Annotated in this window: 60 protein-coding genes (1 of these 60 running past the window's edge); 51 read left to right on the top strand and 9 right to left on the bottom strand. The window is 38.9% G+C overall.

Features of this window, described 5'->3' with window-relative positions; translation table 11 throughout:
• Window positions 1–422: the 5' portion of an MBL fold metallo-hydrolase gene (locus tag LQU94_RS05790; RefSeq protein WP_230696753.1), read on the bottom strand. The gene continues 253 nt to the left of window position 1, outside the view; only the first 422 of its 675 coding nucleotides appear in the window; the start codon lies at window positions 420–422; its stop codon lies off the left edge, out of view.
• A 134-nt stretch (window positions 423–556) separates the two neighbouring features.
• Here LQU94_RS05790 and LQU94_RS05785 point away from each other — a divergent pair, with 134 nt between their 5' ends.
• The 5 genes from LQU94_RS05785 (at window position 557) to tsaD (ending at window position 4580) form a co-directional block, all read left to right on the top strand.
• Window positions 557–1909 (top strand): S1C family serine protease, encoded by a 1353-nt coding sequence (locus tag LQU94_RS05785; protein ID WP_230696752.1) that lies wholly within the window; start codon window positions 557–559, stop codon window positions 1907–1909.
• 84 nt (window positions 1910–1993) lie between these two features.
• On the top strand, window positions 1994–2458 hold the full coding sequence (gene tsaE, locus LQU94_RS05780) for a tRNA (adenosine(37)-N6)-threonylcarbamoyltransferase complex ATPase subunit type 1 TsaE (protein ID WP_230696751.1): 465 nt from the start codon (window positions 1994–1996) through the stop codon (window positions 2456–2458).
• Window positions 2439–3140, top strand: coding sequence for a tRNA (adenosine(37)-N6)-threonylcarbamoyltransferase complex dimerization subunit type 1 TsaB (gene tsaB, locus LQU94_RS05775; protein WP_230696750.1), 702 nt, complete (start codon window positions 2439–2441; stop codon window positions 3138–3140). The genes tsaE and tsaB overlap by 20 nt, the downstream gene beginning before the upstream one ends.
• Window positions 3124–3570: a ribosomal protein S18-alanine N-acetyltransferase gene (gene rimI / locus LQU94_RS05770; RefSeq protein WP_230696749.1), complete on the top strand. Its 447-nt coding sequence runs from the start codon at window positions 3124–3126 to the stop codon at window positions 3568–3570. The genes tsaB and rimI overlap by 17 nt, the downstream gene beginning before the upstream one ends.
• Before the next feature lie 5 nt (window positions 3571–3575).
• The gene (gene tsaD, locus LQU94_RS05765) at window positions 3576–4580 is read left to right on the top strand and encodes a tRNA (adenosine(37)-N6)-threonylcarbamoyltransferase complex transferase subunit TsaD (protein ID WP_230696748.1); all 1005 of its coding nucleotides are present in this window, start codon (window positions 3576–3578) and stop codon (window positions 4578–4580) included.
• A 435-nt stretch (window positions 4581–5015) separates the two neighbouring features.
• Here tsaD and LQU94_RS05760 read toward each other — a convergent pair whose 3' ends face one another.
• Window positions 5016–6914 carry an ABC-F family ATP-binding cassette domain-containing protein gene (locus LQU94_RS05760; RefSeq protein WP_230696747.1) on the bottom strand — a complete coding sequence of 633 codons (1899 nt, stop codon included), beginning with the start codon at window positions 6912–6914 and terminating at the stop codon, window positions 5016–5018.
• Between the two features lie 173 nt (window positions 6915–7087).
• On the opposite strand from LQU94_RS05760, the gene LQU94_RS05755 reads away from it, so the two are divergent.
• The 12 genes from LQU94_RS05755 to LQU94_RS05700 all read left to right on the top strand — a co-directional run bounded on the left by LQU94_RS05755 (window position 7088) and on the right by LQU94_RS05700 (window position 17144).
• On the top strand, window positions 7088–7729 hold the full coding sequence (locus LQU94_RS05755) for a redox-sensing transcriptional repressor Rex (protein WP_230696746.1): 642 nt from the start codon (window positions 7088–7090) through the stop codon (window positions 7727–7729).
• A 50-nt stretch (window positions 7730–7779) separates the two neighbouring features.
• A complete protein-coding gene (locus tag LQU94_RS05750; protein ID WP_230696745.1) occupies window positions 7780–8592 on the top strand; it encodes a DNA-3-methyladenine glycosylase in 813 nt (270 codons plus the stop codon).
• Window positions 8593–8596: 4 nt separating this feature from the next.
• Entirely contained in the window at window positions 8597–9298 is a 702-nt protein-coding gene (locus tag LQU94_RS05745; RefSeq protein WP_230696744.1) for a DUF554 domain-containing protein, read from the top strand.
• Between the two features lie 100 nt (window positions 9299–9398).
• Window positions 9399–9680, top strand: coding sequence for a co-chaperone GroES (locus tag LQU94_RS05740; protein WP_230696743.1), 282 nt, complete (start codon window positions 9399–9401; stop codon window positions 9678–9680).
• Between the two features lie 15 nt (window positions 9681–9695).
• Window positions 9696–11327 (top strand): chaperonin GroEL, encoded by a 1632-nt coding sequence (gene groL, locus LQU94_RS05735; RefSeq protein WP_230696742.1) that lies wholly within the window; start codon window positions 9696–9698, stop codon window positions 11325–11327.
• Between the two features lie 125 nt (window positions 11328–11452).
• The gene (locus LQU94_RS05730) at window positions 11453–12484 is read left to right on the top strand and encodes a hypothetical protein (RefSeq protein ID WP_230696741.1); all 1032 of its coding nucleotides are present in this window, start codon (window positions 11453–11455) and stop codon (window positions 12482–12484) included.
• 91 nt (window positions 12485–12575) lie between these two features.
• The gene (locus LQU94_RS05725; protein WP_230696740.1) at window positions 12576–13328 is read left to right on the top strand and encodes a gamma-glutamyl-gamma-aminobutyrate hydrolase family protein; all 753 of its coding nucleotides are present in this window, start codon (window positions 12576–12578) and stop codon (window positions 13326–13328) included.
• On the top strand, window positions 13315–14706 hold the full coding sequence (cysS, locus tag LQU94_RS05720) for a cysteine--tRNA ligase (RefSeq protein ID WP_230696739.1): 1392 nt from the start codon (window positions 13315–13317) through the stop codon (window positions 14704–14706). The genes LQU94_RS05725 and cysS overlap by 14 nt, the downstream gene beginning before the upstream one ends.
• A complete protein-coding gene (locus tag LQU94_RS05715) occupies window positions 14691–15131 on the top strand; it encodes a Mini-ribonuclease 3 (RefSeq protein ID WP_230696738.1) in 441 nt (146 codons plus the stop codon). Before cysS ends, LQU94_RS05715 begins: the two co-directional genes overlap by 16 nt.
• Window positions 15109–15870, top strand: a complete 762-nt coding sequence (gene thyX, locus LQU94_RS05710; RefSeq protein WP_230696737.1) for an FAD-dependent thymidylate synthase — start codon at window positions 15109–15111, stop codon at window positions 15868–15870. The genes LQU94_RS05715 and thyX overlap by 23 nt, the downstream gene beginning before the upstream one ends.
• A 1-nt stretch (window position 15871) precedes the next feature.
• A complete protein-coding gene (rlmB, locus tag LQU94_RS05705; RefSeq protein ID WP_230696736.1) occupies window positions 15872–16618 on the top strand; it encodes a 23S rRNA (guanosine(2251)-2'-O)-methyltransferase RlmB in 747 nt (248 codons plus the stop codon).
• Complete coding sequence (locus tag LQU94_RS05700; protein WP_230696735.1) at window positions 16572–17144, top strand: NYN domain-containing protein; 573 nt, start codon at window positions 16572–16574, stop codon at window positions 17142–17144. Before rlmB ends, LQU94_RS05700 begins: the two co-directional genes overlap by 47 nt.
• 76 nt (window positions 17145–17220) lie before the next feature.
• On the opposite strand, the gene LQU94_RS05695 is transcribed toward LQU94_RS05700, so the two are convergent.
• From LQU94_RS05695 to LQU94_RS05680, 4 genes are all read right to left on the bottom strand, one after another.
• Window positions 17221–17484 carry a hypothetical protein gene (locus LQU94_RS05695; protein ID WP_230696734.1) on the bottom strand — a complete coding sequence of 88 codons (264 nt, stop codon included), beginning with the start codon at window positions 17482–17484 and terminating at the stop codon, window positions 17221–17223.
• A complete protein-coding gene (locus LQU94_RS05690) occupies window positions 17481–17879 on the bottom strand; it encodes a hypothetical protein (protein WP_230696733.1) in 399 nt (132 codons plus the stop codon). The genes LQU94_RS05695 and LQU94_RS05690 overlap by 4 nt, the downstream gene beginning before the upstream one ends.
• On the bottom strand, window positions 17879–18550 hold the full coding sequence (locus tag LQU94_RS05685; protein WP_230696732.1) for a hypothetical protein: 672 nt from the start codon (window positions 18548–18550) through the stop codon (window positions 17879–17881). Before LQU94_RS05685 ends, LQU94_RS05690 begins: the two co-directional genes overlap by 1 nt.
• A 236-nt stretch (window positions 18551–18786) precedes the next feature.
• Entirely contained in the window at window positions 18787–19869 is a 1083-nt protein-coding gene (locus LQU94_RS05680; protein WP_230696731.1) for a histidinol-phosphate transaminase, read from the bottom strand.
• Between the two features lie 75 nt (window positions 19870–19944).
• Here LQU94_RS05680 and LQU94_RS05675 point away from each other — a divergent pair, with 75 nt between their 5' ends.
• A complete protein-coding gene (locus LQU94_RS05675; protein WP_230696730.1) occupies window positions 19945–20967 on the top strand; it encodes a low specificity L-threonine aldolase in 1023 nt (340 codons plus the stop codon).
• A 19-nt stretch (window positions 20968–20986) separates the two neighbouring features.
• Here the strand turns inward: LQU94_RS05675 and LQU94_RS05670 are convergent, their stop codons facing one another.
• Window positions 20987–21343, bottom strand: a complete 357-nt coding sequence (locus LQU94_RS05670; RefSeq protein ID WP_230696729.1) for a hypothetical protein — start codon at window positions 21341–21343, stop codon at window positions 20987–20989.
• Window positions 21344–21783: 440 nt separating this feature from the next.
• Here LQU94_RS05670 and LQU94_RS05665 point away from each other — a divergent pair, with 440 nt between their 5' ends.
• The 4 genes from LQU94_RS05665 to LQU94_RS05650 are packed head-to-tail and all read left to right on the top strand — an operon-like array spanning window position 21784 to window position 24754.
• Window positions 21784–22464 (top strand): amino acid ABC transporter permease, encoded by a 681-nt coding sequence (locus tag LQU94_RS05665; RefSeq protein WP_230696728.1) that lies wholly within the window; start codon window positions 21784–21786, stop codon window positions 22462–22464.
• The gene (locus LQU94_RS05660; protein WP_230696727.1) at window positions 22424–23113 is read left to right on the top strand and encodes an amino acid ABC transporter permease; all 690 of its coding nucleotides are present in this window, start codon (window positions 22424–22426) and stop codon (window positions 23111–23113) included. Before LQU94_RS05665 ends, LQU94_RS05660 begins: the two co-directional genes overlap by 41 nt.
• Before the next feature lie 4 nt (window positions 23114–23117).
• The gene (locus LQU94_RS05655; RefSeq protein WP_230696955.1) at window positions 23118–23852 is read left to right on the top strand and encodes an amino acid ABC transporter ATP-binding protein; all 735 of its coding nucleotides are present in this window, start codon (window positions 23118–23120) and stop codon (window positions 23850–23852) included.
• An 11-nt stretch (window positions 23853–23863) separates the two neighbouring features.
• On the top strand, window positions 23864–24754 hold the full coding sequence (locus LQU94_RS05650; protein WP_230696726.1) for a cysteine ABC transporter substrate-binding protein: 891 nt from the start codon (window positions 23864–23866) through the stop codon (window positions 24752–24754).
• Window positions 24755–24787: 33 nt separating this feature from the next.
• Here LQU94_RS05650 and LQU94_RS05645 read toward each other — a convergent pair whose 3' ends face one another.
• Window positions 24788–26062: a dihydroorotase gene (locus LQU94_RS05645; RefSeq protein WP_230696725.1), complete on the bottom strand. Its 1275-nt coding sequence runs from the start codon at window positions 26060–26062 to the stop codon at window positions 24788–24790.
• A gap of 188 nt (window positions 26063–26250) precedes the next feature.
• On the opposite strand from LQU94_RS05645, the gene LQU94_RS05640 reads away from it, so the two are divergent.
• From LQU94_RS05640 to LQU94_RS08125, 5 genes are all read left to right on the top strand, one after another.
• Complete coding sequence (locus LQU94_RS05640; RefSeq protein WP_230696724.1) at window positions 26251–26745, top strand: DUF4342 domain-containing protein; 495 nt, start codon at window positions 26251–26253, stop codon at window positions 26743–26745.
• A gap of 120 nt (window positions 26746–26865) precedes the next feature.
• Complete coding sequence (locus tag LQU94_RS05635; RefSeq protein ID WP_230696723.1) at window positions 26866–27573, top strand: ABC transporter ATP-binding protein; 708 nt, start codon at window positions 26866–26868, stop codon at window positions 27571–27573.
• Window positions 27566–29173 (top strand): hypothetical protein, encoded by a 1608-nt coding sequence (locus LQU94_RS05630; RefSeq protein ID WP_230696722.1) that lies wholly within the window; start codon window positions 27566–27568, stop codon window positions 29171–29173. The genes LQU94_RS05635 and LQU94_RS05630 overlap by 8 nt, the downstream gene beginning before the upstream one ends.
• Window positions 29174–29469: 296 nt before the next feature.
• On the top strand, window positions 29470–30819 hold the full coding sequence (gdhA, locus tag LQU94_RS05625) for an NADP-specific glutamate dehydrogenase (RefSeq protein ID WP_230696721.1): 1350 nt from the start codon (window positions 29470–29472) through the stop codon (window positions 30817–30819).
• Between the two features lie 158 nt (window positions 30820–30977).
• Entirely contained in the window at window positions 30978–31427 is a 450-nt protein-coding gene (locus tag LQU94_RS08125; protein WP_230696720.1) for a stalk domain-containing protein, read from the top strand.
• A 31-nt stretch (window positions 31428–31458) separates the two neighbouring features.
• On the opposite strand, the gene LQU94_RS05615 is transcribed toward LQU94_RS08125, so the two are convergent.
• On the bottom strand, window positions 31459–33585 hold the full coding sequence (locus LQU94_RS05615; RefSeq protein ID WP_230696719.1) for a stalk domain-containing protein: 2127 nt from the start codon (window positions 33583–33585) through the stop codon (window positions 31459–31461).
• A gap of 147 nt (window positions 33586–33732) precedes the next feature.
• Between LQU94_RS05615 and LQU94_RS05610 the strand changes: the two genes are divergently transcribed.
• From LQU94_RS05610 to LQU94_RS05495, 24 genes are all read left to right on the top strand, one after another.
• Window positions 33733–34110, top strand: a complete 378-nt coding sequence (locus tag LQU94_RS05610; RefSeq protein WP_230696718.1) for a GntR family transcriptional regulator — start codon at window positions 33733–33735, stop codon at window positions 34108–34110.
• Window positions 34100–34981 (top strand): ATP-binding cassette domain-containing protein, encoded by an 882-nt coding sequence (locus LQU94_RS05605; RefSeq protein WP_230696717.1) that lies wholly within the window; start codon window positions 34100–34102, stop codon window positions 34979–34981. The genes LQU94_RS05610 and LQU94_RS05605 overlap by 11 nt, the downstream gene beginning before the upstream one ends.
• Window positions 34968–36170 carry a hypothetical protein gene (locus LQU94_RS05600; RefSeq protein WP_230696716.1) on the top strand — a complete coding sequence of 401 codons (1203 nt, stop codon included), beginning with the start codon at window positions 34968–34970 and terminating at the stop codon, window positions 36168–36170. Before LQU94_RS05605 ends, LQU94_RS05600 begins: the two co-directional genes overlap by 14 nt.
• Before the next feature lie 170 nt (window positions 36171–36340).
• On the top strand, window positions 36341–36544 hold the full coding sequence (locus tag LQU94_RS05595; RefSeq protein ID WP_230696715.1) for an AtpZ/AtpI family protein: 204 nt from the start codon (window positions 36341–36343) through the stop codon (window positions 36542–36544).
• On the top strand, window positions 36541–36960 hold the full coding sequence (locus LQU94_RS05590) for an ATP synthase subunit I (RefSeq protein ID WP_230696714.1): 420 nt from the start codon (window positions 36541–36543) through the stop codon (window positions 36958–36960). Before LQU94_RS05595 ends, LQU94_RS05590 begins: the two co-directional genes overlap by 4 nt.
• Window positions 36926–37654 (top strand): F0F1 ATP synthase subunit A, encoded by a 729-nt coding sequence (gene atpB, locus LQU94_RS05585; RefSeq protein ID WP_230696713.1) that lies wholly within the window; start codon window positions 36926–36928, stop codon window positions 37652–37654. Before LQU94_RS05590 ends, atpB begins: the two co-directional genes overlap by 35 nt.
• 40 nt (window positions 37655–37694) lie before the next feature.
• On the top strand, window positions 37695–37961 hold the full coding sequence (gene atpE / locus LQU94_RS05580; RefSeq protein ID WP_230696954.1) for an ATP synthase F0 subunit C: 267 nt from the start codon (window positions 37695–37697) through the stop codon (window positions 37959–37961).
• A 38-nt stretch (window positions 37962–37999) separates the two neighbouring features.
• Window positions 38000–38506 carry a F0F1 ATP synthase subunit B gene (gene atpF / locus LQU94_RS05575; RefSeq protein WP_230696712.1) on the top strand — a complete coding sequence of 169 codons (507 nt, stop codon included), beginning with the start codon at window positions 38000–38002 and terminating at the stop codon, window positions 38504–38506.
• Entirely contained in the window at window positions 38496–39029 is a 534-nt protein-coding gene (atpH, locus tag LQU94_RS05570; RefSeq protein ID WP_230696711.1) for an ATP synthase F1 subunit delta, read from the top strand. Before atpF ends, atpH begins: the two co-directional genes overlap by 11 nt.
• Window positions 39030–39040: 11 nt before the next feature.
• Entirely contained in the window at window positions 39041–40540 is a 1500-nt protein-coding gene (gene atpA, locus LQU94_RS05565; protein WP_230696710.1) for a F0F1 ATP synthase subunit alpha, read from the top strand.
• Window positions 40541–40549: 9 nt separating this feature from the next.
• On the top strand, window positions 40550–41410 hold the full coding sequence (gene atpG, locus LQU94_RS05560) for an ATP synthase F1 subunit gamma (protein ID WP_230696709.1): 861 nt from the start codon (window positions 40550–40552) through the stop codon (window positions 41408–41410).
• A gap of 12 nt (window positions 41411–41422) precedes the next feature.
• Window positions 41423–42823 (top strand): F0F1 ATP synthase subunit beta, encoded by a 1401-nt coding sequence (gene atpD, locus LQU94_RS05555; RefSeq protein ID WP_230696708.1) that lies wholly within the window; start codon window positions 41423–41425, stop codon window positions 42821–42823.
• On the top strand, window positions 42820–43230 hold the full coding sequence (gene atpC, locus LQU94_RS05550) for an ATP synthase F1 subunit epsilon (protein ID WP_230696707.1): 411 nt from the start codon (window positions 42820–42822) through the stop codon (window positions 43228–43230). Before atpD ends, atpC begins: the two co-directional genes overlap by 4 nt.
• 89 nt (window positions 43231–43319) lie before the next feature.
• Window positions 43320–44873: a cardiolipin synthase gene (gene cls, locus LQU94_RS05545; RefSeq protein WP_230696706.1), complete on the top strand. Its 1554-nt coding sequence runs from the start codon at window positions 43320–43322 to the stop codon at window positions 44871–44873.
• Between the two features lie 13 nt (window positions 44874–44886).
• Window positions 44887–46617: a DUF4153 domain-containing protein gene (locus LQU94_RS05540; RefSeq protein ID WP_230696705.1), complete on the top strand. Its 1731-nt coding sequence runs from the start codon at window positions 44887–44889 to the stop codon at window positions 46615–46617.
• 9 nt (window positions 46618–46626) lie between these two features.
• Complete coding sequence (locus LQU94_RS05535) at window positions 46627–47508, top strand: TMEM165/GDT1 family protein (protein ID WP_230696704.1); 882 nt, start codon at window positions 46627–46629, stop codon at window positions 47506–47508.
• Window positions 47509–47579: 71 nt separating this feature from the next.
• Entirely contained in the window at window positions 47580–48266 is a 687-nt protein-coding gene (locus LQU94_RS05530; RefSeq protein ID WP_230696703.1) for a tRNA1(Val) (adenine(37)-N6)-methyltransferase, read from the top strand.
• The gene (gene rsmI, locus LQU94_RS05525; protein WP_230696702.1) at window positions 48259–49092 is read left to right on the top strand and encodes a 16S rRNA (cytidine(1402)-2'-O)-methyltransferase; all 834 of its coding nucleotides are present in this window, start codon (window positions 48259–48261) and stop codon (window positions 49090–49092) included. The genes LQU94_RS05530 and rsmI overlap by 8 nt, the downstream gene beginning before the upstream one ends.
• On the top strand, window positions 49089–50024 hold the full coding sequence (locus LQU94_RS05520; RefSeq protein WP_230696701.1) for a DNA double-strand break repair nuclease NurA: 936 nt from the start codon (window positions 49089–49091) through the stop codon (window positions 50022–50024). Before rsmI ends, LQU94_RS05520 begins: the two co-directional genes overlap by 4 nt.
• A gap of 7 nt (window positions 50025–50031) precedes the next feature.
• Entirely contained in the window at window positions 50032–51879 is a 1848-nt protein-coding gene (locus tag LQU94_RS05515; RefSeq protein WP_230696700.1) for an ATP-binding protein, read from the top strand.
• A 129-nt stretch (window positions 51880–52008) separates the two neighbouring features.
• The gene (locus LQU94_RS05510; protein ID WP_230696699.1) at window positions 52009–53700 is read left to right on the top strand and encodes an acyl-CoA dehydrogenase family protein; all 1692 of its coding nucleotides are present in this window, start codon (window positions 52009–52011) and stop codon (window positions 53698–53700) included.
• A gap of 297 nt (window positions 53701–53997) precedes the next feature.
• Window positions 53998–55935, top strand: a complete 1938-nt coding sequence (locus LQU94_RS05505; protein WP_230696698.1) for an acyl-CoA dehydrogenase family protein — start codon at window positions 53998–54000, stop codon at window positions 55933–55935.
• A 22-nt stretch (window positions 55936–55957) separates the two neighbouring features.
• Window positions 55958–57169: an FprA family A-type flavoprotein gene (locus LQU94_RS05500; protein WP_230696697.1), complete on the top strand. Its 1212-nt coding sequence runs from the start codon at window positions 55958–55960 to the stop codon at window positions 57167–57169.
• A 143-nt stretch (window positions 57170–57312) separates the two neighbouring features.
• Complete coding sequence (locus LQU94_RS05495; RefSeq protein WP_230696696.1) at window positions 57313–57597, top strand: hypothetical protein; 285 nt, start codon at window positions 57313–57315, stop codon at window positions 57595–57597.
• Window positions 57598–57671: the final 74 nt, after the last annotated feature.

The raw sequence follows: 57671 nt of genomic DNA, 5'->3' as shown, positions 1-57671 counted from the left end.
ATAAATTCATGGGCCATATTTTTAATGTCTTCTGCCATATATCTTGGCCAAAGCCAAAAATTCAAATCTCCACTATGATATAAATTTTTTCCTTCTGCTTCTACTAACACGCTAATGCCTTCATCGGTAGAGCCATAGGCGTGGAATTTTATATCGTCAATGGATTTTTCTTCATCGGGAGAAATCCACGTAATATCTGCCTCTTTGGATCCACTTTCCACATGGGTGGAAATTAAATACTTGGCTCGATTTTTGTATTGGAATATATTTGGATGGAAATGATCTCCATGTCCATGGGTAACAACAAAAATTAAATCTTTATCTTTTGGAAGTAAGAGTTCTCCTTCCGTATAGTCGAATACAATAATTGTTTTTTCCAGTTCAATGGTATAGCAGCTATGATGTATAAATTTTACTTTCATGGGCACCCTCCTTCTAGGAAGTTTATACCCAATCCATAATAAATTCATCATTCATTCACATTTATTCATAAGAAATTCAAGTATTAGGGGTATTCTATAACTACGATAAATTTGTTAGGAAAGGAGAATATTTTATGGACGATAAATTTGTAAATCATAACGAAAACGACGATACATTAAAACAGGATGGAGAAAAAATAAACGAAGCCATCCCCTTGGGGTCAGATGAATATTCTTTGAAAGAGGAAAAACAAGAAGAGGAAAGAAGGGTTCACGAAGAAAAAGATCCTTTTGAAAAAAATAAAGAAGAAATGTTTCATCCACCAGTTTCAAAGAGAAAAAAGAAGAGAGGGAAGAGTTTCGTTCTATGGGCTCTGATTTTTTCTCTATTGGGAGGCGCTATTGGAGGAGGCGTTTCTTGGATGGCTTTTTCCAAAACGATGCCCAATGAAGCCCCACAAAATATTACCATTGACGCAAAAGACACTGTATCCAATGTAGAAGCTGTTGCCCAAAAAGCAACCCCTTCAGTTGTGGGAATTACAGCAAAAGCAACACAAATGACTGCCTTTGGTCCCATGGCTGTAGAAGGTTCTGGCTCTGGATTTATTATTTCAGAAGATGGATACATTGTTTCCAATGCCCATGTGGTAGGAAAAACAGGAGATACCGTTCATGTTTTGTTAAATAATGGAACAGAGGCGGAAGGAAAAGTTGTCTGGGCTGATAGCACCTTGGATATTGGTTTGGTGAAAATAGACCGTACGGGGCTTCCAACAATGGAAATCGGAAGTAGTGAAGATTTGAAAATCGGTGAATTAGCCGTTGCCATTGGAAATCCTTTGGGCTTAGATTTTCAACGTACAGTAACTTCTGGTGTCATTTCAGGATTAAACCGTAACATTGGAGAAGTGGAAGGAAATTATATGGATGGCTTAATCCAAACGGATGCATCCATCAATAGTGGAAACAGCGGCGGTCCTTTGCTAAATAAAGAAGGAAAAGTCATTGGAATCAATACGGTAAAAATCAACACGGCAGAAGGATTGGGATTCTCCCTACCAATTGATAGCGTAATGCCAATTATTGAACAAGTTATGAAAACAGGTTCTTATGAAGCGGTTTCTATGGGAATTAGCGGCGTTAGCGTTTCTGCTGTAGAAAAGCAATATCGCATGGATCTAAAAACAAATGGAAAAGGTGTTGTAGTAGCGGGAGTAGAGGAAAATAGTCCGGCAGCCAATGCGGGTCTTCAAACCAACGATATCATTATGAAACTAGGAGACCGAGATCTTACGAGTATGGGGGAATTGCGAAGAGATTTGTACAATTACAAACCAGGAGATAAAGTGAAACTTACCATTTCTCGAAATGGGGAAGAAAAAGTTTTGGAATTGGAATTTTCAGATTACAAAGTTCCCAAACAAGAACAAGGGATGAATTCTTTGGTTCCTTTCCAAGGAGAAGATTCTCAAAGGGAACAATAAAAACAGACAAAGGTCAGCAAAAGCTGGCCTTTTCTATTTCCCCTTTTGGTTAGATTTCGATATAATAAAGGGATAGGAGGAAGTATGAAACTAAAAAATATTGAAGAAACAAGAAAAGTGGGCGAGTTTTTAGGAACGATAGTAAAACCTTACGATTGCATTGCTTTAATTGGTGATTTGGGAAGTGGAAAAACCACCTTTACCCAAGCCATGGCAAAGGGAATGGGAATTGATGAGGTGGTTTCTAGTGCTACTTTTACTTTGATTAATATATATGAGGGAGAGATTCCCCTTTATCACTTTGACGCCTATCGCTTGGAAACCCCCGAGGCTTTTTACGAAATTGGGGGCGAAGAATACATTGATGCTCCTGGCGTTTCCGTTATTGAATGGGCGGATTTGGTAATGGATGCTCTGCCCGAAGATCTTTTGATTTTGGAATGGAGTCGAGATAGCCAGGAGGAACGTAGCCTTACCATAGAAGGAACTGGCTCTCGTAGCAAAGAATTGGAAAAGGAGTTGAAGGAATTTGAAAACCATCGCCTTTGATACATCCACAATGACCGTTGCAGTTGGAGTTTTGGAAGAGGACGTTTTGTTATCGGAATTTCAATTGCAAGGACACATTCGTCATTCGGAATCCATGTTGGACATGGTAGAAGAAATGATGAAACATTTGAATCTGAAAGTAAACGAAATGGATTTGGTTGCCGTTGGAACGGGGCCAGGGTCTTTCACAGGCCTTCGTATTGCCGTAACCACAGCAAAAATTCTAGGACAAGTTTTGGGAATTCCGGTAAAAGGCGTTTCTTCTTTGGAAGCCTTAGTAGAACAATGGGACGGAGAAGGAATTGTGATTCCCGTTTTAGACGCTCGCCGCCATCGTTTGTATCGTGGAATTTATGAGAAAAAAGCAGGGACAGTAATTTGTCATAAGAAAGATGATGCCGTGGATATTTCTTCTATTATAGAAGAAGCCAAAGAATATGGAGAAGTCGTATTTATTGGAGATGGACTGGATGTGGCGCGGGAAGAGTTAAAGGAAAGTCTTCCAGAGAGTATCTTCGTATCTCCAAACAATGGAAAAATTCGTGGAACTTCGGTAGGGATTTTGGCACAGAGAAAATTCCAAGAAGAGGGAAGCGACAATCTCTACGAATTGGAACCAAACTACGTACGTCCTTCTCAAGCTATGCGAGAATATAGGAGAAAACATGGAGAAGATGCTTAAAACAAGACCGGCCACTTTGGAAGATATTGACCAAATCATGGCCATTGAAGAAGAAAGCTTCTCCAATCCCTGGTCTCGGAAAAATTTTGAATTGGAAATAAAAAATCCCTTGGCTCATTATGAAGTTTTAACCATTTCTGATATTGTTATTGGATACGCAGGAGCCTATTTACTCATTGATGAAGCCCATATTGGAAATGTAGCCATTGACCAAGAATATCGTGGCCAAGGATTTTCGAAATATTTAATGAATCACTTTCTTTTTGCTTTGTATGAAAAAGGAGCGCGGTTTGCAACCTTAGAAGTTCGGGAAGACAACTACGTTGCCATTGGGCTCTATCGTTCCTTGGGATTTGAAGTAGAAGGGGTGCGGAAAAATTATTATCAAGACGTGCATAAAGATGCACTTATATTGTGGAAAAGGTGGTGAGAGGATTGATTACCTTAGGATTTGAATCTTCTTGTGACGAAACTTCGGTTTCTATTGTAAAGGACGGAAGAGAAGTTTTATCCAACGAGATTTCTTCTCAAATTGAAATTCATCGGTTGTTTGGAGGGGTTGTACCAGAAATTGCCTCTCGAAAACACGTTAGCAGCATCAGTCCTGTTTTGGATATTGCCATGGAAAAAGCAGGAATAGGATATGAAGACATTGATTTAATTACAGCCACAAGGGGACCAGGGTTAATTGGCGCCCTATTGGTAGGATTAACAGCCGGGCGAACTTTGGCTTTGGCTCTAAACAAACCATTTGTAGGTGTAAATCACATTAAAGGACATATTTGCGCCAACTATATTACCCATCCCCAATTGGAACCGCCTTTTGTGGGGCTAATTGTTTCAGGGGGACATAGCTATTTGATCCACGTAAATGATTACGTAGATTTCACTTTGTATGGCAGAACTCGAGATGATGCCGCAGGGGAAGCCTTTGATAAAGTAGCCCGAGCCATGGGAATTGGCTATCCAGGCGGTCCCATTATTGACAAATTGGCCAAAGAAGGAGAACCTACCTACGATTTGCCACGAGTTTGGTTAGAAAAAGATAGTTACGATTTTAGTTTTTCAGGACTAAAAACAGCCGTATTAAACGAATTGAATATTGCCAAACAAAAGGGAATAGAAATCGTTCCAGAAAACATGGCCCGTTCTTTCCAAGATGCCGTAGTGGAGGTTTTGGTAGAAAAAACCTATCATTTGGCCTATGAAACGGGAGAGAAAACCATTGTTTTGGCCGGTGGCGTTAGTGCCAATTCGGCTTTGCGAAAAGCCATGGAAGAGCGAGGGGAGAAGGAAGGATTTACGATTTATTATCCCGATTCCATTTTGTGTACAGATAACGCAGCCATGATTGCCAGTGCTGGATACTATGAATATCATTCTAAAAATCGAGAAAATATAGTCTATGCGGATCCCAATTTAGGATTGGAAAAAGAATAAAAAGAAAAAACTGCGAAGAAAGAAAAATTCTTGGCAGTTTTTTTATGGGAAAAAAGCTTTTGCCAAATGGATAAAATTTTCTAACCCATCAATATCTAAAAAGAATTAAAAATATATGGTAATGATAATGATAAAGTAGGGGAAGAAAAGGGCAAAAAGTGCAATGAATGTAAAAAGACTGTAAAATCAAGGCTAAGATAGAAAATAAACAAAATAAGGTTTATCCACGGGAAAACCGTGCATAAGTCTGTGGATAATGTGGATAAGTTTGTGGAAAACGATAAATTAGGGGGATAACGGTGGATAAAACTGTGGAAAGTGTGGTTAATATTTTCCAGAAAGAAAATGAGATGAAAATAATATTTACAAATTTCTAAATGATAATCCCAATAAAAAGTGCAAGAGTGCAAAAAAATAAGCACCTTTTCCAGGTGCTTATTCTTCCATGGATTCAACCCATTTTCCATAGACTTCGTCCAATTCTTTTTGCAAATTTTCTCTCTCTCGATGAATGTTTAGGGCCGCTTCATGGTCATCATAGGTAGAAGGATTCGCCAATTGTTCATCCAATGTCTCAATGGATTCCTCCAATTCTGAAATTTTCCCTTCCAAATCTCGAAGCAGCGCCTGTTGTTTTCGTTTTTCTTTTCTCTGTTCCCGGGATTCTTTCTTTTCTCGGTCCACATCGGTGCGAGTTTTTATCATTTCCTCTTTTTCTGGCTCCTTTAATTCTTCCAGTTTTTGAAGATAATAATCGTAGTTCCCCTCTACCAAAAGAATTCCCTCTGGGCCTAGAGCAATGATTTTAGTGGCTACGTTGTTGAGAAAACATCGGTCATGACTGATGGTTAAAATCGTGCCCGTATATTTATTCAAAGCCTCTTCCAAAATTTCTTTGCTATCAATATCCAAATGGTTGGTCGGTTCGTCTAGTAGCAAGAAATTTCCTTGACTTAACATAAGCTCTAACAAACTCAAACGACCCTTTTCGCCACCGGATAAATCTCCCACTTGTTTTAGCAAATCGTCTCCCGTGAACAAAAACTGCGCCAAATAGGTTCGGATTTGGTAATGATCCAATTGAGGATATTTGTCCCAAATTTCTTCCATAACGGTTTTGCTATCGTCTAAGTTGATCATCTCTTGATCAAAATAGGCCATTTCTACCCCCGTACCAAGATGAAATTCTCCCCGTGTGGCTTGAGCCTCCCCCCGTAGAATTCGAAGAAGAGTCGTTTTTCCTACGCCATTTGGACCAATTAATCCCACTCTCTCCCCTTTATAAATAGGAAAAGAAATATCCGTAAAAAGAGGTTTGTCAGGAAATTCCTTCGTAAGATTTTCTACTAATAATACATCTTTTCCACTAGGTTTCCTCGGTTCAAAATAGATTTTCGCTGATTGGGTATGCTCCACATCTTCGATTCTTTCGATTTTATCCAACATTTTTTGGCGGCTGCGAGCCGCTTTTAAGGAACGTTCTCGATTCCAAGACGTGTAGCGTTTGATGATCTCCTCTTGACGCTTGATTTCCTTTTGTTGGTTGGCATAGGCTCGGGCCCGCTCTTCCAAATCTCGTTTTCTCTTAACAACATAGGTGCTATAATCCCCATTGTAGGAATAGAGTTTTTTGTTTTCCAAAAGTAAAATACGATTGACAATACGATCTAAGAAATACCGGTCATGGCTGATTAAAAGTAGTGCTCCCTTAAAATCCACTAAGAATTTTTCCAACCAAGTAATGGCATCAATATCCAAATGGTTGGTGGGCTCGTCCAACAATAGCAAGTCCGGTTTTCTTAAAAGGAGTTTTGCCAAGGCCAATCGAGATTTTTGTCCACCAGAAAGGGTAGAGGCTTTTTGAGAGAATTCAGATTCCTTAAATCCCAATCCAATCAAGGTTCCTCGAACGGCAGATTCTCGACCGTATCCCCCCTTTTCTTCGAAATATTCCATTTTTCGGGAATAACGATTCATGTGAATTTCCAATTCATCCCCTTGTAAATGGCTCATTTCTTCTTCCATATTTCGAAGTTGTTTTTCCAGTTCTATTAAATCTCGAAAATTTTCCATACAGGAATCATAGACCGTCGCCTCATCTTCAACGGTTGCGTGTTGGGAAAGATAGCCGATTTCCAAATCTTTTTGATATCGGACTTCGCCAGAATCTTTTCCAATAATATCGGCTAAGATTTCCATAAGAGTCGTTTTTCCCGTTCCGTTGTTTCCAATTAGGCCAACTTTTTCTCCTGCTTCTATACGAAAGGACAGATCCTCAAAAATAGGATCTGCTACATAGGTTTTTGATAAATTTGATACAGTTACAAATGCCACGTTCTGCCTCCTTCCTTTCAATATATCAGATTTGAAAAAAAATGAAAAGTATTGACAAAACTCTTCGTAATCCCTTTTCAATTGTAGGGAAATCGAGTATACTAAATACATAGGTAAAAATTTAACTAACAAGGCATTTATATTTCATTATAGATTTGGGAGGTTGCAACATTATGGAAAAAAACAAAAACAAAGTCTCGGAAACGGTTATCCGTCGCTTACCAAAATATCATCGCTATTTAACGGAGCTATTAGAAAATGGAGAAGATAGAGTTTCTTCCCAAGAACTAAGCAACCTTACAGGATTTACTGCATCACAAATTCGTCAAGATTTTAACAACTTTGGAGGATTTGGACAACAGGGCTACGGATACAAAGTTACTTTATTACGAGAAGAAATCGAAAAGATTTTAGGGATTTCAATGGTATACAAGTCCATTGTTGTAGGGGCTGGACGCTTGGGATCTGTAATTAGCTGTTATAAAGGATTTGAAGAAAGCGGATTCGATATTGTGGCTTTATTCGACAGAGATAAAAACATTGTCGGCAAAGAAGTTGGCCATGGAATCGTCCTTGATATTGAGGATATGGAAGACTATTTAAGTGCTCATCCAGAAATCAAAGTAGCGATTATTACCTTGCCAAAAGAAGGCGCACAAACCGTTGTAGATCGTTTGGTGGCAGCAGGAATTAAAGGAATTTGGAATTTTGCCCCAACGGATATATCCGCTCCAGAAGATGTAATTGTAGAAAGTGTGCGTTTGAATGATAGCTTATTGACTTTGAGTTATTATTTAACCGAAGCGAATCGTTAACCACCGTACCATAACGGTGGTTTCTTATTATCTAAATATAGGAGAAAATAATGAAAAAGCCGCCTTTTTTGGATTTAGAACTCTGTCTTCGTTCGGGGCAATATTTTCACTGGAAATCCTTGGATACGGGATGGGGACTGGTAAATGGAGAGGATTTTTGGTTTATTGAAGAAAGAGGAAATCAGTGGAAAATTCATGGAGAAGAAAAAACGCTAAAGGAATTTTTTCAATGGAACCGAGATTATCAACAGATTTTTTCTAAATTGGAAGAGGAAGAAGAACTTCGTCCTCTATTAAAAAACAGTGAGGGTCTTCGAATTTTACGACAAAATCCCTGGGATGCGACCTTGGCTTTTTTGCTGTCTACCAACAACAATATGAAGCGAATCCAAAATTCCATCTATCGTTTGGGAGAGCAGTATGGAGAAAAATTGGAAACGGTCCAAGGAGAAACGTTTTATTCTTTGCCAAAACCAGAAAGAGTAAAAGAAATTTCTCCTGAAGAATTGCGGAAAACCATTGGTGCAGGCTATCGAGATAAGTATTTGGTAAGAAGCGCAGAACAAATTGCAAAGGGGGAAGTGGATTTTTATAGAATCCATTCCATGGAATATCCCCGCGCTTTAGAAGAAATACAAAAATTATTTGGTGTAGGGAAAAAAGCCGCCGATTGTATTTTGCTTTTTGGCTTTGGAAAGGAAGACAGCTTTCCTGTAGATGTTTGGATGGAACGAGCCGTGGAGGAATTATACGGTTCTTTTCCCAATCGAGAATCTATGGCACAATTTGGACAGAATAAATTTCAAGAGAATGCAGGCCTTGTGCAACAAATTCTCTTTCAAAACAAGACATTTTTGAGGTGAAAAAATGATAGGGATCATAATAAATTCTATATTAATTGTTGTAGGCGGCGTCTTAGGTCTATTGGTAGGGAATCGAATCAGCGATAAAGTCCAAAGTTTTATGATGTCGGCTTTGGGCCTTTGCATTATATTTTTAGGAATTCAAATGGCATTAGAAGTTCGACAAGTTCCCGTTGTGCTCTGTGCCGTTACGGCAGGAGCAGCCATTGGACAGGCTTTAGAAATCGATGAAAAATTGGTCGCATGGGGAAATCGGATTGACGCAAAATTTGCCAAAGGAGATGGGCCAAAACCAATGGCAGCCTTTATTGCTACTTCCTTGGTGTATTGCATTGGATCCATGGCAATCTTAGGTCCGTTGCAAGCGGGACTTACAGGAAATATTGATACCTTGTTGGTAAAGGGAATTTTAGACGGCGTTTCTGCTGTGATTTTTGCCACAACACTAGGCGTAGGGGTTTTATTAAGTAGTATCTCTGTATTTGGCGTACAAACTCTTATTTTTCTATTTGCCAAAATATTGGCGCCCTTTTTAACCGATGCCGTAATGCAAGATTTAACTTCAGCAGGAGGAATTATTGTAATGGGCATAGGAATCAAAATGTTTTTCGATAAAAAAGATTTGCCAGTAGCCAACTTTTTGCCAGCGATCCCCATTCCTGTCATTGTTTATGGCGTAGCCTCTTTATTGGGATTTTCTTTATAAAAAGCTTTACAATTTTTCAAAAAAAGGGTATTATTAAGAACAGAGGGATTAGCACTCAATAAGAAAGAGTGCTAACAAAAAAGTAAAAGGAGGACACAAAATGAATATTAGACCTTTAGGGGAACGTGTTGTAATAAAAAAAGTAGAAAAAGAAAACGTAACGGCTAGCGGAATTGTTTTGCCAGATACAGCAAAGGAAGAAAGCAATTTGGCGGAAGTCGTTGCCATTAGCGAAGAATTATTAAATCATAAAGAAATAAAAGTAGATTTGAAAGTAAAAGACAAAGTAATTTATAGTAAATACGCTGGTAGTGAAGTGGAAATGGATGGAGAAAAAGTCATCGTAATTAAATACCAAGATCTATTGGCAGTAATTGGATAATAGGAGGGACTGAATATGGCAAAAGAAATTAAATTTAGTTCAGACGCTAGAGAAGGTATGGTTCGTGGAATCAATATTCTAGCAGATACAGTAAAAGTTACATTGGGACCAAAAGGTCGCAATGTCGTATTGGATAAAGAATTTGGCGCCCCACTAATTACAAACGATGGGGTTACCATTGCAAGAGAAATTGAATTGGATGATGTCTTTGAAAATATGGGGGCTCAACTGGTAAAAGAAGTAGCCACAAAAACCAATGACGTAGCCGGTGACGGTACGACAACCGCTACTCTATTGGCCCAAGCGATTATTCGTGAAGGTTTGAAAAATTTAGCGGCCGGAGCCAATCCAATGGTGCTTCAAAAAGGAATCAAAAAAGCGGTGGAAGCAACTGTAGAAGAATTGAAAAAATTCTCTGTACCAGTAAACAATTCCGAAGCCATTGCCAATGTTGCGGCGATTTCGGCTGCTGATGAAGAAATTGGTCGTTTGATTGCAGAAGCCATGGAAAAAGTTGGCCAAGATGGCGTTATTGCTGTAGAAGAAAGCCGTTCCATGGGAACCAAATTAGACGTTGTAGAAGGAATGCAATTTGATCGTGGATATGTAAGCCCTTATATGGTTACAGACAACGAAAAAATGGTAGCAGAATTAGAAAATCCTTATATTTTAATTACCGATAAAAAAATCTCTAACATTCAAGATGTTCTTCCATTATTGGAACAAGTTTTACAAGAAAGCCGCCCTATTGTCTTAATTGCAGAAGACATTGAAGGGGAAGCTATGGCCACTTTGGTTGTAAACAAATTGCGTGGAACTCTAAATGTAGTGGGTGTAAAAGCACCAGGCTATGGAGATCGTAGAAAAGATATGTTACAAGATATTGCCGTATTAACTGGTGGTACCGTAATTACAGAAGATTTAGGCTACGATATTAAAGAAGCCACTGTAGATATGTTAGGTACAGCAGCAAAAGTTCGCGTAGAAAAAGATTTAACCGTTATTGTAAATGGAGCAGGAGAAAAAGACAATATTGAAGGACGTATTGGCCAAATCCGTGCTCAAATTGAAGAAACAGATAGCGAATTTGATCGGGAAAAATTACAAGAACGCTTGGCAAAAATGGCTGGTGGTGTAGCCGTAATCCAAGTAGGGGCTGCCACAGAAGTAGAATTGAAGGAACGCAAACTTCGCATTGAAGATGCTTTGGCAGCAACACGTGCCGCTGTAGAAGAAGGAATTGTTCCAGGTGGTGGTGTTGTTTTGGTAGACTGCATTGAAAAAATCAAAGGTCTATTGGAAGAATGCGAAGGGGACGAAAAAACCGGAGTTAGCATTATCGTTCGTGCCTTGGAAGAACCGATGCGTCAAATTGCAGAAAATGCCGGAATTGAAGGCTCTGTAATTGTAGAACACATTAAAGGAGAAAAAGAAGGTACAGGATACGATGCTTTCAATAGCAAATACGTAAATATGATTGAAGCAGGAATTGTAGATCCAACAAAAGTAACAAGATCTGCTTTACAAAATGCTTCTTCCGTTGCGGCAATGATTTTAACAACGGAAGCAGCCGTTGCCAATATTAAACCAGAAGGTGCAGATTTAAGTGCACTAGCTGGAATGGGCGGCGGAATGGGAATGATGTAATTCCGCACAAATAAAGACTCCCAATTTGGGGGTCTTTTTTTTGATATGGATGGTTTTTTAGGACAAAAAGGGTAGATAATGATAAAATAAATTTATAAAAAAAGAGAAAAGAAAGGAGATTTGCTATGAATAAAGAAAAATTGCTTTTGGAACTCAAGTTGGATATGATTGCCCTAATAAATGATATGGATTGGCAAACCATAGAAGCAAGTACAGAAAAATTGGAACGATATTTTGAATTGTTAAAGATGATTCCTAAATTGCCAGATGTAGAAAATAAAGAAATAGCAAAACAAGTAGAAGAGCCAGAAGAAATTCCCCATGTGGAATACCATAAGGAACGAGAAGGAATTAGCGAAGGAAAAGTACGATTAAAATTAGGTGGAGCTGATTTAGGGGATACCCGAATTTTCATTCCGGAAAAAATTGTCCGTCGATTGAATGTAGAAGAAGGGGATTGGGTTCGAGCAAAAGCAGCGGAAACCCGCGTAATCAATGGAAATCGAAAATTGCTATATGATTTCGAGATTCTAGAAAAATCTTTTGGAGATAGCGAATCTCTACGCCGAGACATTCGTTTTGCCCAAGTGCGATACGATTTGGGACTTTCAGATTACTATATTTTATCTTCAGAGGCAGAAAATACGCCAATTAAAATTATTTTGAACGAAGCAAAACTAGGGAATTTGTCCATTGAAGAAGGAGATTTCATTGACTACGCTTATTGGGTAGAAGATATTCTAAATGGACGAGTGACTTGGAAACATAAAATAGAAGAAAACATTGCCTGTTCCCGCCGGGAGGAAGGCCTTCCTAGTTTCGATTTAGAAGATCGATTTTTAGAAGGCGTAGAAATTCGAATGTTGGGAGAACCTCATAAAAAGGGAGAGTATACCCGAGAATTGGAAGAACAAGGCGGTCTGGTGTCTTGGTATAATTTTGAAGATTTAGCAGAAGCTATGGAGGAGGATCATTCCGATTCAACCATTTACGTTTTATTTGTAGATTCCATCCGTCCGCAAGAATACCAAGAGCTTCTCAATCGAAAAAACCAGTACAATTTCCCCATTCTCTTTGCAAAGGAAATGGACACAACATCTCTTATGCATTGGCTTAGTGAAGAATTGCAACTTAGGGAATATGAGTGGTTAAGTTAGAAAAGAAAAGGAAAAAGCTATAGGTGATACGGTCTATAGCTTTTCTTTATGGGGGAAAATCGTTATAATTACTATAGGAGGACTGTAACTTATGAAACCTTTAATTGGCGTAGCGCCGTACTATAGTGAAAAGAACAACAAATTGTATATCTCAAGAGAAGTATTGGACGCGGTGGTTTTTGCCGGGGGAATTCCTATGTTATTGCCATTTGTTGAAGAATTTAAGATAGAAGACTTTGAAAGTATTTTGGAACGATGTGATGGCTTTTTATTTACAGGCGGTCACGATTTTCCAGCAGAACATTATGGAGAAGAAAACGGAGACAAAATCGGTCCCTTTGCTCCTCCTAGAGATATTTTGGAATTTGGTCTTTTGCCTCATATTTTGGAGCGGGATATTCCCGTCCTTGGAATTTGCCGGGGAATGCAATTGATCAATGTAGTCAAAGGAGGAAGTCTACATCAGGATTTAACGCCAGATTGTGGTGCTTGCATTTCTCACGAGGTGAGAGATACTCCTTATTATCAATGTGTTCATAAAGTAAGTGTAAAAAATAAAGATTTGAAAACAGACTTTTTCGGTTGCAATGATTTAGAGGTAAATTCTCTTCATCATCAAGCCGTAAAAGAAATGGGAGAGGGACTTGTAGATTTGCTTTGGTCTGAGGATGGATTTATTGAAGCCCTATATGGACCCGAATATCGTTATTTGGTAGGAGTGCAATGGCACCCTGAATATTTATACAATCAAGACGAAGCCAATGGACATTTATTCCGCTCCTTTGTGAAAGCAGCCCAGGAGTATCGAGAAGAAATTAAAGGAGAAAAGAATGAAACTTTATAATTCACTCACAAGAAAGAAAGAAGAATTCAAGCCCATTCATGAAGGGGAAGTACGCATGTACAATTGTGGACCAACGGTATACAACTTTATTCACGTTGGAAACGCAAGACCTTTGGTGGTGTTCGATACTTTGCGACGCTTCTTTATTTATCGAGGATTGGACGTAAAATTTGTCGTAAACTTTACAGATATTGACGATAAGTTAATCAATCGTGCCAAAGAGGAAAACACAACGGTTTTGGCCATTGCGGACAAATACATTGAAGAATTCAAAAAAGATGCCAATGGATTGAATCTTTACGATTACAAAACCATCAATCCAAGAGCCACAGAATACATCGAACCCATTATTGAATTCATTCAAGGATTGGTGGACAAAGACGTAGCCTATCCAATGGATGGAGATGTGTATTTCGATATTACAAAAGCAGAAGATTACGGAAAATTATCTGGGAAGAAAATTGAAGATTTAATGAGTGGGGCTCGCATTGCCGTAAATAGTGGCAAGAAAAATCCCGGGGACTTCGTTCTTTGGAAAGGAAAAAAAGAAGGGGAACCTGCTTGGGACAGTCCATGGGGAGAAGGTCGTCCAGGATGGCATATTGAGTGCTCTGTAATGGCAAAATCTCTATTGGGAGATACCATTGACATTCATTCTGGAGGAGAAGATTTGCAATTCCCTCACCACGAAAACGAAATCGCTCAATCTGAAACGTTAACAGGAAAAACATTCGCCAACTACTGGTTGCACAACGGAATGATTACAGTAGACGGCACAAAGATGAGTAAATCCTTAGGAAATTTCTTTACCGTTCGTGAAGTTTCGGAAGTCTTTGATTTAGAAGTATTGCGTTTCTTCTTATTAGGGGCTCATTATCGTAGCCCAATTAACTATTCCTATGATGCCATGGCCCAAACCAAAGCCGGGTTGGATCGTTTGTATAATGTACGAGATCATTTGCGCCGTGGAGTGGAAAATAGCGAAAGTGGTCCAAGAGATGAAGCCTTCATTGAAAAAATGGAAGAATACAAAAAAGAGTTTATTTCTGTAATGGAAGATGACTTAAATACAGCCGCCGCTGTCGGATTCTTATTCTCTATGGGAAAAGATATTAACGTATACCTTTCTGGGGAGGCAACCAAAGAAACATTAACTCGCGTAGAAGAAATTTTCTTAGAGCTTTCTCGTGTATTGGGCATTTTGGACCGAGAAGCAGAAGATGGCGCCGACGAAGAAGTGGAAGCGTTGATCCAAGAACGCCAAGAAGCACGGAAAAACAAAGATTTCAAACGAGCTGACGAAATTCGTGAACAATTATTGTCTATGAACATTTTAATTGAAGACACAAGAGAAGGAACCACATGGAAGAGAGCCTAATGGAAATCTTTCTTAGAGAAAAAATGACGCCTCAAGAGGCGCAACAACAAAACCCCCTCGTCCTAGCATTCCTAGGCGATGGGGTCTTTGAATTGTTTGTAAGAACAAAACTCATGGCTCAACCGCAAAAGGTAAATCAAATGCATCGTATGGCAGCAAAAATTGTATGCGCCAAAGGGCAATCGGACTTAGCGGTGGCTCTATCTCCTTATTTTACCAAGGAAGAAGAAGGGGTTTTTCGAAGAGGGAGAAATACCAATCAAAAAACCATGGCAAAAAATGCCACAGTCCATGATTATCGTAACGCCACAGGGTTTGAAGCTTTAATGGGATATTTGTATATTAGCAATCAAAAAGAACGTTTGGCCTGGTATTTTCAAGAAATAGAAAGGATATTGGACGATGAAAGTAAAATTACTAAGTAGTACGCCCAATGGAGAAGAACTCATTGCAAAATCAGCAAAACTTTGCTATTCCGCTGTAGGAGTAGAAGAAATTGAAGAAAAACTAACCGAAGATTCCGTAGAATCTTTTTTGACCATGTTAACTTCCATTTCCCACGCCTCTCCCATGGAACACGTAAGTATGACCTTTGCCGTTGAAGGAGTAAGCCGTGTTTTGACCCATCAATTGGTGCGACATCGTTTGGCCAGTTATTCTCAACAATCGCAAAGATACGTTCCATTGGACGATTTTCAATACATAATTCCTCCTTCTATTGAAGCCATTCCAGAAGCGAAAGCTCTCTATGAAAAAACCATGGAAGCGGATCGACAAGCTTATATCGCTTTGGTAGATGCTTTAATGGAAGGCCATGTGAAAGAGGGGATCGAGAGAGGACTTTCTAAGGAAGAAGCGGAGAAAAAAGCACAAAAAATGAGCATTGAAGATGCCCGCTACGTATTCCCTAATGCTTGCGAAACAAAAATTGTGGTAACCATGAACATTCGAACGCTTCTTCACTTTTTTTCCATTCGCACTTGTCAAAGAGCTCAATGGGAAATTCGTGAAATGGCCACAGAAATGTTGCGAATCGCCAAAGAAACCTATCCGACTTTGTTTGCAAAATCGGGACCCAGTTGTGTAAGAGGAGCTTGCCCAGAAGGAAAAATGTCCTGTGGACGAGCCGAAGAAATGAGAAAATTTTTCCTGGAGGAATTATAAAATGAAATCACAAATGATATTTGGGAGAAATCCCGTACTAGAAGCCCTTGGGGAAAATATGGATCGCATTTACGTTCAAAGGGGACTAAAAGAAGGGACGGCAAAAAAAATTCGTGGCCGTGCCAAAGATTTAGGGGTTGAAGTGATTGAACGAGACAAATCTCGCTTGGACGAAATGTGCGACTACCAAAACCACCAAGGTTTTGTGGCCTATGTTACAGATTTTGTCTATTCAACCATAGACGATATGCTAGCAGAAGCCAAAGAAAAGGGCGAAGATCCTTTGATCGTTTTATTAGATGGAATTACGGATCCTCACAATTTAGGAGCGATTATCCGTTCTTCCTTGGCCCTAGGCGCCCATGGAGTTGTTATTCCCAAAAATCGATCCGCTTCTGTAAACGGAACGGTTTTCAAAACTTCTGCTGGAGCCGTTGATCATATGAAAGTGGCAAAAGTTACCAACTTAGGTCGTGCCGTAGAGGAATTAAAAGAAAAAGGAATTTGGACCTACGGTTGCGATCTAGGAGGAGAAACCTTATACGACACCAATTTAACAGGGCCTGTAGCCATTGTGATTGGGGCAGAAGGAAAAGGACTGAGCAAAAAAATCGGCGAAAAAGTTGATATAAAAATTACCATTCCTATGGAGAGGGAATTTGATTCCCTAAATGCCTCTGTAGCCGCTTCAGTGGTACTCTATGAAATCAGTCGCCAAAATCATGGCAAGAAAAAGAAGACGCTATAATCGAGAAGGGCGCTACCTCTTTGTAGACGGTTATAACATTCTCAATCAATGGGCCGGCCTCTCCCAACTTATGGAAGAAGACTTAGAACAAGCCAGGGAAAAACTAATGGAAAAATTAATAGAATACGCCCACATTACCGGGTGGTCTATTATTCTGGTTTTTGATGCCTATAAGGTCAAAGGAAGCGAAGGCAGCATTGAGAAAAAGAATGGAATTGAAATTGTCTATACAAAAGAATTGGAAACCGCGGATCATTATATCGAAAAAGAACTCACCCATATTGGGCGAGTAAAAGATGTAGCCGTGGCCACCTCGGATCATATTGAACAACAGTTGATTTTGGCTCGCGGAGGACGAAGAATTTCAGCGAGAGAGCTGGAAATTGAGGTAGAAAACATAGAAAATCACATTCGTTTGGAAGCAAAACGAATCAAAAAAGTACAGCGATTAAGAAACGGCTTGGGGGAAGAAGTTCTCGAAGATTTAAGAAAAATAAAAAATCAACTAAAAGAAAAAGAGAAATAACGACGAAATCTGTAGTTATTTCTCTTTTTGTATTTGTATAGCTTTTAAAAAACGGTTTACACTCGGTCCCCCTTGTTTATAGAAGAGGCAGTATAGTAAGAAGAAGCAAACACGAAGAACCAAGCATTTGAAGAACGAACAAAATTTTTTCTCTTCCTAGGATTTCTTTCCAACTCTTTACTCCATAATAGAGAGAAAAAAGAAACAATAAAGCTGTAACCACAAAGATGGACTTTTCTAGAGAAGTAATGGGAACTCTTGGAAATTTCAGACAGATAAAATAAACGGTCGTGGCGGGGAAACAATAATCCCAAAGTTGCATTTTTAGTTTTTTATTCATTTTTTCGCCTCCCATTCTTCCGGGGCAATGACTTTTGATTCTTCTTTAGAAAGCAAAAGAATACTGGGAATGTGGGAAATGCCGAATTCTTCTATAAAATAGGAACGGTCTTCTTCTTTCATATTTTCGACGTTCAAATAGTAGACTTTGCCAGGTAGTTTTTTTGCAGTAAGAATGATTTGATTTATATTGGAAAGGCAATCTTCACAATGGGGGCTTCCAATATAAATTGTTTTGCTTTCTTTTTCTTTTTGGGACAAGTCACGAACTTGAATTGGAGTCATTCTTTGTGTTATTTTTTGATATCGTCCTTCATTTGATTCCTTAAAATTTATTATAGAAAGAATCAAGATGGCAATGGATAAAAAGAAAGGAATTGTTTTTTTTGTATTCATTAGCGATACCTCACAGCCGAATTTGGCTCGAAAACATAGGTTTTATATGCATTGGATCCTCCTCTTCGTTGGAGACAAACTTTTGGCCCTGAAAAGCGAATCCCTCCTTTTGCATGTCTTCCTCCTTCGTTAAGGGCAATGGATACGATGGCATTAACTCCAGAACGTACTTTTGCAGAGAAAGTTACTATCGTGCCTACAGCAGTTCCAACTACACCAATCAAACTAGCAATTCCAATAAAAGTACCGGCAGTGGTTATCATACTTTGGAATGAAATGTTTTTAGAAATATTTCCTCCCTTTTGTCCAACGACAGAGCAAAATTGAGTTGCGTAAGGAACTATGGAGCTTTCTTTTTCCGTTTCAATTTCAGATGCATTTATATAATGTATTAAATTTCCTTTAGGATCTTTTATGCTTATATTTCCAGCTTCATCCTTGGAAATAATTTGTTGTAAGCGGTGATTTGAATCCATAACTTGGCTATAGAGATTTCCATTTATATCATAATTAAAATCTACAAAAGATAGACCTTCCTGTTTATCTACAACAGTAAATTCATTTTTATTGTTTTGAATAATAGAAAATGAATTTTCCGATGTAGCATAGAGTTCTGTTGATGAGACAAACAATAGAAGTAAAGATAAAAATAGACAGAGATATTTTTTCATAAAATCATCCCCCTGGACAAAAATAAAAATAAGTTTTATTTACAAATAAATTTTAACATAGAATTTAAAAAATAAAAAGATAAAATAAAAAATATTAGTATAATCTAAGTTCAATTTATAATATAAAGTGAAATATAGAATGATCTTTTTGGGAATACAGAAGTACAATGGCAGAAACATGGATTGAAATCTGTGAAAAAAAGGGGGATAAAAAAGAGGCCTAAAGGCCTCATTTTTTATTTTCCGAAAAATTCATAAACCCCTTGAATCAACAAATCGTTGGCTTCTTTGGATAGAATACAGAAGCGGAAAAATCTTTCGTCTAAATTTTTGAAGTTGGAGCAATCTCGAATGACGATTTTTCTAGGCAATAGAAATTCTCGAAGTTCCTTTGCCGTAGCGGATCGATCCTTGATTTTTACCAAGACAAAATTTCCGTAACTGGGAAAGACTTTTAACTGCTCTACGGTTTCTAAAGCGGAAATCATCTTATCTTTTTCTCTTTGAATGTGGTTGTAGGTAACGGCTTTATAGGTTTCATCAGAAAACATAACCTTTCCCATCATTTCAGCAAAAATATTGATTCCCCATAAAGAGAAATTTTTTCCCATGGAATCAAGGACTTTTTGGTTGGAAGTAATGGCATAGCCTAAGCGAATTCCTGGTGTGGCGAAGAATTTAGAAGTGCTTCGAACCACGAAAATATTTGGGTTGGTTGCTGCAAAGGCCGAACAAGAATAGACGCTCCGATCGGTAAACTCAATATAGGTTTCGTCGATTAAAATCGGAATATTTGTGGCTTCTACAATTCGCTCAATATCCACACGATTTAGGATGGTACCTGTTGGATTGTTTGGATTGGTAATAACATACAATTCAATGGAATTTTTTTGTATGATTTCAATCACCTCATCCACACTAACGGTAAAATTGCGATGATAGTCCAAATTGTAGTGGAAAACCTCGGAACCAATTAAATTCAACTCATTTTCGTATTCACTATAACAAGGGCTATTTAACAAAGCTCGTTTGGGATTTACGTAGTGAATGAAATCTTTGATTAAATTGGTGGTTCCGCTTCCTAGCAAAATATGCTCTGGGTTGGCGTGGGTATAGTTTGAAATTTCCTTTAACAAATCTACGTATTCTGGATCCGGGTAAACACTGGCCTGATCTAAATTTTCTCGAAGATATTGCAAGGCTTTTTTGCTTGGGCCAATGGGATTTACATTGGAAGAAAAATCCATAACCTCATCTACATCAAAATTATATTTTCTCTGGAGCTCAAATAAATTTACTCCATGTTTATCTTTTTTCATAATGCCCTCCTTTACACTAGGATCTAATGCTTATGATATAATAGAGAAAGAAAAAATACAATAGTGAGGTGAATGATGAACAATTTTCGAAACGATTATCACGATTTATGCCATCCAAAAGTGTTGGAGTCTCTATTGACTCTTCAAGGAGAAAACAACGTGGGGTATGGTTATGATGGGCGTACAGCCAATGCCATTGATAAAATTCAAAAGAGATTAGGGAAAAAATCCCCTGTATTTTTTGTACAAGGGGGAACCGCAGCCAATGTTTTGGCGATTTCCTTCTGTTTGTTGCCACATAAGGCTGTTATTGCTGTAGATTCTGGACACATTGTTCACGATGAAGTGGGATCGATTGAAGCCAATGGACACAAAGTTTTGACCATTCCATCTGAAGATGGAAAGATGGATCCAGAAGCTTTGGAAGAGTTGCTAAATTCTTTCGGTGATTTCCACAATGTATTGCCAGGAATGATTTATATTTCCAATTCAACTGAAACGGGAATGGTTTATACCAAAGAAGAAATCAAAAAAATCTATGATTTGGCAAAAGAACACGAAGTGTATTTATATATTGACGGTGCTCGTATGGGAGCGGGTTTGGCCTCTGAAGAATGCGATATCCAATTTGAAGATATGACAGAGTTATGCGATATTTTCTCTATTGGAGGAACAAAAAACGGCGCTTTATTTGGAGAGGCTTTGGTATTTAACAACGAACCTTTGGCAAAAGAATTTAATTTCTATATGAAACAACAATCTTCTTTATTGGCAAAGGGATATTTATACGGGGCTCAATTTGAAGCTTTATTTACCGATGATTTGTTGTTTGAAATTGGGGAACAAGCTCAAGAGGCAGCGAAAAAATTGGCAGAAAAATTGGAAAGCATTGGGGTAGAATTTGCCCAAAGACCGGTTAGTAACCAAATTTTTGTAAATCTTCCTACCTCCAGTTTGGAAGCATTAGCAGAAAATACCCAATTTGAAATTTTCTCTGAGGGGAAAGAGGTTTCAACGGTGCGTTTTGTTACCACTTACGAAACCAAAGACGAAGAAATTGAATCCTTAGGGGAAGAATTGAAAAAATACCCATTATAAGCAAGAAAAAAGAGCCTCCTTATTGGGGCTCTTCTTCTTTTGCCTTTGGAGACCAAAGAGGTCGGAACAATACGAAATAACGAAACACAAAGGTGATGAAAAATAAAGAATACAAATAATATCTTGGGATCGGATTTATGGTGAAATGATAAATGGTAAACCCTACGCCAAACAAAACAAAAATGGCGGTAAATACCCGGTTGGCTTTGTGGTATTCGTCAATAAGTCGCAAGGCAGGAGAGGAAAAGGCGATGCACATATAGAGTAGAAAATAGATAAATCCATTCATCCATGAAAACTCATAGAGATGATGTCCTACAACGATTCCCATTCCAACAAGAGTAAATAACACGTTTACAATAACCTTTTTTTCCATAACTTCCTCATCTTTCTTCTTTTTTGATTGAATGATTTTGGAAAGGGTAAAAAGATAAGTACCCATTCCAATGGATTGATTTCATTATAGATTTCTATGGAAGAGTTGTCAATTTTTCTGTAGGAAAATAAAATGACGTTTCAGGAAAAAAGGTTTGACGAATGGGAAAAAGAGTGGTAATCTTATTTACTATATAAAAGATAAATAATTTTGTGAACTTTGGAGAGATGAAAATGGAAAAGAAATTTATTATGAGTTTCGAAAACTGCAAGTCATCCTGTTCCTGTATGTGCTGTTGTTCATACGGGTTTTTGGCTTGCCATTTTTCATTGGATCTCCATACGCGAGGCCTATTCTGTGAATAGGTAGAAATATATCCATGGAAGGAAAGCAGGTCAATCTGCTTTCCTTTTTTTGTTGCTTTTTTTAGGAGGTTGAAGATGAATGTAGGATTTTTTCAAGAGTACGCTCCCGTTTATTTGGAAGCCGGACTTTTGACTTTGCGAATTGGCGTCATTGGAATTATAGGTGCGATTCTCTTTGGTTTGATTTGTAGCTTAATTCAATACTATAAAGTCCCTATTTTAAGGCGAATCGTTGGGGGATATATTGAGATCTCAAGAAACACCCCCTTATTGATTCAGTTGTTTTTTCTCTATTTTGGTTTGCCGAAATTGGGGATTCTCCTTTCCTCTGAAATGTGCGGAATCGTGGGATTGATTTTTCTTGGAGGAAGTTATATGTCGGAATCCTTCCGAAGTGGATTGGAATCTCTATCCAAGACTCAAATCGAAGCGGGAAAGAGCATAGGGTTAACCGAAGGCCAAATTCTAAGGCATATTATTTTGCCCCAAGCCATGGCGGTTGCCTTCCCGTCCTTTAGTGCCAATGTGATTTTCCTATTAAAAGAAACGTCCGTATTTTCAGCCGTTGCCTTGGCAGATTTAATGTATGTTACCAAGGAATTGATAGGCTTGTATTACGAAACCGATGAAGCCTTAACTATGTTGGTTTTATCCTATTTGATTATTTTATTACCGATTTCACTATTTTTTGCTTATTTAGAAAGGAGGATGCGCCATGGGGGATTTGGGACTACAAGTGCTGTTTCAGGGAAATAATTTCCTACGAATTATGGAAGGCTTAGGGGTGACCATTTATATTTCTTTGGTTTCTGTCCTATTGTCCATTGTTTTTGGTTTGATTTTCGGCGTAATCATGACCGTGGAAAATCCGGCAATTAAATTTTTATCTCGCCTATATTTAGAATTTGTGCGAATTATGCCTCAGTTGGTTTTATTGTTCATTGTCTATTTTGGCTTAGCACGATTTTTAGGAATCAATCTTTCTGGCGCTTTCTCCGCCATTTTGGTTTTTTCCATTTGGGGAACGGCAGAAATGGGCGATTTGGTGCGAGGAGCTATAACCTCCATTCCTCGCCATCAGTACGAGAGCGCCAAGGCCATTGGTTTAACCAAAAAACAAATGTATCGCCATATAGTTTTGCCTCAAGCTTTTCGCCGATTGTTGCCTCAAGCCATTAATTTGGTAACGAGAATGATTAAAACCACTTCCCTTGTGGCTTTAATTGGAGTGGTAGAAGTCATAAAAACGGGACAACAAGTAATTGAAAACGTACGACTAACAGCCCCAATGGCCTCCCTTTGGATGTATGCCTTGTTGTTATTCTTGTACTTTATCGTATGTTATCCTATTTCGCAGTTTTCAAAATATTTAGAAAATACATGGAAGGATGGTATCAGTGGATAATCCCATATTAGAAATTAAAAATTTACAGAAAAATTTTGGCAATCAACAAATTTTGGATCATTTTTCTCTACAAGTAGAAGAGGGAGAGGTTGTTGTAATCCTTGGACCTTCTGGTTGTGGGAAATCCACCCTTCTTCGATGTATTAATGGATTGGAAGAAATTCAAGGAGGAGAAATTTTCCTTCGAGGTGAAAATATTTCCGATCGCCAAAAGAATATGCACGAGATTCGCCAAAAAATCGGTATGGTGTTTCAATCCTACGAATTGTTTCCCCATATGACCGTAATGGAGAATTTGTTGCTTGGCCCAATACAAGCCCAAAAACGAAAAAAAGCAGAGGTGGAAAAAGAAGCCGAAAAACTTTTGGATCGTGTGGGGCTTTTGGATAAAAAAAATTCCTACCCAAGGGAACTTTCTGGAGGACAAAAACAACGTGTCGCCATTTTGCGGGCTTTGTGTATGCATCCAGAAGTGATTCTCTTTGATGAGGTAACCGCCGCCTTGGATCCAGAGATGGTTCGGGAGGTATTGGAAGTGATTAGCGATTTGGCGAAAGAAGGGCGTACCATGTTATTGGTAACCCATGAAATGCAATTTGCAAAGGCCATTGCCGATCGAATTATTTTTATGGATGGAGGAAAAATTGTGGAAGAAAATCCACCAGAAGTCTTTTTCCAAAATCCAGAAACAGAAAGAGCAAAACAATTTTTACACGTATTTGATTACGAAGAAATGTAAGGAGGAAGAAAATGAAAAAAATAAGAAGAATTATGGCCTTGGCCTTGGTGTTTGTTGGTGCGATGGCTTTGGCCGCTTGTGGAAACATTGAAGAAGAAGGGGTAAATGTAGCCGGATCTCCAGAAGTAGAGGGAAACAATGGAAAAACGGCCCGTTCTTTGGAACAAATTAAAGAAAGCGGAAAGTTAACGGTTGGCGTATTCAGCGACAAAAAACCATTTGGTTACGTAGATGAAAACGGCGCTTACCAAGGATACGATATTTATTTCGGGGATCGTTTGGCCCAAGAATTAGGCGTTGAGGTAGAATACGTTCCTGTAGAAGCGGCCAGCCGTGTAGAATATTTGGTATCTGGAAAAGTGGATGTAATCTTAGCCAACTTTACAGTAACCGATGAAAGAAAAGAACAAGTCGATTTTGCCTTACCTTATATGAAGGTAGCTTTGGGAGTTGTTTCTCCAGAAACAGCAGAAATTACGGCGCCAGAACAATTAAATGGAAAAACTTTAATTATTAGTAAAGGAACAACAGCAGAAACCTATTTCTCTGAAAATTATCCAGAAGTAAAATTGTTGAAATTTGACCAATATAGCGAGGCATTTAACGCTTTAATTGACGGACGTGGGGACGCTTTATCTACAGATAATACAGAAGTTTTAGCATGGGCCATTGAAAATCCAGGATTCACCGTAGGAATTGAATCTTTAGGGAATATTGACACCATTGCGCCAGCCGTTCAAAAAGGCAACACAGAATTAAAAGATGCCATTGACGAAATTATTAAAAAATTAGGAGAAGAAAATTTCTTCCACAAAAACTATGAAGAAACCTTACGTCCTGTTTATGGAGACGAAGCCAACGCAGAAGAATTGGTAGTTGAAGGTGGCGTAGTAGAACAATAAAAGAAAGAGTGGGTATATATTGCCCACTCTTTTCTAGAGGGAGAAAAGTTCTCCTTTTGATACAGTGTATTTAATTTTTCCTATATATTCTTCTCCTTCGTAAGGGGAATTGTAGGATTTTCCCTTAAAGGTATCTCTTGTAACCGTCCACTTTTCCTCTGGATCCACAATGGAAAAATTCCCGATTTTTCTTTCTTGAATGCCGTCATATTCCATATTGTAAAAGGCAGCAGGAAGATAGGTCATTTTTTCAATTAAATCCTTAAGAGAAACTTTGCCTTCTTTTACCAAATGGCGTAAGGCCGCAGCAAAAGCAATTTCCAACCCCAAAATTCCAGAAGGCGCCTTAGAAAATTCTACGCTTTTTTCCTCTTCCGTATGGGGAGCGTGGTCCGTTGCCAAAACAAAAGAAGGATGAGAAAAAAGATCTTGCAATCCAAGACGATCCTCTTCGGTACGCAAAGGAGGGTTCATCTTTGCCATGGTTCCATGGGTGCGAATTTTTTCTTCTGTAAAAGAAAAATGGTGAGGGGTTATTTCGCCCAATACATTGGCTCCTAAATCATAGAACAAAGCTACGAGAGAAGCACCGGCTTTTGTAGAAATATGTTGAATATCCACCTTCGTCTTCCAATCCAAAGCCAAGGCACAATCCCGTCCAATATAGGAATATTCGGAATAAGCAGGCGCGCCTTTTAACCCCATTTCTCTGGAAATATTTCCTTCGTTGATTCCTGGTGTTCCAATTAAGGAGGGATCTTCTTCATGGAAAGAAAGAGGAAGGTTTAATTCTCGTGCTTTTTCCATGGCTTCTTTTAATAAAGCTAAATCCACCAAAGGAAATCCATCATCTGAAAAACCAAGGGCCCCGGCCTTTGCACAAGCTTCCATATCTACAAGGGTTTTTCCCTTCAAATCTTTCGTTAAAGCAGAAACCGTATAGACATTGACAGGAACCGATTGTGCTTTTTTGTAAAAGGTTTCAATTTCCTCGGGAGAATCCATTACTGGCTTCGTATTGGCCATGGCCAAAAGATGAGTAAAACCACCGCCAAGGGCTGAACGACAAGCCGTTTCCATGGTTTCTTTTTGAGGAAAACCGGGATCTCGCAAATGAACATGAACATCCACAAATCCAGGAACGATCCATTTCCCCGTTAAATCCAAAACTTCGGCATCGGGAATGTCTAAGTTTTTGCCTAAATTTTTGATTTTTCCCTCTTCCAAATACAAATCCAAAATTTCTTCAAAATGATTTCTTGGATCCATAATCTGTGCATTTTTTAGTAAAATCCTTTGTTTTTCCATAGTCCCTCCTTAAAAATCTCTCTATTTTCATTATTCCACATCCTCAAAAGAAGAACAAGGAAGAAATACATTTTCAAAATCTAAGTTAAGGTAAAGAAAGGTCAAAATGCCTTTATTTTTCTTTCGGGATTGGGTACTATAAGGATAGATAAAACATCTAAAGATTTCGAACAAGGAGGAAATCGAATATGATAACAATGGAAAAAATTGATTATGTAATGAATGTAACAGGAGCAGATTATTCCAGAGTTAGAGAAGCTCTATTGGCTACAGACGGCGAAGTAAACGAAGCCATTGCAATGATTTTGAATACAACGGGAGAAGGAACGAAGACAGAATTTTCAGGAGAATATAAAACACAAGAAGAAACTGGAAAAAAACGCTCTCGTGTAGATGAAATCAACGACAAGGTAAATGGATTTGGAGAAGAAATCTTTGAAGCCGTAAAAGAAATTTGGGAAAAAGGGGAAGCCACTCGTTTGGTTGTAATGGACGAACACGACACAGTAATCCTAAATGTGAGCATGACTTTGGGAGCCATTTGGACCGTATTGGCACCGTTAGCGTCTTTACTAGGCGTTGGTGTAGGAATTTTGTCCCGCTGGGAATTCTATGTATATCTTCACAATGGAGAAGCCATTAACGTAAAAGATTACATTAGAAAGAAAAATCGAATGAGATAAGAAAGAGCCTGCGGGCTCTTTTTTTTGTGGGAAGAAAATCGTAGGTGAAGAGAGAGGATTCTAAATGAGAAATGAAAATGATTTTTATTTTATGCTATAATATTTGAAAAAGGAGGGAATATGAAATTACATCTTATAGATTTAGAAAAATCCTTTGGAGAAAACCAGGTTCTTCAGGGAGCGAATTTTGTTTTTGAAGAGGGTCGAATTTACGGGTTGTTAGGGCGCAATGGGGCCGGTAAGACGACGTTATTTGACTTGATTTCCAATAAAAAAGAAAAGGATAAGGGACAAATTTTATTAGAGGAAGAGGGGGTTACAAGGGAAATTCAACAGGAAGATTTCTTTTATATGGTGGCCAATCCTCAGTTGCCTAATTTTTTAACAGGGCGAGAGTTTTTGAAATTTTTCCGAGAGGCCAACCGAGATCGAATTCGGGATACAAGGACCATTGACGAGCTTTTTGATTGGATTTTTTTGGAAGAAAAGGAGCGAGACCGTTTGATTCAGTCCTATAGTTTGGGGACGCGAAACAAATTGCAAATGTTGATGTTTGTATTGCTTTCTCCAAAAATTCTTCTAATGGACGAACCCTTAACTTCTTTGGATGTATTGATCCAAATGGAAATTAAGAAACTTTTGAAAGAACGACAAGAGGGGCATATTATTTTGTTTTCCACTCATATTCTTCAATTGGCGAAGGATTTGTGCGAAGACATTGCCATTCTTCACAAGGGCAAGCTATCGGAGTTGGATTTCAAAAAGCTGGAAAATGAAGATTTTGAGAGAGAGCTTATGAATCGATTGGCAGGGGAATCCCATGATTGAAATATATAAAAAAACCATGGAGTATGACATTCGTCAACGGGTAAATTTTATTCTTCATTGGATTCGTAAAATCCTACGAAGAAAATCCACAAGCTATACCTATCACGGATTAAAAGATATTCTTGTGGCTCTGACTCCGATTTACGACATTGTCAATGAATTTTTGAAAAATGGAATAGGATTGGGGATTCAAATGGGGATGGTCTTTATCTTTAGTCGTTTTTTTGACAGGGAACCGACCCGAGAGGAAATGATTACAAGTTTTCTTTCTTTTCATTTTGTCGTGTGTATATTAGCAAATACAGGACAGATTCCAATTATAGAACGCGGAAATCGCTTAAATTTATTTCGGGAATATTTCCATATGGACCCGGGGAAAATGCTGAGAAGCATTTATTATTTGCGAATGCCCATTTCTCTTTTATCCCAAATGGTATTGTATTTTATTCTTGCAAAAATCTTTTCTGTACCTTTGTTTTATGCAGTGGCCTTTCCTCTTTTGAGCTACACATTGGCACAGGGGAATCTTTTTTGGCAAAACACTTATTTTTCTTGGAAAAAGGGAATGATTCGCTACAAAACTTGGATACTTCTTACCTATTACATTGCTTTGGTTCTTTTGGCCCTGGCCATGATCTATTTTCCCGTGATTCCCATTCATTGGATTTTAGCTTCTCCGATTCTAATTCTATGGATTGGATTGGGAGGGTATTTTGCCTATAGGAATTATCGTTTCTCAGATTATGGGAAATTCTTGGAGCGAAGCGATATACCCCAGAAAGATTTAGGAGAAGGGGAGGATTTCTCGAAGACCGTCGCCTTAGAAGTAAGCCGTGTAGAAGAAAAGGACCAAAGAAAGAGCCATAAAGTTTACGAGAAAAAATTAGAAGGCTATGCTTTCTTAAACGAGCTGTTTTTTCAGCGACATAGAAGACATATTTTTCGGCCTATTTTGATTAAATCGCTGATCGCAGGAGTTGTTTTTCTGGGCATTTTAATTGGCGTTCCTTTCTTTTTAGGGATGGAAGTTTTTTACAAGGAGACAAAAGAGCTATTTATGGCCTTGATTAACGCCTTACCCTTTGTTTCTTATATGTTATATTCCCAAGAAAATATTACAAAAATTATGTTTATCAACTGCGACGAAAGTCTATTGGAATATGGATTTTATCAGCGGCCCAAAGATTTGTTGACCATGTTTACCTTGCGTCTAAAAAAATTATTGCTTTGGAATGGATTGCCACTTAGCATTGTCATAGTTGGAATGACAGCGGCTATGATTCTAGCCAAAGGAAGTTTAAGCCAAATTTTGATTTTAATAGGCATGGCTCTGTTGCTGTATTTATTTTTCTCTGTTCATACGTTGTTTGTCTACTATTATTTTCAACCCTATACCAGCAACTACAGTGTAAAATCTCCTGTTTTTGGGGTGGTGCAATTTCTTTCTATTTATTTGATTTGTTATATGCCAATGACTTTGGACGTTCCAAGTATCGGCGTATTGCTCTTTTTTGTAGGGATGACCGCCATCTATTTACCCATTGCTTTATATTTGGTTTATAAAAAATCGCCCAAGAGATTTCGTTTAAGAAGAGAATAAGGAAAAGGCTATTTCTTAAAATATTGAGAAATAGCCTTTCTCTTTGCTCTTTTGTCGTCTAGTATACAAGTTATACTTTATACATAAAAAAATCCATGGATTTTCCTTTAACCTTGTGTTATGATTAAGGCAATGGAGCTACACATTGAGTGGGTTCACTCAAGGAAATGGAATCTCCCCAGAGTCTTACATATAAGGTTCCCTTTCGAAGAGTGGGAAATCCTTTGCAAAACTCTGTTTCGAGTTTTCCGCTGCCATGGAAAAGAACAAATGTTATTTTTAGGAGGTCAAAAGACATGAACGCTTATGTAAGCAGTGTAATTGCAAATGTAAAAGAAAAACATGCGCATGAACCAGAATTTGTACAAACTATTGAAGAAGTATTAACTTCTCTTGAGCCAGTTATTGCTCAACATCCTGAATTTGAAAAAGTAGATTTATTAGGACGTATGGTTGAACCAGATCGTCTATTCAAATTCCGTGTTGTATGGGAAGATGACAACGGTCAACACCATACAAACACTGGTTACCGTTGCCAATTTAACGGAGCTATCGGACCTTACAAGGGAGGTATTCGTTTCCACCCAACAGTAACTGAAAGTGTTATTAAATTCTTAGGTTTCGAACAAACTTTCAAAAACAGCTTAACTGGTCTACCAATCGGTGGTGGTAAAGGCGGTTCTGACTTCGACCCACGTGGAAAGAGCGATGCTGAAATCATGAGATTCTGCCAAAGCTACATGACAGCTCTTTATCGTTACATTGGACCAGACACTGACGTTCCAGCAGGAGATATCGGTGTAGGCGCTAGAGAAATTGGTTTCCTTTATGGACAATACCGTCGTCTAAAAGGTACATTCGAAAACGGCGTATTAACTGGTAAAGGTTTATCTTACGGTGGATCTTTAATCCGTCCAGAAGCAACTGGATTTGGTGCTGTTTACTACCTATTAAACGTATTAAGAGATGCTGATTTACGTATCGCTGATCAAAAAATTGCTGTTTCAGGCTTCGGTAACGTTGCTTGGGGTATCTGTAAAAAAGTTGCTGAACTAGGTGGTAAAGTTGTTGCTATCTCTGGTCCAGACGGATACTGCTATGATCCAGACGGTATCGTTACAGATGAAAAATTAGCTTATATGTTAGAAATGCGTGAATCAGGACGCGATAGAGTACAAGATTACGCAGATAAATTCGGCGTTGAATTCGTTGCTGGTAAAAAACCATGGGCTGATGTAGATTATGATATCGCTATGCCAGCTGCATACCAAAATGAAATCGGTATGGAAGAAGCAGAAGCTATGGCTGCTAAAGGTTTGAAATACTACATCGAAGTTGCAAACATGCCTACAACTAACGAAGCATTAGAATACCTAATGGAAAAATGTGAAGTTGTAGCTCCATCTAAAGCTGTAAACGCTGGTGGTGTAGCAACATCTGCATTAGAAATGAGCCAAAACTCTGAAAGACTTGTATGGTCTGAAGAAGAAGTAGATGCTCAATTAGTAAAAATCATGGATACTATCTACCGTCTAAGCGTTGAAGCTGCTGAAGAATACGGTTTGGGATACAACTTGGTTGCTGGTGCAAACATTGCTGGTTTCAAACGTGTTGCAGAAGCTATGATGGCTCAAGGTGTTATCTAATATTACAAAACATCAACAAATTAAGAAGAAGGTTCCCTAGGAACTTTCTTCTTTTTTTTATTTTAGAAAAGATGTAACACAACTGTTTTCCTTCTGTTACTCTTTTGTAAGCACTTCCTTAGAAAAATTTGGTAGAATACAAACAGGAGGGGAGAAGAGTGAAGAAATTTGTATGGCTAGCCACATTCATTTTTGTATTCCTATTTTCCACTGAAGCAGAAGCAGAAGTATCTATCGAGGAAATTTATCCCGTAACAATAAATGTAGAAAATAAAACGTACAATAAGTTAAATGAGGGATTCATTTATCATGATCGAACGTATTTGCGTTCAGATTTGATTCGAGAAAGCTTAAAACTTCAAGGAAAAGCACTGGAACAAGAGCGATTTTTGTTGTGGGGAGAGAATTATCATTTGGAATTGCCTTTGGATCGCCCAGGGGGAAATTTTAATGGGGAAGCTCTGCCTATGGAATATTTTGTAAAAATGCGAGATGGATACATCTATTATCCTTTGCGCTTGGTCGCTCAGTTAAAAAAATATGATGTAGAGTGGAACAACGAAGAACGGACCGTAAACTGTATTTTAGAAGAAGGAACAACAGAATAAGACACAAAAAAAGAGCCTTTCGGCTCCTTTTTTATTTGCGTCCATAAATATCTACAAATCGATTGGTATGAATATAATTGACATCCATGCCTAAATGTTCAGAAACGAATCGAATAGGAATCATAGTCCGATCGTTATCTAAAATAGCTGGAACATCAATAGGGACCGTAGCTCCATCAACATAAGCTACATTTTCTCCAATGGGAAGTTCAATTCGATGGCCGTCTTTTTCAATGACAGCATGATATAGATCGTGGTTCCATGTTACATTGGCGCCAAAGGCCTCAGTAACAAATCGGATAGGAACAAGGGTACGATCTCCCACAATTTTAGGCTCTACATCCATTAAGAACCAATCTTTTCCAACGGAATAATTTTTGTTGTTTAGAATCATGTGAAGTTTTGTAAACTCTGGATTTTCCACAACAATCTGCTCTTCAAAATTCCCAAAACGTGCTGTAACTTTCCCAAAACCACGGTTTTCCAAAGCCCCCAATTGAATGGTTCCAACAGGAGGTTGCAGCTTTCCGTTTCCATCTCTTACTTTCCAAGAATCCAAATCCATAGTGGCTTCCATTCCCTCTACAGCCCAATTCATTTGAGAAGGATCGAGGGAAATTTTTCGTTTGTTTTTCGTAACGGCATCAAAGGAAACGGGAATGGTTGCTCCCGGTACGAAGTCGGAATTTTCTGTATTCATAGTGAAAGATTGTAAGGCAGCAGGACTTTGAATTTTTACTACCTTAGTTCCAACAACGCCTTCCATCGTCTGTAAGCGAATGGTGGTTTCTCCTCGTTGGGAAGATAAGAAGCGGTTTCCGCTCCAAGCACTTGATCCAATGACTGTATCGGTAATGGCATAATTGGCTTGAGAAACATCCTTTGGATGATAATTTGCATCCCATCCTTTTTCTACCCCATAGGTTGCTACCTCAGCTTGTACCACATTACTTGGACCAGATACAGCAATTCCCGCCAACGGTCCATGGGGCGCACGGTTCATAACGCCAATACTATTAACAATTCGTCGTTGACTACCATTTCCTTCTGGGCGAGTCACAACGGTATTTTTGAAATCTCCATGTTCTCGAGCCACCATAGTAGTAGAACCGCCGCCATCTAAATTCAAAGCTTTATAAGATCCCAAAGCTTTTAATGTAGCGCCCCATTCCGCCAAACGCATACCAGAGCTGCGGCTTGTTTTGGCCTCTGTAGAAACAAGGTAAACCGTTTTTCCATTTTGAGAAAGGCCAACAGCAGAACGGGCTCTTCGTCCGTCAATGTCCTTAGCATCTAAAGTATAAGGAAGGACCGATCCATTGTTTACCAACATGGCATGGCCTCCAATTAAAAATTGCCAATTTCGGTTGGGAGAAATATTGTAATCTAAGCGAAGTTTTTGTCCTACTCGAACATTTTTTTGAATAAATTCCTTGGCTTTTCCATTGGCCTGCAAAATGTATTTTCCATCAGGAACGCCATAAGGAAGAGGACCGTTTAAGTTAATTTCTTCCACAACAAAATTTTTATTCACTAAAATTTCAGGGCTTCCCTTTAATCCACGGGTCAAAGCGGCCCAAAAATCATTGTACAATTGTAAGCTGTCCTTATGACTGGGAACCCCGGTGTGGTTAATGACGTAATCGGTTTTATTTAGTCCAGAAATCGGATAGGACGTTCCATTGCTGGCGTAAGCGCCTCCCTTAAAAGTAAAGGATTCAATATGCCCCGTTCGATTTCCATCGATACCAAAACCAAAAAGCCCAACAGACAAAAGAGGAGAAGATTGCAATTCTCCCTCTACAAAAGACGGACCAAAAGGGGCCCCCTGTTTGCTCATATTGAAGAAGTCTCCATTGAGAGCAGCGTGAGCTTGTACTCGGTCGGCCATTTGGGAAACCGTGGCCTTTTGCGTATATTCTCCTTGGCCAGCAATAACTTCCAAATCGGCGTAAGGATTGTTCAAATCAATTTGAAGCACATCCACTCGATTGGTTCGGCCAGAAACCGTGGCTTTGTATTCCTTTCGGATTACGCCAGGAGAAACAACAGTTTGTGTATTTTCCTTTAGAGAAACGGCCTTTGCTTCCTCAGGGTTAGCAAAAAGTAAGCAAACACTTAAAGTAGAAAGCAATAAAGGCCATTTGAATCGATTCATTTTATCACCTCATTTCTATTATAACAAAAGAAAGGGGAAAACTTATTTCAGTACCATGACAAGAAAAAACTTGCGGTGTATGGGGAGGTGTGGTACACTAAGTGTAAGAAGTGTATGGGCACATACGGCACACAAGGGAGGAGAAATATGTTTACCATTCATACGATGAGTGAAATTCCCTTGTATCAACAGATTGTAGATCAGATGAAAGAATTGGTTTTCAAGGGATATTTGGTACAAGGAGATCAAATACCGTCCGTGCGGGAAATGGCAAAAATTTTATCCGTAAATACTTCTACGGTATCTCGGGCGTACAAGGAGTTAGAAAGTATAGGAATGATTCAAGCAGTAGTGGGAAAAGGAACTTTTATTTCTTTCAATCAAGAAATGCGAAATGTGGAGAAACAAAAAGTTTTGAAACAATTGGAGCATTGCGTAAAAGAAGCGAAAAAAGTTGGCGCAACAACCGAAGAAATTCGACGCTGCTTTGAAGGGCTAGGAAAGGAGGAAAAACGTGAGATTTGAAGGGAAAAATATTCAAAAGAATTTTGATGGCAACAATGTATTAAATAGCGTAAATTTCTCCTTAATGGAACCAGCCATTGTGGCTTTGGTTGGGCGAAATGGTTCGGGGAAAACGACCTTGTTACGCATTTTATTTAATGAATTAAAAATGGATGAGGGAAGTCTTCTTTACGAAAGAAAGGAGATGGCTTTTCAAGAGGAATTGTTTGAAAATATTTCCTACTTGCCCGATCATTTTGATTATTTCAAATACGATAAAATAAAAGATGCTCTCTATTATTATGAGGTGGTCTATCCCAATTTTGACCGGGAATTCTTTCTTCAAGAATTGGAAAAACATCATGTGTCTTTAGAAGATCGCATTGGGAAATTATCCAAAGGAATGAACAAATTGGTAGGGCTTTTAATGGTTTTATCTACCAAAGCAAAAATTCTACTTTTGGATGAGCTTTTTGATGGGTTGGACGTTTTGAACCGACAAGTGGCCTTTGATTTTATTATTGAAGCCTATGAAGAAGGGCGAACTATTTTCCTTAGTTCCCATGAATTGGGAGAATTGCAAGGAATTGCTACAGATATTTTCTACTTAAATAAAGAGGGGATTTTAACAGAGACCAAAGCCGATGGAAGTTTAGGATTATTGAAATTCCAAGTGGTAACTCCTTCTGTATTGCCAGAAGAAATTTTATCTAAGGTGGTCTTACGTTCTAAAATTGGACGAGTATATACCCTTTTGGCCCAAGGAACCCAAGAGGAATGGGATAAAATCTTTCAACAAGAAAATGTGATTCAGTACGATGTTCTACCAGTAAAAATGGAGGATCTATTCTATTGGGACAAAGGAAGGGAGGAGCACAATGAACGCATTTAAGAAGAGCAGTAAAATATTATGGAAGAAAAATAAATTGTGGATTGTTCTAATGGCTCTATTTTTCTTACTATTTTCCTACACCCTTTCTTCGGGAGCAGCCAATTCTTACGTAGATATGATTTCTTGGAGAATTACAGAGGAGATGCAAAGAGTAGACCATGGAAATGGTTACGAAGACGTGTATATGGGAAACAGTGAGGCCCAAGAAGCGAAGAAAAAAGAAATGCAAAAATTGGGAATCACGCAAAAAGATTTACAGGACTTGGCAAAGAAATCTTCGGAAGAAGATGTGAAAGAAGAATTCTTCCTTAAGGAATTTGATCTTGTAAACAGGGGAGATGATTACAAGGTTTTAGGTGCACAGGTAATCAAAGGTAGTTTAGTGGCAACTTTGGCCATAGGGGCTGTTTTATTGGCCTTTTTGTTTAGTAGCTTAGAACATATAACCCCTTTCTATCGGTTCAACCGTTCTTTGCCTTGGGCAAAAAAATACGATTATTTTGCAAAACTTCTTATGGGATTGGGAATCCTACTTCTATTTACAGCCATTGCTTATTCTCTAGGATTTTTGGCTCTGACTCGTTCTCCCTTGCGAAATGTAATGGTTTATGAGGGAATGTGGCGAGCCATTCGTCAAACGGTTGTTGGAATCAGTTCTTTCTATATATTTATATTTGCTATTGGACAATTGGCAGGATCTTTCCTTGGTCATATAGGCTTGTCCTTTATTGGGGCAGTAGGACTTGGACTGGTTCAATTGATTCTTGTGGGACTCAATGTAATTTTCTACGGCGGAAAAATGTCCTGGCTATTTAATTTATCGGATTCCTTCGATCGATTTTTAGGGAATTTACCAACCCTTGTCCAATACGTTTTAAGACCGGTTTCTGGTTTTTCTTCAATGGAGGAAGGGGTCATTGTCCTCGCTGTGATCTATGGAATTTTGGGCTATTTCTTCCATAAGAACCAAAAAGTAGAAAACAGTGGAAAATTCATATTGGAAAGTCGAATCGAAAAAGTAGTATTTTTCTTGGCAGTCCTTGTAACGGCAACGGCTTTAGGAGCCATTTTATTTAGCGGCTTGGCTGCGATCAATAGTATAGCCATACGAATCATAGGATTTTTATTCTTTGGATTTGTGTCTTACAAAATTTACAAAAAATTATTTGATGTACGAATTATTGTATAAGAAAAAAGAGGGGCGTAGTCCTCTCTTTTTTGTTTGAAAACCTAGTGAAGCGGGGTAATTTATAAAGGTATAATTTCTAGGAAAACAACGAGTCAATATCGCGAATCTATTGAAGTTGAGTAAGGAATCCTATACAATGTTGTTAACATGGTTCGAGAGGAGTAAAGGTTTTGAAAAAAAAGAATATGTATGAAGGATTGGCGTTGATTAGTCAAGTAGGACTCAATGTTTTAATACCAATTGTTCTGTTTATACTAATTGGATCATGGATTGACAATAAATTTGACACTGGGAATTGGGCATTGCTTATTTGTACAATTCTAGGTGCCGCTGCAGGAATTATGAACATAATAAAGTTAGGGAAAAAACTATGAAAGATCGCTTATCCAACGAGTATATTCTAAAAACCGCTGGTGTGGTGCTCGTTTTGGTAGGGGTATTCTTTTTCGTTTTCAAAGATCCATACCCTTATATTTTGGGGTTGATTTTTGGAAGCGCTGTTTCTATGGCTATGTTTAAGCAATTGTATTTTACGATTCGAAGAAGCCTAGAGAAAACCAAAGGATCTGCCCAAGTTTATACTACGATTCAGTATTTCATTCGGTATATTATTTATGGAATAGTAATTTTTGTTGGAGCAAAAGCTGATTACCTAAATCTTTGGACCACTCTTTTGGGGTTGGTTTCCGTAAAATATGTCATAATTGGAAATAATCTCTATACATCCTATAGAGGCAAAGGAAAGGAGGAAAAGAATGAAGAGAGGAATCATACTCCATCTAGCAAATAAGGAAATTTGGCTTCATGAATCAATTTTTACTACTTACTTGCTCCTGGTGATTATAACCATTGGTTCTATAATCATTAGTAAGAAAATCAAGCAAGCAGACGTCCATGAAAAGCCAAAAGGAGTTGTCCACCTGGTAGAAATTGTCGTTGAAGCCATTAACGGCCTGGTAATTCAAGCCATGGGGGAAAGAAACTTAGGCTTTGCTCCTTATATGCTAACCATAGGAGTATTTTTAGCCTTTGCAAATCTTTCAGGATTGGTAGGCCTCGTACCACCAACCTCTGATTACAATGTTACATTGGCCTTAGCCTTAATTACATTTGTTTTGATTCACTTTTTTTCCGTACGGACAAAGGGAATCGGTGGATACTTAAAACAATATGCAGAGCCACTCCCCTTATTGTTACCAATTAATGTTCTTGGTGAAATTGCGAATCCTATTTCATTGAGTTTCCGTCTATTCGGTAATATATTAAGTGGGGCTTTGATTATGGGACTGGTTTATTCTGGCTTATCTCAAATAAGCAAAATTTTAATCCCGTTTGTAGCTTGGCCTCTGCACGCATACTTTGATGTATTTAGTGGCGCACTGCAAACCTTCATATTCATCATGTTGAGTATGACTTACATTAATTCCAACATGGCGGATGAAGAAGAAATAGCAGCTCGAAAAGCAAAAAAACAAGGAAAATAAATAAAACGTTACAAGGAAAGATCTTTAGGAGGAAAAAATGATGCAAGGTATTACTAGTGAAGCGTTCGTATTAGGTTGTTCAGCTATTGGTGCTGGGATTGCTGTAATTTCCGGTATTGGTACTGGTATCGGACAAGGGATTGCCGCAGGATATGCAGCAGAAGCAGTAGGTCGTCAACCAGAGGCAAAAGGGGATATTACTTCTACCATGCTTTTGGGTCAAGCCGTAGCCGAAACAACAGGTATTTACGGACTTGTAATCGCAATCATTCTACTATTTGTACAACCACTAATGGGAGCTCTTTAATCGGCTGTCGAAATCTAGTTTAGGAAGGAGACAGACCTATGATGGATATTTTCGTCGTGCCAGATATATGGAACATGTTAGCCCAGTGGGGTGCAACATTGATTCTATTTTTGGTTATTCGACACTTTATTTATAAGCCCATGAATGAATTCTTAGAAAAGAGAAAAACTCGTGTAATGGAAGATCTTACAGAGGCTGAGACAAAGAAAAAAGAAGCCATTGCCATGAAAGAAGAATACGAACGTCAATTGGCCGAGGCAAAGAAACAAGGCCAAGAAATCGTAGAAGAAAGCCGCAAACGAGGCGCTCTTTTGGAACATGAACATGTGGCAGAAGGCAAAAACAAAGCCGAGGCTTTATTAGAAAAAGCAAGAGTTCAAATTGAACGAGAAAGACAGATGGCTTCAGAAGAAATTCGCGATGAAACCGCCGATATGGCCGTTTTAATTGCAGAAAAAATATTAGGCGAATCCATAGATACCTCTCACCAAGATAAATTGGTAGACGGATTTATTCAAGATTTGGAGAAAAACCATGTCCGCTGAATTCGTCCAAAAATATAGTCATGCTCTATACGAAGTAAGTAAAGAAGTGGACGGAAAAGAGTTCCTAAAACAAACAAAAGAACTTCGTGAGAGTTTTCAAAACGTAGAATTAAAACAATTTTTAACCCATCCAAAAGTTGGCCCAGAAGAAAAAAAGGCCGTAGTAAAGGAAATCTTTGAAGGAGAAATTTCTCCTTATTTGTTGAATTTCCTCTATATTTTAGTGGACAATCGCCGTGTTCCCAATATAGACGAGATTTTGGAAGATTACGAAACCCTTTACTATGAAATGAATCACATTGATCGAATCAAAGTAATTTCAGCCGTGGCATTAAGTCAAGAAAAACTTGATGAAATTGCTCGTGCCTACAAAAAAGGAGAAGAAGGGGAAGTCTTAGTAAATAACGAAGTAGATCCTTCGATTCTTGGCGGTGTTATTTTGAAAGTAGACAATCGTGTATTTGACCGATCCATTCGTCGTCAATTGGAAGAAATGGAAAAGAAATTGCATCAACAGGTATAAAGAGGTGTGATATGGAATTAAGATCAAAAGAGATTAGCTCCGTTTTACGAGAGCAAATCAAAAACTATAATATTGACTTAACCATGGAAGACGAAGGTACCGTAATTGAAGTAGGAGACGGTATTGCACGTATCTATGGTTTACAAAATGCAAAAGCAGGAGAATTGATTCAATTCCCTGGAGATATCTATGGTATGGTTCAAAACTTAGAAGTAGACAACGTCGGCGTTGTACTTTTAGGAGATGGCGACATCAAAGAAGGCGACACAGTAAAAGCAACAGGCTCTGTTGTACAAGTTCCCGTTGGGGATGCTTTATTAGGACGTGTTGTCAACGCGTTAGGCCAAGCCATTGACGGAAAAGGATCCATTCCAATGGATGTAATGCGTCCCATTGAAAAAATCGCTCCAGGGGTAATTACAAGAAAATCCGTAGACCAACCATTGCAAACAGGAATTAAAGCCATTGATGCTTTGTTCCCCATTGGAAAAGGGCAACGGGAGTTGATTATCGGAGACCGTCAAACAGGGAAAACGGCCATCGGAATCGATGCCATAATCAACCAAAAAGGAAAAGATGTAATCTGTATCTATGTTGCCATTGGACAAAAAACATCTACTGTAGCCCAAATTGTAGATACATTGGAACGAGAAGGCGCAATGGATCATACCATTATTGTGGCAGCAACCGCAGCCGAACTTTCTCCTATCCAATTTGTGGCTCCTTATGCCGGGGTAACCATGGCAGAAGAATTTATGGCCCAAGGAAAAGATGTTTTAATCGTATACGACGATTTGTCCAAACATGCGGTAGCTTATCGTACCATGTCCCTATTGTTGCGTCGTCCACCAGGACGTGAAGCCTTCCCAGGGGATGTATTCTACTTACACTCTCGTCTATTGGAACGTGCAGCAAAAATGAACGATGAATTTGGTGGCGGATCCATTACAGCCCTTCCAATTATTGAAACCCAAGCAGGAGATATTTCCGCTTACATTCCAACCAATGTAATCTCCATTACAGATGGACAAATTTTCTTAGAAACGGACTTATTCTTTGCCGGACAACGTCCAGCGATCAATACCGGTTTGTCAGTATCTCGTGTAGGGGGAGCGGCTCAAACCAAAGCCATTAAGAGTATTTCATCTACATTAAAATTGGATTTGGCTCAATATCGCGACTTAGCATCTTTTGCACAATTTGGTGCGGAATTGGATAAAGAAACCCAAAGAAGCTTAGCCCAAGGGGAACGTATGATGCGCGTATTGCGTCAAGGACAATACGAGCCCGTAAAATTAGAGCATCAAGTATTGATTCTATATGCTGTAACCAACGGTTATTTATTGGATGTAGAAGTAGACAATGTAGACGAATTTGAAAAAGATTACATCCGTTATGTGGAAAACTCTTATCCAGAAATCATCCAAAAATTGGAACAAGAAAAAGCCATTACTCCAGAAATTGAAGAGGCAATGAAAGCGAGCCTAGAAGATTTTAAGAAAACAATGTAGGAGGAGAAAATGGCATCTACTAGAGAAATAAAGAGAAGGATTCGAGGAATCAATAACATTCGCCAAATTACTAAGGCGATGGAATTGGTATCCACAGCCAAACTCAGACGTGCCAGATCAAACTTAGAAGCGACTCGTCCCTACTATGAAACCGTTCTTGACGATATTCAAGAATTGTTACCAATCGTAAACGACGGACACCCTCTATTGGCAAAACGAGAAATCAAAACCGTATTAAATATTGTTTTGACTTCTGACCGAGGTTTGGCCGGAGGATATAATGCAAATATTCAAAAACTAACCCATAAAACCATGGAAGAAGACGGAGTAGAAACGAAACTTTTAATCGTAGGAAGCAAAGCTCGTGACCATTTCCAACGCAGAAATTACAACATTCACAAGGCGTATGTAGGAATCAGTGAAGATCCAACATACCAAGACGCCGTAGAATTATCCGATGTTGCCATGGAGTTGTATAGAACGGGCGAAGTAGATGCAATCAACTTAATCTATACAAGATTTGAATCTACCATTAGCTACGAACCAAAAGTGATTCGTTTGTTGCCATCAAAAGATTTGGAAAAAGCCGAAGGGGAAGAAAATAAGGCAAAAACCTTAGTAGAATTTGAACCTTCTGCCGAAGAAGTTTTGGATTATTTGATCCCAAAATACATTGAATCTTCTATCTATGGAGCGTTAATTGAAGCCGCCGCTTCGGAACAAGGATCACGCCGAGTATCCATGGAAGCTGCGACAGACAACGCAAATGATATGATCGATACATTAGAAACCAATTACAACCGCGCAAGACAAGCTGCCATCACAGCAGAGATTTCTGAAATTGTTGGTGCAGCCGATGCATTAAGTTAAGGAAGTGACCAAATGGAACAGAATATAGGAAAAGTAGTCCAAGTCATTGGTCCAGTTGTAGATATTCGTTTTGAGGTAGACCATCTACCATCCATTTACAATGCCATTTTAATTGAAAATGGAGAAGAAACATTAACCGTAGAAGTAGCACAACACATTGGAGACGATGTAGTACGTGCCATTGCCCTAGGTTCTACTGACGGACTAAGAAGAGACATGGACTGTGTAGATACAGGCGCCCCTATTACGGTACCAGTAGGGGAAGCCACTTTAGGAAGAATGTTTAACGTGTTGGGAGAGGCCATTGATGGAAAACCAGAAGTGGATCGAAAAGAAACTTTACCAATCCATCGTCCCGCTCCAAAATTCGATGAACAAGATACAAGCAACGAAGTATACGAAACCGGAATCAAAGTTGTAGACTTAATTTGCCCTTACTCTAAAGGGGGAAAAGTTGGTCTATTTGGCGGTGCCGGCGTAGGAAAAACCGTATTGATTCAAGAGTTAATTCATAATATTGCCCAGGAGCACGGTGGACTATCTGTATTTACAGGGGTAGGGGAACGTACTCGGGAAGGAAACGACTTATACTATGAAATGATTGAATCTGGCGTAATCGACAAAACCGCCTTGGTATTTGGACAAATGAATGAGCCACCAGGATCTAGAATGCGCGTAGGTTTAACAGGCCTTACCATGGCAGAATATTTCCGTGATGTAGCCGGTCAAGACGTATTGTTATTTATTGACAATATCTTCCGTTTCACCCAAGCCGGTTCCGAAGTATCCGCCCTATTGGGACGTATGCCATCAGCCGTAGGATATCAACCAACCTTGGCTTCTGAAATGGGTGCTTTACAAGAACGTATCACTTCTACCAAAAAAGGATCCATTACTTCCGTTCAAGCCGTATACGTACCTGCCGATGACTTGACCGACCCAGCTCCAGCAACAACCTTTACTCACTTAGATGCAACGACTGTATTGTCCCGTTCAATTGCAGAAATGGGATTGTATCCAGCCGTAGATCCATTGGATAGTACAAGTCGTATCTTAGATCCAAATGTTGTCGGACAAGAACATTATGAAGTAGCCCGTGGGGTACAAGAAGTATTACAAGAATACAAAGATTTACAAGATATTATCGCCGTACTTGGTTTGGAAGAATTGAGCGAAGAACAAAGATTAACCGTAGCTCGTGCTCGTAAGATCCAACGTTTCTTATCTCAACCATTTAGCGTAGCCAGTCAATTTACAGGACAAGACGGCGCCTATGTTCCAATTTCTGAAACCATTCGTGGATTCAAAGAAATTTTGGAAGGAAAACACGATGATTTACCAGAATCTGCCTTCTATATGGTTGGAACCATTGACGAAGCAATCAAAAAAGCAGAAAAGGTGAAAGAACAATGATCCAATTGAGAGTCGTTACTCCTTACGGAAATGGATTCCAAGGGGAAGTCAAACGAGTAATAGCTCGTGGAGTAGAGGGGGATTTGGCCTTTATGAAAGGAACGGCTCCCTTAGTAACTCCATTGGCCATTGGGAAGATGACTGTGATTTTTGCCGATGGGAAAAAACGAGTAGGAAACATTAGCTCTGGTTATGTTTCCATGAAAAATGATGTACTAACTTTGGTATCCGATGCCTTTGAATGGGAAGATGAAGTAGATTTTGCCCGTGCAGAAGAAGCCAAAGCCCGTGCGGAAAAACAATTGCGAGAACGCAGTGAACAATCCAAAATTGAAATTGAACGGGCAAAACTTGCCTTGGCTCGTGCTATAAACCGTTTGAATCGAAAAGATGAAAAAATGTTGTAAACCTCCATTTCTATGGAGGTTTTTTCATGTAAAAAATGGAAAGTGTGCAAGGATTTGATATAATAGAAAGATAGAAAAGAGGGGTGAACATGAAGAATCGGATTCAAAATAATGTAACAGGAACTTTAACAACAGTATTTATTTACCTTATTTTATTTGTGGCTCAATTTGGCCTTATTTTTTACGTATCTACATTTCTTAACGAATACTATGACGTAGCCAGATATATTTTTTACATATTGGATGCGATTGTTGCCGTTCAAATTCTAAACGATCGTGGCAATGACCCTACCTATAAAATGGCCTTTTTATTTACCATTATTATCTTCCCATTCTTTGGAGCCATTCTTTATGTATTAGGGAAAAGAGATATTATTCGCGCGCGTTTTTCTCAGCTACTAGAAAAACGCAAAGAAGACACCCAACACAGATTCATCCAAGATCCAAAAATTTTAGAGAAGATGAAGGAAACCGACCCGCTCTCTGCCAATACAGCCCGCTTTTTGTGGAATGAGGAAAAATATCCCACTTACCACAACGCAGACATGGAATATTTTACTTCAGGGGAAGAATATTTTAAGGCCTTAAAGAGAGAATTAGAAAAAGCCGAAAAATTTATTTTTATGGAATATTTCATTCTTCAACAAGGAAAAATGTGGGGCGAAATTTTAGATATCCTAAAAGAAAAGGTAGAACAAGGCGTAGAGGTCCGTATTTTGTATGACGGAACGGCGATGCTAACCAAAGTACCCTTGAACTTTCCCAAAGAACTTGAAAAACTAGGAATAAAAACATTTGTATTTAAGCCCATTATTCCTGTATTGAGTTTGTACCAAAACAATCGAGATCATAGAAAAATTTTGGTTATAGACAATCGTTGCGCCTTTACAGGAGGCGTGAATATTGCCGATGAATACATTAATGAAAAGGAATTGTTCGGTCATTGGAAGGATACAGGAACTTTAACCTATGGATGCAGTACACGTTCTTTTACCTTAATGTTTTTGAACATGTGGAATGTAAACAATAAGGAAAAAGAAGACTACGAACCCTATCTACTAACAAAATGTGATGGGTTTTATGAATACAAAGAAGACCGATTCATCACGCCCTTTGGAGACGATCCCTATGGGGAAAATCGCGTAGGAAAAGAAGTGTATAACGACATTGTCAATCAAGGGGTAGACTATGTACATATTGTAACGCCTTATTTGATTATTGACGAAGAAACCAAGGGGGATTTGATTCATCTGGCCCAATCAGGGGTCGAGGTAAAAATTATCACCCCACATATCCCAGACAAGAAAATGGTATTTTTAGTAACACGCAGTTATTACAAACCATTGCTTCGAGGAGGGGTTAAAATCTATGAATATACCCCTGGGTTTATTCACGCAAAATCCATCGTATCGGATGACAAAAAGGCCGTTGTTGGAACCATTAACTTAGACTATCGTTCCCTATTCTTACATTTTGAATGTGGAAGTTATTTCTATGACGAGGTTTTAGCCAAAGAAGTAGAAGCGGATTTCCAAGATACTTTGTCGAAATCCCACGAATTCACCTACGAAATGACAAAAGAATTTGCCTATTGGGAACGAGCATTGGGCCGATTGTTGCGAGTATTTGCTCCAATGATGTAAGGAGAAGGAAAATATGATTCAATATATACAACGAGGATTGAATAGTTTGGGGAAGGCGCTGCGCCTTTTCCCTCTTTCTATGCTCTTTATTGTGTTATCTACCCTCTGTTTTTTAGTGGGAATTTCAGCCGAATCAAAGTCTGCCATGGTAATGGGACCGATTTTTCTAATCGGTTATTTCTATTCCATTAATGCCTATTTATTCATTCAAAAATTAGACATTGAGATTAAGAATCGAAAATTAATCATTGCTTTAATTTGGGTAGGCTGCCTTATTTTAGGGGTGCAAGCCTTTGGAGTATTAGACCGTGCGGGTGGGATTGTTCCGAGTTACGGAATTTTACTTCACGCTCTTTTGGTAATGGCTTCTTTGATTTCGATTATTGTTTATATTGAAAAATTAGGGGATGATTATGGCTATCCTCTTCATGCCATCCATAGAATTATTTCCATGCTTCGATCGGTGGTTTTTGGGAGCGTATTTTTTGTGGCATTGAGTTTTATTATTTTCACCATGTCCAAAGTATTTGATTTCGAAGAATATCAATATTATTCAATGGCGGCAATTTTTTCTTATATTGGAATGACGGGGATGTATTTTTTAACTCGCTTAAACAAGCGACAAATACTTTTTGGTGCAGAGGCTTTCAATCATTATCTGTCCATTTGGTTAAAATACATCTTTTTACCGATTTTGTTTTTTTATACAGTAACCATGTATTTTTATATGGCAGAAGCCTTATTTGCAGGGAAATTGCCTAGTACGGAAATTGTGCATTTAATTTTATGGCCTCAAATTTTGGCGGTTATACTGCTCTTCTTTACCATCCATATAACCAATGACAAAATTATTTGGAGATTTCGCACATTCTATCCTTTGGTAAGTTTGCCTTTGTTGGGCTTAATGTTTTATGGGATTGGGATTCGTATTGTACAATATGGATTTACTTTGAACCGCTATTTAACCCTAGCTTTAGGAATTTGGGTAGCGATGTCCATGGTGCATTTTTTATTAAACAAAGAAAAATACACCATGTTTATTAGTCTTGCCATGACAGGGTTGTTATTGGTGGCGGTATTGGGCGGCCCGGTAAGTGCAAGGGAAATGAGTTTTTATTCTCAGAGCAAAAGGTTAGAAAATCTTCTTTTGGAAGAGGGAATATTAAGCTCCGGATCCATTGAAAGAAAAGAAGGAATTACATTAGAGAAACAAGAAGAAATTACAGAATTGTTGGACTATTTAACCACAAACCATAACATCGGGCGTATTTCTTATTTAGACGACAATTTTAATTTGGAAGATATGAAGGAAGTTTTTGGATTCAATCCTAGTTTTAGAGGGGACAATGTATCGCCAGGAGATTTATCTTTAAGCTATTCCCTATCGGGAAGACAGAGTTTGAATACAGAAGGGTATCGCCGTATGATTCGCATGGAAAGTGATTATATGCGCGTGTCTATAGAAGAATTTGTTACCACAAGAAAAGGCGGCGTATTGATCATTGAGCGAATTGACGAAAATCAAAAACGTACGGAGTTTGTCCAAGTGGACTTGAATTTGGTACGGGAAAAATTGTCGGCCTTGTATCGCTCCGGAGAGGCCATTAGTGTAGATGATTTAGCCATTGAAGGTACCTCTGGATCCACTCGCTACAAAATTTATTTTACGGAGTTGTATTTCCCGAAAGGAAATCAACCAGTAGACGGGAGCGAAACCTATTCTTTATTGTTGTTAATATCCTAGGAGGAAGAATTGAAGGAGTTTTTTCAAGCATTTTCATTGATATTTTTGGCCGAGATGGGAGACAAATCCCAGCTTTTGGCCTTGGCTTTTGCCACCGCCTATCCTTTGGGATGGGTTTTATCGGGAGTAAGTTTAGGAATATTCCTAAATCATGGCTTGGCAATTTTGGTCGCCATTCTTCTATCCTCTTTCTTTGATTCCATGACAGGGATTCAAATTTTTGCGGCGATTTTGTTCCTATTTTTCGGCTTCAAATCCTTTGTGGCAGAATTTGACGAAGAGGACGAGGAAGTAAAAGAATCCAAAATGGGCCCTATTTTTACCATGGCAGGAACCTTTTTCTTAGGAGAATTGGGAGATAAAACCCAACTTACAGCCATGACCTTAGCCTTAGAATCCTCCACCCCTCTTTTAATTTTTGCAGCAACGGTATCTTCTATGATTCTAGTTAGTGCCATTGGGATTTTTGTAGGGAAATTATTAGGAAAGAGAATTCCTGAAACAACCATGAAGATTTTGGCGGGATTTTTGTTTTTGTATTTTGGTTTTTCCAAACTATACGCCACTTTGCCAGAACGTTTTTTAACCATGCCAATAATAATAGGAGCTTTGCTTCTATCGGCAGTGGGGGTTTATTTTATCTTCAAGAAGAACAGAGAAAAACGAGACGAACATTATTTGAAACTATTGGAAAGCAGTTTGGCCCTTTGCCGTCGTTGTAAAGTTCACGACCAATCTTGTCCACGAGGAAAAGAAATTGAGCGTTTGACTCAAGCCTATTTAGGCCAAGATATTCCATTTATAGGAAATATTATTAAACATTTGGAATCCATCTCCAGCATCGATCCGAAAAAAGGACGAGCCATTCAGCGGAAAATGGATGAAATCTAACGTCCTAAGGGGCGTTTTTTTCATGAGTAAAAAAATTCTGCCTATGATAAAATAAAGGGAAAGGAGGCCCTATGGAAAAACATCGAATTCCCAAAACGGGAGAAATTATTTATCAAGACAAAGACATCCTTTCCTTTAGTCTGGACTCCGTTTTATTGGACGAGTTTGCCTCTAAAAAAGGAATCCTCGGAGATATTGGAAGCGGAACGGGTTTTTTTTCCTTACGAGGAGCAAACAATCCCCGAGTAAAAGAAGTTCACGCCTTTGAAATTTTAAGAAAAGCCCAAAATTGTTTGGAAAAATCCATAGAAGCCAATGGATTGGAGGGCAAAGTCGTTCTTCATAAAGGGGATATAAAAGAACAAAAAATCCCCAGCCATTTTTTCGATACATTGATTACCAACCCGCCCTTTTATTTGGAATCTCTAAAAGGGGAGAAAGAAGGGGTAAACCAAGGGAAACATTTGGAGTTTATGGAAGATTGGTTTTCCCCCATTGGAAAATGGCTAAAGCCCTTTGGAAAACTTTATATTGTTTTTCCTGTGGATCACTTGCCTCAACTGTTTGTTATTTTGCAAAAAAATCATTTGGAACCCAAACGGATTCGTTTCGTTCACAAAAAACAAAAAGCACCGGCCTTTCGCGTGCTTTTAGAATGTGTGCGATTGGGAAAACCCTATTTGAAAATAGAAGACCCCTTATTTTTGTACGATGAAAAGGGAGAATATACCTGGGAGGTGAAAAATCTCTATGAATAAAGAACAAAGAAAATCTCAAGTTTATTTTTGTCCTACACCTATTGGGAACTTAGAGGACATCACTTTGAGAACCTTGCGGATTTTAGAAGAAGTGGATGTGATTTTGTGTGAAGACACACGCCATTCCATTCCTTTACTCAATCATTACGAAATCAAAAAACCACTGATTTCCTACCATAAATACAACGAACAAGCTCGCGTAGACGAAATTTTAGAACGGCTAGAACAAGGGGAGACCATTGCCGTTATTTCCGATGCGGGGATGCCAGGAGTTAGCGACCCGGGAGAGGTTTTAATTGGAAAACTAATAGAAAAAGAAATTTCCTACGAAGTGTTGCCAGGCCCTTCGGCCCACGTTGTCGCCACAGTAGCAGCCAATATTCCAGAAGGACGCTATACTTTTTGGGGATTTCTCCCACAAAAAGCAGGAGAACGAGAAAAAATCTTAAAACAATGGGAAAATTCGCCCTTGCCTATGGCATTTTACGAAGCTCCTCATCGAATGGAGAAAACCATCGCTTCCATAGAAAAAATCTTAGGGAAGAGAAATCTGGTTTTGGCGAGAGAATTGACAAAACTTTATGAAGGAATTGTTTTTACCAATACAGAAGATTTTCTGAAATCTCCAGAGGATTTTACTCTAAAAGGAGAATTTGTCCTTCTTCTAATGCCAAAGGAAGCAGGAGAAGAAACCGTGGATATTCAAAAAGAGTTGCAAAAAAAATTAGACGAAGGGATGAAAATGTCCCAAGCTGTAAAGGCGGTTGCGAAGGAACAGAACTTGCCGAAAAATGCCGTATATAAAGAAAGTTTGGAGATGGAATGAGAGAAGAATACCAAGGATTTATTGAACAAGTAAAAAGTTTGAACCAAGTTCTCCACGAAAAATACGATGCTTTGTTAAATATGGAATCTCAGGAACTAAAAGAAAAACTCATTCCCACCGTTGGCGTGGTAGAAACCATGGAAAAAATGGGAGAAGAGGAGTTAAAAAACATAGGGCTGATTGTTGGCGTGGATGGTTCCACTGTAAGAATGGGAGGTGCACATCCCCATTACGTGGAGATTTTTCAAGGACTAGCCAAGACAACAACGGGAGAAGATTGTTTTACCCAGCGAATTTACACTCCCTTATTGGGAACCCAATCGGAAGAGGACGGGAACAAAATCCACAACCAATTTTTGGCGGAAGTGGAAGTAGATGCAGCCATAGCGGCCATTGAAGAACACCACCCAGACATTATAATTATGGACGGAGGGCTTCTCCGCTACCGGATTGATTGCGGAGAAAAATGGCAGAAGCTACAGGAAATTTGTGAGAGAGAAGAAATAAAAATCTGCGGTGCCATTAAAGACATTAAAACCAATATGATTTCAGAAGCTTTAGGATTTGGGCAACAATTTTATGACCGGGAAATCTTAGCCGGAAAATTGGAACGGGGAGAAATTTTCTTAGTCCATGAAGAGCAAAATACCAAGGGGAAGGAAGGTTTTTCCTCCGCCTTCTATCGCCCATCGAAACACAATGAAGTCGTTGGGATCGATGTTTTGCAAAGCCAAAAGGAAAATTTGAAAGACTTATGCCGTCTTCTTTACACTTTGACCCCACGGGAAAGTCGCGGCGTACCCTATTGGATGGACATAGTAGATAAGGAATGTAAGGTAACTCCCGCTCTATTGGAAACTTTACTACAAGAAAATATGGACAGAGGATTGTTGGAGCGATTCTTTGTATCGGAACGAGATCGCAGAAATTGAGGTGAATATGAAAGTAGTAGGATTAACGAACCAACAGGAAGTTATGGTAGGATCCAGAGACCATAATTTTCGAATCAACGAATTTTTAATGATTATGGACCCCGTTCAAGGGGATATTTTAGGCGAGGTAATTGAAGCGAGAACCTACAACCGTTTTATTCCCATGAATATCGGCGGAGATTTTGTAGACGATGACGTTCTCCGTAGTCTAAAGGCCATAGGATATGACATTGACGAAGAAATCATTTACATTGCAAAAGTACGATTTTTCAACGAAAGCCTCTATCCTATTTTGACGGGGAGCGACGTGCGAATTCCAGAATTCCACGAAGTAGAAAACCTTTTAACCCCCACTTCTGTTGCAGAAGGGCTATTATTGGGAGTCATTCGAAACACAGCGGATTTGGCCAAGGGAATGGGGGAAGAAAAGAAAAATCTTCTCTACACTTTTGAAGAAGGGGAATATCGAGCACAAACCGAAGTCCCTTATTTAATGAACATTCGAGGAATGCATCAATATCCGCACATTGGCGTATTTGGCGGATCTGGTTCCGGAAAATCCTTTGGCCTTAGAGTTTTATTGGAAGAATTTATGAAAAAATCCATTCCTGGGATTGTTCTTGATCCCCATTTTGAAATGGACTTTTCCAATAAAAGTGAGCCCTATGGAAGAACCTTTACGGAAAACCATGAGCGTTTCCAAATAGGAATCGACATAGGGGTTCGATTTGAAGACATTGGCGCCAGCGACTTAAAAAATCTTCTATCCGCCATTTCTCCCTTAACAGACAGTATGAATAGTGTGGTAGATGTATTGTTTTCCAAGGGAAATTCCTTCGAATTATTCCAGACAAGAGTATCCCTTTTAATGGATGGACAAGAAGAAGGAAGTCCTGAACGGATTCAAAATCGAATCGATTACGCCGATAAACCAAGTGATCAGAAAAAATGGCAAAAAGTAAAGGAAGTGTACGAAAAATACAATTCCAAAGCCGCTCCTGCCTCCGTTCGAGGAATCAACTGGCGTCTGTTGTCCCTTCAAAGAGAAGGAGTCTTCAACAAAGATAGCAAAGCCATAGAAGAAGTTTTGCAATTGGGAAAACTTGCCGTAATTCAAGGATCCACACGGATGATCCAAGTTTATGCCACCTATTTGTTAAAGGATTTATACAACAAAAGACGAGAATATAAGGACGCAAAATTCCGAGAAATTTCGGCAGTAGAATTTTTCCCACCATTTTTTATCATTACCGACGAAAGCCACAACTTCGCTCCCAAAGGATACGACAGCCCTTCCAAATCGGTTCTTCGAGAAATTAGCCAAGAAGGAAGAAAATATGGCGTATTCCTTGTTTTAGCAACCCAACGGCCTACTCTATTGGACGAAACCATAACGGCCCAACTCAATACAAAGATGATCTTCCGAACCGTTCGTGCCTCTGATATTGACACCATTCGAGAAGAAACGGATTTGTCCACGGAAGAAACCCGCCGTCTTCCTTATTTAAGAACAGGAGATGTATTTATTTCCTCCTCTCAAATGGGACGGACAACCTACGGGCGAATTCGTGGGGCCTTAACCGAAAGTCCTCACACAGAAAATCCTTTTGACGAATTGGCTCAAATTCGAAAAGAAGATTTTGAAGCATTTTATCGTGACATTGAAGAATTTTTGCCCATTAACGCCTCAACCGGTTTGCTAAACTTGATACAAGCCCTAGAAAAGAAAACCCACAAAAGCTACACCATTTCCATGTTAGAAGGAAAGCTAAACAAACTGGAAGAAAACGGCTATATTCAAAAGGAAATGACTTTTTTGGGAATCGCTCAATATAAGAAAATCGAGACAAATTAAAACTTACCAAAAAAATCGGAAATAGTAAGAGAGAATTTTTAGGGAAAAGTTTTATGGGAAGATTCTCGGGTAAAAAGAGAATATTGAAGAAATATTAAGGGCAAAGCCCATTATACTAAAGGAGACATTATGTTATTTAGAACAACGGATGAACATGAAGCCCTTCGGAAAAAAATTCGTGAATTTGCCGAAGCAGAAGTAAAACCAATCGCATTCAAATTGGATCAAAACAATGAGTATCCAGAAGAAATTGTAAAAGGTATGGCCGATTTAGGAATTATGGGAATTCCTTACGACACGGAATATGGCGGAGCCGGTCTTGACGCTATTTCTTACGCCATTGCCGTAGAAGAAATGTCCCGTGTAGATGGAGGAGTAGGCGTAATTTTATCTGCTCATACATCCCTGGGAGCTTGGCCAATTGCAGAGTTCGGAACCGAAGAACAAAAACAAAAATACTTAATTCCATTGGCAAAAGGAGAAAAAGTAGGCGCTTATGGATTAACAGAACCAAACGCAGGATCTGACGCCGGTGGAACCGAAACAACCGCCGTATTGGATGGCGATCACTACATTCTTAACGGGAACAAAATCTTCATTACCAATGCTCCCAATGCAGAAGTGTATGTAGTCTTTGCCGTAACCAAAAAAGGAGTCGGAACCAAAGGAATCTCCGCTTTCATCGTAGAAAAAGGTTGGGAAGGATTTACCTACGGAGATCATTACGACAAATTGGGAATCCGTTCCTCCACAACCGCAGAATTGATTTTCAACAACGTAAAAGTACCAAAAGAAAATCTATTAGGCAAAGAAGGGGAAGGATTCAAAATCGCCATGAAAACACTAGATGGTGGACGTATTGGTATCGCCTCTCAAGCCTTGGGAATCGCTCAAGGTGCCTATGAAGAAGCGTTGACCTATTCAAAAGAAAGAATCCAATTCGGCAAACCAATTGCCGCTCAACAAGCCATCGCCTTCAAATTGGCCGATATGGCAACAAAATTAGATACAGCACGCTTGATGATTTATCACGCGGCTTCTCTAAAAACACACCACGAACCATACGGAAAAGAAGCTGCTATGGCAAAAATGTATGCATCAGACATTGCCCATGAAGTAGTAAATGACGCATTGCAAATCTTCGGTGGATCCGGTTACCTAAAAGGTATGTTAGTAGAGCGCGCCTATCGCGATGCAAAAATTACAACTATTTACGAAGGAACCAACGAAATCCAACGTGTTGTAATCGCAGCAAGTATTATCGGAAAATTAAGCCGTGATGCGAAAAAAGAAGGCAAAGTAGAAACAAAAAAAGTAGCAGCAACGGGAGAACGTAAAAATATTATGATCGACGAAGGTTCTGCTGAAGCCAATGTAAAAGCCTTAATCGAAAAACTAAAAGCCGATGGAATCGACTTAAAATCAAAAGTAGACTTAGACGCACCAATTAACAAAGCAGACAAAGTGGTAGCTGTAGGAAACGGAATTGGTGACGAAGAAAATATGACAATGGCAAAAGAATTAGCCAAAGCCTTTGGCGCAGCCATAGGAGCTTCTCGTCCAATTGCAGAATTTGCAAAATACGTATCATTGGATCGCTACGTAGGACTATCTGGCCAAAGATTCAAAGGCACCCTATATGTTGCCGCAGGAATTTCAGGAGCCATCCAACATCTAAAAGGAATTGCAGAAGCAAAAACCATAGTAGCCATTAACAACGATCCAAGTGCAACCATTTTCGAAAATGCAGACTATGGTATTGTAGGAGATATTCATGAAATAGGACCAATGTTAATCAAAGCTCTAGGCGAAGAAAAATAATCAACCCCCAAAATCAAACCTAGAAAAATAACAGAAAGTCCCATGAATAAAAGGAGCGTCCTAGAACGCTCCTCTGTATAGAAAGAGAATAGCACAGAAGAAATTTTAGAGAGGAAAATGTGAAAATAAAAATTTTGTATATTTTCCACTTTACAAAGGAATTTCGGAGTGCTATACTCAATCTATACTTAAAAGGTGTTGTTAATTTGTTTTTTTATTTTTTCAAGAGGAAAACGTATTATCCACCAATTCATAAGTCCACATTTATAGTATTTATATATTGCAAGGAGGAAAATAATGCTATTCAAAACAACGGAGGCTCATGAAGCCCTACGGAAAAAAGTACGTGCATTTGCGGAAGAAAATGTAGCTCCCATTGCCTTCAAATTGGATCAAAACAATGAGTATCCAGAAGAAATTGTAAAAGGTATGGCCGATTTAGGAATTATGGGCGTACCTTATGAAACTGAATACGGTGGAGCTGGTCTTGATGCCATTTCTTACGCCATTGCCGTAGAAGAATTATCTCGTGTAGATGGTGGGGTAGGCGTAATTTTATCTGCCCATACATCCCTAGGAACTTGGCCAATTTATCATTATGGAACGGAAGAACAAAAACAAAAATACTTAATTCCATTGGCAAAAGGGGAAAAAGTAGGCGCCTTTGGTTTAACAGAACCAGAAGCAGGATCTGATGCCGGCGGAACCGAAACAACTGCCGTATTAGAAGGAGATCACTACATCCTTAACGGGAACAAAATCTTCATTACCAACGCACCAGCAGCGGACACATACGTAGTATTTGCCGTAACAACTCCAGACATTGGAACCAAAGGAATCTCCGCTTTTATCGTAGAAAAAGGATGGGAAGGATTCACTTACGGAGATCACTATGATAAATTGGGTATCCGTTCCTCCACAACAGCAGAATTGATTTTCAACAACGTAAAAGTACCAAAAGAAAATCTATTAGGTAAAGAAGGAAAAGGCTTCAACGTAGCCATGGCAACATTGGATGGTGGACGTATTGGTATCGCAGCCCAAGCATTAGGGATTGCACAAGGTGCCTACGAACACGCATTAAATTACTCAAAAGAAAGAATCCAATTCGGCAAACCAATTGCCGCTCAACAAGCCATCGCCTTCAAATTGGCTGATATGCACACAAAATTGGAAACAGCACGTCTATTGATTTATCGTGCAGCCGATCTAAAAACACACCACGAACCTTACGGAAAAGAAGCCGCTATGGCAAAAATGTACGCTTCTGATATTGCATTAGAAGTAGTAAATGACGCATTGCAAATTTTCGGTGGATCCGGTTACCTAAAAGGTATGGAAGTAGAACGCGCTTATCGTGACGCAAAAATTACAACCATTTACGAAGGAACCAACGAAATCCAACGTGTCGTAATTGCAGCGAACATTATTGGACGTTTGGCAAAAGACAGCGGCGGATCTGCAAAAGCAGCGAAGAAAAAAGCAGCCATCACAGGCGTACGCAAAAAACAAATCTTCGATGAAGGATCTGACGAAGCCAACGTAAAAGCATTGGTAGAACAATTGAAAAAAGACGGTTATGACTTCGGTGTAGGAATCGATTTAGAAACTCCAATCAATGAAGCCGAAAGAGTTGTATCCATCGGTAAAGGTATCGGCGGCGAAGAAAATGTACCTCTAGGAAAAGACTTAGCACGTGCCTTTGGTGCTGCAATTGGGGCTTCTCGTCCAGTAGCAGAAACATTGAAATACCTTCCATTGGAACGCTATGTAGGTATGTCAGGACAAAAATTCCGTGGAAACTTATATGTAGCTTGTGGTATCTCTGGAGCCGGACAACATTTGAAAGGTATCAAAGACGCGGCAACAATCGTAGCAATTAACACAGCGAAAAACGCACCAATCTTCAAAAACTGTGACTATGGTATCGTAGGTGATATTCATACCATCGCTCCACTTTTGATTGCAGAATTGGGATTGGATAACAAAGAAGAAGCGCCACCAATGGTTAAGATGAAACGTCAAAAACCAAAGAAAACCGCACCATCTTACGGACTATACGTATGTAAAGGCTGTGGATACGAATATGACGCAGATCGCGGTGACGAAGAAAACGAAATCGAACCAGGAACAACATTCCAAAAATTACCAGAAGAATGGATTTGTCCACAATGTGGTGAAGACAAAGACAGCTTCATAAAAGTGGAATTCCCTGAAGATCGTACTTTTGAGTAAATCAGGCCATAGGAGGTAGAAAATGTATTGCGTAAGAAAAGTAACGGACGATTTATATTGGGTAGGGGCCAACGACCACCGACTCCACTTATTCGAAAACATTCACCCCATTCCAAAAGGGGTATCCTATAACTCTTATGTATTAATGGACGAAAAAACTGTATTATTCGATACAGTAGACTGGTCTGTATGCAGAGAATTTATCGAAAACGTAAAACACGTATTAGACGGCCGTGACCTAGACTATATGGTAATCAACCACATGGAACCAGACCACGGTGCCAGCGTAGAAGAAGTATTGATGCACTTCCCAAATGTTAAGATTATTTCAACAGAAAGATCTTTCATGATTATGCGCCAATTCGGCTTTAACGTTGACGGAAGAGAAATCGAAGTAAAAGAAGGCGACACAATGAAATTCGGTAAACACGAAATTTTATTTGTAGAAGCCCCAATGGTACACTGGCCAGAAGCCATGGTATCCTTCGATACAACAAACGGCGTATTGTTCGCAGCCGATGCTTTCGGAACCTTCGGCGCATTGGACGGAAAACTATTCGCAGACGAAGTAAACTTTGACCGCGACTGGTTAGACGACGCACGCCGTTACTACACAAACATCGTAGGAAAATACGGAACATTCGTACAAGATCTACTCAAAAAAGCCGGAACCATCGACATTAAAATGATTTGTCCATTACATGGTCCCGTTTGGAGAGAAGATTTAGGCTACCTAATTGAAAAATACGACAAATGGAGCCGCTACGAACCAGAAGAAGAAGGCGTATTGATTGTTTACGCATCTATGTACGGAAACACAGAACACGCTGCACAAGCCCTAGCATCTAAATTGTGCGAACGCGGTATGACAAACGTACACGTTTATGACGTATCCAATACCCATGTATCAACATTGATTTCTGAAACATTCCGTTTCAGCCACATCGTATTGGCTTCTGTAACTTACAACTTGGAAATCTATCCAATCATGTACAATTACTTACATGAAATGAAGTTGTTAAACGTACAAAACAGAACCGTAGCCTTGATGGAAAACGGATCATGGGCTCCAACATCTGGCGGATTAATGGCAGAATTCTTAGACGAAGAAATGAAATTAATGGACGTACTAGGAACCGATATGTCAATTAGTTCTGCATTAAAAGAAACAGACGAAAAAGATTTAGATTCATTAGCCGATGCAATTATCGACTCAATGAAAAAAGAAAAATAAGAAAAAGAGAGGAGAAATCCTCTCTTTTTTTGTAAAGAAATGTATGTAGATAGGGAAAAGAAAGTGATATAATCTAACCAACCAAAGGAATAAAAAACTCTATAAGAAAATCGGTTTGTTGGACATATATGGAGTGGATAGAAATGAATAAAAACCAAAAAGACGAACGACATTTGAAACCGCCAGAAGAATGGACAGAATATGAAAGTGCTTTGGATTTCCAAGAACGTTGCAATTCTCAAAGTATATCTGGAGATTTAACACCAGCACAAATAGAAGGTGCAGAAGAAATACACAGGAGAACTCGCTTAATGGCAATTCGACGGTTGCTAGAGCAAGGGTATACGGTAGAATTTCTAAAAGAAAAGCATATTACAGATGAGCAGATACAAGAAGCTCTATCCATTGAATATGAATATGAAGAGTAAGAAAATCGGTTTGTTGGACATATATGGAGTGGATAGAAATGAATAAAAACCAAAAAGACGAACGACATTTGAAA

Source organism: Peptoniphilus sp. KCTC 25270 (genome assembly GCF_021012875.1).
In the GTDB taxonomy this organism is placed as follows: Bacteria; Bacillota; Clostridia; order Tissierellales; family Peptoniphilaceae; genus JAJMZJ01.
The sequence above is the reverse complement of the archived record's forward strand: the minus strand, read 5'-3'. Positions and strand labels throughout refer to the sequence as shown.

Excerpts from the sequence above, each read along its gene's own strand:
- LQU94_RS05640 (WP_230696724.1), top strand. The coding sequence starts at position 26,251 with ATGATAACAATGGAAAAAATTGATTATGTAATGAATGTAACAGGAGCA.
- tsaE (WP_230696751.1), top strand. The coding sequence starts at position 1,994 with ATGAAACTAAAAAATATTGAAGAAACAAGAAAAGTGGGCGAGTTTTTA.
- gdhA (WP_230696721.1), top strand. The coding sequence starts at position 29,470 with ATGAACGCTTATGTAAGCAGTGTAATTGCAAATGTAAAAGAAAAACAT.
- atpB (WP_230696713.1), top strand. The coding sequence starts at position 36,926 with ATGAAGAGAGGAATCATACTCCATCTAGCAAATAAGGAAATTTGGCTT.
- thyX (WP_230696737.1), top strand. The coding sequence starts at position 15,109 with ATGAAAGTAAAATTACTAAGTAGTACGCCCAATGGAGAAGAACTCATT.
- cysS (WP_230696739.1), top strand. The coding sequence starts at position 13,315 with ATGAAACTTTATAATTCACTCACAAGAAAGAAAGAAGAATTCAAGCCC.
- rsmI (WP_230696702.1), top strand. The coding sequence starts at position 48,259 with ATGAATAAAGAACAAAGAAAATCTCAAGTTTATTTTTGTCCTACACCT.
- LQU94_RS05685 (WP_230696732.1), bottom strand. The coding sequence starts at position 18,550 with ATGAAAAAATATCTCTGTCTATTTTTATCTTTACTTCTATTGTTTGTC.
- LQU94_RS05495 (WP_230696696.1), top strand. The coding sequence starts at position 57,313 with ATGAATAAAAACCAAAAAGACGAACGACATTTGAAACCGCCAGAAGAA.
- LQU94_RS05730 (WP_230696741.1), top strand. The coding sequence starts at position 11,453 with ATGAATAAAGAAAAATTGCTTTTGGAACTCAAGTTGGATATGATTGCC.
- LQU94_RS05785 (WP_230696752.1), top strand. The coding sequence starts at position 557 with ATGGACGATAAATTTGTAAATCATAACGAAAACGACGATACATTAAAA.
- LQU94_RS05600 (WP_230696716.1), top strand. The coding sequence starts at position 34,968 with ATGAACGCATTTAAGAAGAGCAGTAAAATATTATGGAAGAAAAATAAA.
- cls (WP_230696706.1), top strand. The coding sequence starts at position 43,320 with ATGAAGAATCGGATTCAAAATAATGTAACAGGAACTTTAACAACAGTA.
- LQU94_RS05660 (WP_230696727.1), top strand. The coding sequence starts at position 22,424 with ATGGGGGATTTGGGACTACAAGTGCTGTTTCAGGGAAATAATTTCCTA.
- LQU94_RS05675 (WP_230696730.1), top strand. The coding sequence starts at position 19,945 with ATGAACAATTTTCGAAACGATTATCACGATTTATGCCATCCAAAAGTG.
- LQU94_RS05680 (WP_230696731.1), bottom strand. The coding sequence starts at position 19,869 with ATGAAAAAAGATAAACATGGAGTAAATTTATTTGAGCTCCAGAGAAAA.
- LQU94_RS05500 (WP_230696697.1), top strand. The coding sequence starts at position 55,958 with ATGTATTGCGTAAGAAAAGTAACGGACGATTTATATTGGGTAGGGGCC.
- LQU94_RS05715 (WP_230696738.1), top strand. The coding sequence starts at position 14,691 with ATGGAAGAGAGCCTAATGGAAATCTTTCTTAGAGAAAAAATGACGCCT.
- LQU94_RS05520 (WP_230696701.1), top strand. The coding sequence starts at position 49,089 with ATGAGAGAAGAATACCAAGGATTTATTGAACAAGTAAAAAGTTTGAAC.
- LQU94_RS05510 (WP_230696699.1), top strand. The coding sequence starts at position 52,009 with ATGTTATTTAGAACAACGGATGAACATGAAGCCCTTCGGAAAAAAATT.
- LQU94_RS05740 (WP_230696743.1), top strand. The coding sequence starts at position 9,399 with ATGAATATTAGACCTTTAGGGGAACGTGTTGTAATAAAAAAAGTAGAA.
- LQU94_RS05645 (WP_230696725.1), bottom strand. The coding sequence starts at position 26,062 with ATGGAAAAACAAAGGATTTTACTAAAAAATGCACAGATTATGGATCCA.
- LQU94_RS05670 (WP_230696729.1), bottom strand. The coding sequence starts at position 21,343 with ATGGAAAAAAAGGTTATTGTAAACGTGTTATTTACTCTTGTTGGAATG.
- atpG (WP_230696709.1), top strand. The coding sequence starts at position 40,550 with ATGGCATCTACTAGAGAAATAAAGAGAAGGATTCGAGGAATCAATAAC.
- LQU94_RS05700 (WP_230696735.1), top strand. The coding sequence starts at position 16,572 with ATGAAATCAGTCGCCAAAATCATGGCAAGAAAAAGAAGACGCTATAAT.
- LQU94_RS05650 (WP_230696726.1), top strand. The coding sequence starts at position 23,864 with ATGAAAAAAATAAGAAGAATTATGGCCTTGGCCTTGGTGTTTGTTGGT.
- LQU94_RS05610 (WP_230696718.1), top strand. The coding sequence starts at position 33,733 with ATGTTTACCATTCATACGATGAGTGAAATTCCCTTGTATCAACAGATT.
- rimI (WP_230696749.1), top strand. The coding sequence starts at position 3,124 with ATGGAGAAGATGCTTAAAACAAGACCGGCCACTTTGGAAGATATTGAC.
- atpD (WP_230696708.1), top strand. The coding sequence starts at position 41,423 with ATGGAACAGAATATAGGAAAAGTAGTCCAAGTCATTGGTCCAGTTGTA.
- LQU94_RS05695 (WP_230696734.1), bottom strand. The coding sequence starts at position 17,484 with ATGAATAAAAAACTAAAAATGCAACTTTGGGATTATTGTTTCCCCGCC.
- LQU94_RS05665 (WP_230696728.1), top strand. The coding sequence starts at position 21,784 with ATGAATGTAGGATTTTTTCAAGAGTACGCTCCCGTTTATTTGGAAGCC.
- rlmB (WP_230696736.1), top strand. The coding sequence starts at position 15,872 with ATGAAATCACAAATGATATTTGGGAGAAATCCCGTACTAGAAGCCCTT.
- LQU94_RS05755 (WP_230696746.1), top strand. The coding sequence starts at position 7,088 with ATGGAAAAAAACAAAAACAAAGTCTCGGAAACGGTTATCCGTCGCTTA.
- LQU94_RS05630 (WP_230696722.1), top strand. The coding sequence starts at position 27,566 with ATGATTGAAATATATAAAAAAACCATGGAGTATGACATTCGTCAACGG.
- LQU94_RS05690 (WP_230696733.1), bottom strand. The coding sequence starts at position 17,879 with ATGAATACAAAAAAAACAATTCCTTTCTTTTTATCCATTGCCATCTTG.
- LQU94_RS05750 (WP_230696745.1), top strand. The coding sequence starts at position 7,780 with ATGAAAAAGCCGCCTTTTTTGGATTTAGAACTCTGTCTTCGTTCGGGG.
- LQU94_RS05540 (WP_230696705.1), top strand. The coding sequence starts at position 44,887 with ATGATTCAATATATACAACGAGGATTGAATAGTTTGGGGAAGGCGCTG.
- LQU94_RS05725 (WP_230696740.1), top strand. The coding sequence starts at position 12,576 with ATGAAACCTTTAATTGGCGTAGCGCCGTACTATAGTGAAAAGAACAAC.
- LQU94_RS05505 (WP_230696698.1), top strand. The coding sequence starts at position 53,998 with ATGCTATTCAAAACAACGGAGGCTCATGAAGCCCTACGGAAAAAAGTA.
- LQU94_RS05745 (WP_230696744.1), top strand. The coding sequence starts at position 8,597 with ATGATAGGGATCATAATAAATTCTATATTAATTGTTGTAGGCGGCGTC.
- LQU94_RS05515 (WP_230696700.1), top strand. The coding sequence starts at position 50,032 with ATGAAAGTAGTAGGATTAACGAACCAACAGGAAGTTATGGTAGGATCC.
- LQU94_RS05590 (WP_230696714.1), top strand. The coding sequence starts at position 36,541 with ATGAAAGATCGCTTATCCAACGAGTATATTCTAAAAACCGCTGGTGTG.
- LQU94_RS05615 (WP_230696719.1), bottom strand. The coding sequence starts at position 33,585 with ATGAATCGATTCAAATGGCCTTTATTGCTTTCTACTTTAAGTGTTTGC.
- atpA (WP_230696710.1), top strand. The coding sequence starts at position 39,041 with ATGGAATTAAGATCAAAAGAGATTAGCTCCGTTTTACGAGAGCAAATC.
- atpH (WP_230696711.1), top strand. The coding sequence starts at position 38,496 with ATGTCCGCTGAATTCGTCCAAAAATATAGTCATGCTCTATACGAAGTA.
- LQU94_RS05530 (WP_230696703.1), top strand. The coding sequence starts at position 47,580 with ATGGAAAAACATCGAATTCCCAAAACGGGAGAAATTATTTATCAAGAC.
- atpE (WP_230696954.1), top strand. The coding sequence starts at position 37,695 with ATGCAAGGTATTACTAGTGAAGCGTTCGTATTAGGTTGTTCAGCTATT.
- atpC (WP_230696707.1), top strand. The coding sequence starts at position 42,820 with ATGATCCAATTGAGAGTCGTTACTCCTTACGGAAATGGATTCCAAGGG.
- atpF (WP_230696712.1), top strand. The coding sequence starts at position 38,000 with ATGATGGATATTTTCGTCGTGCCAGATATATGGAACATGTTAGCCCAG.
- LQU94_RS05635 (WP_230696723.1), top strand. The coding sequence starts at position 26,866 with ATGAAATTACATCTTATAGATTTAGAAAAATCCTTTGGAGAAAACCAG.
- groL (WP_230696742.1), top strand. The coding sequence starts at position 9,696 with ATGGCAAAAGAAATTAAATTTAGTTCAGACGCTAGAGAAGGTATGGTT.